The following is a 54,624-nucleotide window of genomic DNA, read 5'->3' on the forward strand; positions in this document are numbered from 1 at the left end:
GCGCCTGAAGGGCGCGCGCTTCGTGTGACCTCAGGATCGGTCGCGCGGCCTGCCATCCGCGTGAAGACATGTCTTCAAGATCCGGAAACAGCGCAAAAATTTCAGCCTGCGACTCGGCGTCAAAGCTCTTGGACATCATCGGGCCGGGCAGATAGCTTTCTGACGGCAGACCGGATGTCGTGAGGATCTGGTGGCGCTCGAACAGCAGATGCACATAGGTGACCGGTGCGCCGTTCATCACGCGCCGCACGGATGTTCCGTTGACCAAATCCTTTGCCTTGACAAGCACTTCGGGTTCGCCAAACAGCAGGTCGGCCCAGATGTCGCGGACCAAAACGCGATGCTGCGGTGACAGCAGCACATCCTCGAGCGCGCCGAAACTGCCTGCTGAAATCAACACAGGCGCGAAGTCTCCGTCGGCAATCGTCGTTCGCGATCCGGCCCAGCAGATCGGCATGTCGCCATCATCCAGCGTCGTCACCAGATCGCCGGCACGCAAATTCTCGACCGGAACGGGGCCGTTTGGCGTGTCTATCAAGGATCCGGCAACGAAGCAGGGCATCTGGGTGACCTGAACGATGCCGGTGTCAGAGCCGCCAAGGCCGTTTTCCACGGTATAGTTGAAATAGGCGGTTTCGGTGTCGCCGTCTGCGACCACGGTAAACGTGCCGTCGGCATTCAGTGTCACAGTCTGACCCGAGGTCAGCGTGACGGAATCGCCTGCGACCACGGAGATGCCATTGATCTTGGTGATCGTCATCGTGCCGGACGTGGTGCTGTCATTGGCCAGAACGTCGATCACCTTGGTGGAGTTCAGACCGATGTTCAGCGTGTCGTCGTCGGCAACAAGGTTGGATTGCGCAGAACCGCCAGCGATCAGCAGGTTGGAATCGTAGCTGGTGTCGGACACATCGGCGATGCCGATCTTGATCGTGTTGGCGACGCCCGCGTTGACCGGCGCTACGACGCTGAGGGTGACGGTAAAGCCGTCCATCTCGGTGTTGAACTGGTCGCCGGTGTTGTCGTTATAGAGGTTGGCGGCCGTGCTGCCGTTGATGTTGCCGACCGACACCTGACCTGAGCCGACATTGACGGTCGCTTGGGTTCCGTTCACCCAGATGCCGACGACATCGAGGAATTGCGAGTTCACATATTCGGGGTATTCTTCCGAGCTGATGACGAAATCCAGCGTGAGATAATCGCCGTCCGGGGTGAAATTGACCTCGAGGAACGACGCATCAAAGGTCGAGGCGCCGCCGATGGCGTTGAAATCGGCATCGCCGTCCACGCCTGACGTGTTCGTGGACGTGTTGCCTCTGAAATTGGTGTTGTTCGGATCCCACCATCTTGGGCTGTTGGTGACATCCGTGGCGCGCCCGGTTGACAGGATCACGCCAGTGTCGCCGGGGGTCAAAACCGGTGAGACCGCATCGCCGTTGGTGTAAATGCCCGATGATTGGTTGTCACCGCTATAGGTGGCGCTGTTGACGGTGATGCCTGCGCCAAACACGTTGTTCGCCATCTGCAAGGCGGTTGCCGAGGTGTTGATGGGCAGATTTTGCGCGAGGGGCATGGGGATACCGTCTTACTGTTAACCAAGAAATCTGCCTTGGTATCGCGGAGTAAGACGGCATAGTTGCGTAGGAATTTAGGTAAATTTGAGATACCGCGGCGGCACTGTTTCCAACGCCGCCACAATTGCCTCAGGGTTTGGAGCAGGTCTTGATCCCGAAGAGCGTGTAGGCCGGGCAGGACCCCAACAGGCCCGTGACAAGAGGCACGATCCCGATGAGGAACAGCCAGCTCAGGTTTCCGCCGACGCCCATGAAAAACGCGATGAGCAAGGCGAGACCGACAATCACGCGCAAGACGCGATCCGTGGTTCCCATATTTTTGCTGAACATATCAATCTCCTGATGACGATTCCCGCTCAGGATACAATACCTTCAATTTTCGGAATATGACACAGATCAATCCTGCTTTTCAGACTCAGCTTCTACCACGGCTTTCGAAACGCGGCAGCATCGCCGAAAAATCGCGCCCTTTGCCGCCCTCTTCTTCGACGAAGCGGCGATAAAGATCGGTTGCGGCCTCTCCCATCGGCGTATCAGCGTCCGATGCCTCGGCGGCCTGCTGGCTGAGGCGGAGATCCTTGAGCATCAATTCAGCGGCGAATCCGGGGGTGTAATCGTTATCCGCCGGGCTTTTGGGTCCGATGCCGGGGGCCGGACAATAGGCGTTCATCGACCAGCTATAGCCCGAGGACGTGCTGACCACATCGAACATCGCCTGCCGGTCAAGACCCAGCTTGTCGGCCAGCGCGAAGGCTTCGCAGGTGGCGATCATGGTGACGCCAAGGATCATGTTGTTGCAGATCTTGGCGGCCTGACCGTTTCCGGACGCGCCACAATGCACCGATTTCTGGCCCATGATCTCGAACAGGGGCAGGGCGGTCTGGTAAGCCTTGTCGCTGCCCCCTACCATGAAGGTCAGACTGCCGGCAGTCGCGCCGCCAATGCCGCCCGATACCGGCGCATCAAGTGGCAACAGCCCGGCGGCCTCCGCGTCTTTGGCGACCTCGCGGGCGCTGTCGACATCGACGGTCGAGCAATCAAGGAACACGGCCCCCGATTTCATCACGGGGATGATCTGGGCGGCCACCGCGCGCAGGATGTCCCCGTTGGGCAGCATGGTAATCACCACGTCGGCACCCTGGGCGGCCTCGGTCGCGCTCGACGCGGTCGTGACGCCGTTCACCGTGACTGTTTGCGTGTCGAACCCGGATACGTCATGCCCGGCTTGCGCCAGATTGGCCGCCATCGGCGCGCCCATGTTTCCCAGTCCGATAAATCCGATCTTCATTGCTCACTCCTGTTGTTCAAATGTCAGCGGCTCCTCCGACACCGGGCGCAACATCGCCTCGATATCGGTGGCAGGAACGGTGTTCAGATCATGCCGCCATTTGGGGGATTTGTCTTTGTCGATGATCGCGGCGCGAATGCCTTCGAGGAAATCGCCCGCCTCCATCGCGCGTGAGGTAAAACGATACTCAAGGTCGAGCGCGCCGCGAATATCGAGCTTGTCGCTCCGCAGCCGGTCCAGAATGGCAAGCGTGCACGCCATCGACAGGGGGGCGTTGCGCGACAGTTTTGCATATGTGCGCGCCGCGAAGTCGGTGTCGCTGTCGCGCAAGCTTGCGGCGATCTTCGAGAGCGATCCAGCACCGAAATGCGCGTCGATCTGCGCCTGTGCGTCACCGAGCGGCGCGTTCGGGGCGGGCTTGGCCGCCTTGGACAGCGCGCCGACATTGCCCGAGGCGCAAAGCGTGGCTTTCATACCGTCCCAGCGATCTTCGGGCAGGTAGAGATCTGCAAATCCGGCCTGGATCGCATCGCCCGGACCCATACGCTCGGTTGTCAGCGCAAGGTACTCTCCCAAGCGACCCGGCGCATGCGCCAGGAGATGGGAGCCGCCCACGTCCGGGATCAGGCCGATGCCACATTCGGGCATCGAGACGCGGCTGGTGTCGCCCACCACACGGTGTGAGCCGTGGCACCCCACACCGACGCCGCCGCCCATCGTGAAGCCCTGCATGAAGCTGACCACCGGTTTGGGATATTCGGCGATCAGCGCGTTCATGCGGTACTCGTCGCGCCAGAAGCGCTGGCCGTAGGCGTAATCGCCCTTGATGCCGGTGGCGTACATCTCGGCGATATCGCCACCTGCGCAAAACGCCTTGTCCCCTTCGGCGTCGATCAGGATCAGCTTGACGGTGGGATCGGCGCGCCATGCCCAAAGCGCGGATTCTATGGCGCTGCACATGTCATAGGTCAGCGCGTTGAGCGCTTTGGGGCGCTTCAATGTGATACGGCCGGCGTGGCCGTCATGGCGGATGTGGATATCTGTCATAAGGTCCGTGCCTGTCTTAAGCGTAAAAGGGGGCGCTGCCCCCGGCTGCGCCTCCCCCGAGGTATTTCAAGCCCAAAGAAGCGGTTACGCCGCCAGCATCTGACGGGCAACGATCAGGCGCATGATCTCGTTCGTGCCTTCGAGGATCTGATGCACGCGCAGATCGCGCACCAGTTTTTCGATGCCGTAATCGGCAAGATAGCCATAACCGCCATGCAGTTGCAGGCATTGATCGACCACGTTGCTGCCTGTCTCGGTGACGAATTTCTTGGCCATGGCGCAAAATTTCGGAGCATCCGGCGTGCCAGTGTCGAGTTTCCATGCGGCCTGACGCAGGAAGACGCGCGCGGCCTGAAGCTCGATCTCCATGTCGGCCAGACGGAATTGCAGCGCCTGGAACTGATCGATGGATTTGCCGAATGCCTTGCGCTCGGCCATGTAGGCGAGGGTCGCGTCAAGCCCGGCCTGCGCGGCCCCCAGTGAACAGGCGGCGATGTTGAGGCGTCCGCCGTCAAGCCCGGCCATCGCGTAGCGAAAGCCCTGGCCTTCCTCGCCCAGCAGGTTTTCCGCCCCGATCTTGCAATCGTCAAACTGCACCTGTCGTGTCGGCTGGCTGCGCCAGCCCATCTTGTCTTCGAGCCCGCCAAAGCTCAAACCCGGCGTGCCGTCTTCGACCAGAACGGTCGAGATGCCTTTCGGGCCATCCTCTCCGGTGCGCACCATCGCGATATAGGCATCCGAATAGCCACCACCCGAGATGAACGCCTTGGTGCCGTTCAGCGTGTAGCCTTCGTTGTTGCGTTCGGCGCGGGTTTTCAGCGCGGCGGCGTCGGAGCCGCTACCGGGTTCGGTCAGGCAGTAACTCAGCACGGTGTCCATGCTCAGCGCCTTTGGCAGGACGCGGGCTTTCATCTCGTCGCTGCCATAGCTGTCGATCATCCGGGCGCACATGTTGTGGATGGACAGGAAGGCCGCAACAGAGGGGCAGGCCATCGAAAGCGCCTCGAACACCAGCGTCGCGTCGAGCCGCGTCAGGCCGGTGCCGCCGCTCTCCTCTGAAACGTAGATGCCTGCCAGACCCAGTTCGCCGACTTTTGGCCAGAGATCCTTGGGGATCGTGCCCTCGGCTTCCCATGCGCGGGCATGCGGGGCAATGTGCTCCTGCCCGAAGGCATGGGCCATGTCGAATATCGCGCTTTGCTCTTCGCTCAGGGCAAAATCCATCGCGATGCTCCTTCTTTCCGGGTCGTGAATTGAACATGCGTTTAATTGCCAAGTGTTTCAGGAGTTTTGCAGCGCCGCAAGGGGCGACTAGAGCCCGTCGTGAAACGCCTCGACGAGATGGCTGACAACCGCGCGCATCTGGCCCTCCTGATCTTCGCCGGCGTCTTTGGCCGATGTCAGCACCGCCCGTTGCCGGGTGCTGGCGTTGCCGTTCGCAACGATGTCGCGGGCGCGGTCCACTTCGCGCGCGCACCCCAGAATGCCCGCGTCTTCTTCGATCAGTTCGATGATTTCATCCACAAGTTCAGCCATCGGAACAATCGCGCCACGGCCAAAGTCGATCAATCCGTCGGTCACGCCATAGCGCTGCGCGCGCCAGCGGTTTTCGGCGATCAGGAACGGGTCGTAGCGCCGCCAGCGCTGGTTGCGGATGCGCAACCGCCAGAGCATGCGCAGCAAACACTGGTTCAGCGCGGCCAGCGTCAGCGTGTCCTCGATGCGGGGCTGCACGTCCATAATGCGGGTTTCCAGAGTCGGAAAACGTGCAGATGGCCGCAGATCCCACCAGATTTTCGAGCTGTCCTCGATCAACCCCAGATCGACCAGCGCCGTCACCGAGCGTTCGTATTCCGACCAGTTGTCAAAGGTCGGCGGCAGCCCGGTGCGGGGCAGATTGTCGAATACCGAGATGCGGTAGGAGGCAAGGCCAGTGTCTTCGCCCTGCCAATAGGGTGAGGAGGTCGAGAGCGCCAGCAGGTGCGGCAGGAAATAGGCGAGTTGGCCCATCAAATCGGCGCGAAGTGCATCGTCGCCGAGGCCCACATGCACGTGCATCCCGCAGATCAGCATCCGCCGCACCACACCGCCAAGCGCGTTTTGCAGATCGTTATAGCGTTGCTTGTCGGTATGGGTCTGGGTTTTCCAGTCGGCAAGCGGGTGGCATGAGGCGGCAATCGGCGCGAGATTGTGCTTCTTGGCGCACCGCGCAACGGTGCTGCGCAAGCGTTTCAGGTCGTCGCGGGCCTCGTTGATATTGGCGCAGACCTTGGTGCCGATTTCGATCTGGCATTGCAGGAATTCCGGGCTGACCTGATCCTCCAGCTCTGCCGCGCAGTCGTCCATCAGATGGGACGGCGCTTCGGCCAGAGCAAAGCTGTCGAGATCGACAAGCAGGTATTCTTCTTCGATTCCGAGGGTGAAGTCCGGTTCCTGCATGGCGGTCTCCGCATGATGTTTTCAACACAATTGCGCGGATGGTTGCAAAAAGCAAAAGGGCCGCACGCGGCGGCCCTTCTTTTTTCATCACTGCGCTGGATCAATCCATCGCTTTGAAGTTGAACTCGCCGCCTTCCTTGATGCCCGACGGCCAGCGCGAGGTCACGGTCTTGGTGCGGGTATAGAACTTGAACGCGTCCGGTCCGTGCTGGTTGAGGTCGCCGAACATGGATTTCTTCCAGCCGCCAAAGGTGTGATAGGCCAGCGGCACCGGGATTGGCACGTTGATGCCGACCATTCCGATATTGATCCGATTGGCGAAATCGCGCGCCGCATCGCCGTCGCGGGTATAGATCGCGGTGCCGTTGCCGTATTCGTGATCCATCGCCAGCTTGATCGCTTCCTCGTAGGAGCCTGCACGAACGGTACACAGGACCGGGCCAAAGATTTCCTTGGTATAGATGTCCATCTCCGGTGTGACGCGGTCAAACAGGTGGGGGCCGACGAAGAAGCCGTCTTCATAGCCTTGCAGGCTGAAATCGCGCCCGTCGACCACCAGCTCGGCGCCCTGATCGACGCCGGACTGGATCAGGCCAAGGATGTTTTTCTTGGCGGCTGCCGTGACGACAGGCCCGTAATCGACATCATCACCGGATGTGTAGGGTCCGACCTTCAGCTTTTCGATCCGCGGCACCAGCTTTTCGATCAGCTTGTCAGCGGTTTCGTCGCCGACCGGCACAGCCACGGAAATCGCCATGCAGCGTTCGCCCGCCGCGCCGTAACCGGCACCGATCAGCGCGTCAGCGGCCTGATCCATGTCGGCGTCGGGCATGATGATCATGTGGTTCTTGGCGCCGCCGAAGCACTGCACGCGCTTGCCGTTGGAACAGCCCTTGCCATAGATATACTCGGCGATCGGGGTCGAGCCGACGAAACCGATCGACTGCACCACCGGGTGATCGAGCAGCGCATCGACCGCTTCCTTGTCGCCGTTCACAACTTGCAGAATGCCCTTGGGTAGGCCCGCCTCTTCCAGCAGTTCGGCGAGCATCAGCGGCACCGAGGGGTCACGTTCCGACGGTTTGAGGATAAACGCGTTGCCGCACACCACGGCGGGGGCGAACATCCACATCGGGATCATGGCGGGGAAGTTGAACGGCGTGATACCGGCGGTGACGCCCAGCGGCTGCTTCATGGAATACATGTCGATGCCGGGGCCGGCGCTGTCGGTGTAATCGCCCTTGAGCAGTTCGGGTGCGCCGATGCAGTATTCGACCACTTCAAGGCCACGCTGCACGTCGCCCTTGGCGTCGGGGATCGTCTTGCCGTGCTCGCGGCTCAGCGCCTCGGCCAGCTTGTCCATATCGCGGTTCAGCAGGTTCACGAAGGCCATCATCACCCGCGCGCGGCGCTGCGGGTTGGTCGCGGCCCATGCCGGTTGCGCCTTTGCGGCGATCTCGACGGCTTTGGCGATCTCGTCGTTCGAGGCGAGTGGGCATTTCGCCTGCACTTCGCCCGTTGCGGGATTGAAGACATCCGAGAAACGGCCTGACGTGCCTTTGACGTGTTCGCCGCCGATGTAGTGGGTCAACTCTTGCATGGAATCCTCCTTGGGGTGATTGGCACCACTCTAGCCTTGCAAAAATGCTCCACAAAGAGGCAATGTGCCAAAAGCGTTTTGCAAAAATGCAAAGGGATGGCCGTGCAGAGCTGGGACGACCTGCGAATTTTCCTGTCCGTCACCCGCAGCGAAACCCTGTCGGGCGCGGGCAAGACCCTGCGCATGGATCCGGCCACGGTGGGCCGCCGGGTCGCGCGGCTGGAAGAGGCGGTGGGTCAGGCGCTGTTCGTCAAAAGCCCGCAAGGCTATGCGCTGACAGAAGCCGGAACCCGACTTGTCGCACATGCGGAACGGGCCGAGCAGGCGATGCAGGGCGCAAGTTCGGTGCTGACGGGGGATGCGGAAACCCTGTCGGGGCAGATCCGGATCGGCGCGCCGGACGGGTGCGCGAATTTCGTGCTGCCGCGGGTTTTTGCCGATCTGTCCAAGGCCAATCCCGACCTCGATCTGCAAATCATGGCGCTGCCGCGCGTGGTCAACCTGTCGCGGCGCGAGGCGGATATGGCGATCACCGTCAGCCCGCCCACCGCGACGCGCCTGTCGTTTCAGCGGATCACCGATTACCGGCTGCATCTGGCGGCCAGCAAGAGCTATCTGGCGACGCGGCCGCCGATCCGGTCGGTCGGTGATCTGAACCAGCACCGGATCGTCGGGTATATTCCTGACATGATTTTTGACAAGGAACTCGATTATCTGAGCGATCTAAACCTCGACCGCGTGGCGCTGGCGTCGAACGCCGCGTCCGTGCAGCTCCAGTTGCTGCGTCAGCACGGCGGCGTCGGCATCGCGCATGATTTCGCGTTGCCCTTTGCCCCCGGTGTCGAACGGCTCTTGATGGACGCGGTGTCGTTCACCCGCAGTTTCTACCTCGTCCGCCACGCCGAAGACCGCCGCCTTGACCGGATCAGCCGGGTGGCCAAGGCGCTGGTGCAGGGGGTGCGCGCCGAGGTCGCAAGGCTCGAGGGATTGCTTGTAAACACTTGACTTATCGCGGCGCGGTGAGGACGCTAAGAAAACACCGGACCGGAGGACAGATCATGCAAGTGCACCACATTCTGAGAAGCAAGGCCACCGACGAGGTCGTCACGGTCAAGCCCACAGCGACCGTCGCCGACGTGGCGCAGATACTTTCCGAGCGCCGTATCGGTACGGTTGTGATTTCCGAAGACGGCGAAACCGCGCTCGGCATCCTGTCGGAGCGTGACATCGTTCGGGAACTGGCGGCGCACGGGTCGGGCTGCCTGTCCGGCCAGGCCGATACCTACATGACGTCCGAGCTTGTCACCTGCGTGCGCAGCGACGATGCCGAGCATATCCTGACTCAAATGACCGAAGGCCGGTTCCGCCACATGCCGGTGGTCGAGGCTGGCAAGATGGTCGGGATCATCACCATCGGTGACGTGGTCAAGGCGCGCCTGACCGAGCTTGCGATGGAGAAGACCGCCCTTGAGGGCATGATCATGGGGCATTAGCCCGAAGTCTCAGTTTTACTTGAATGTCCGGGCGCTCTGATGCCAGACAGGCGCAACGCATAGATTTTTCGGAGACCGCCCATGCGCATCGGACTTTATCCCGGAACATTCGACCCGATCACCCTGGGCCATATCGACATCATCCGAAGGGCGAGCGCACTGGTCGACCGTCTTGTCATCGGTGTTGCGATCAACCGGGACAAGGGGCCATTGTTCGATCTGGAAGAGCGCGTCGCCATGATCGAGGCCGAATGTGTCGGACTGTCCGAACAGACCGGGATCGAGATCGTCGTACACCCGTTCGAAAACCTGCTGATCGACTGCGCCAATGACGTCAACGCGACGCTGATTATTCGCGGTCTGCGCGCCGTATCGGATTTCGAGTATGAATTTCAGATGGTTGGCATGAACCGTGCCCTCGATGACAAGGTCGAGACGGTGTTCCTGATGGCCGAGGCGCGGCATCAGGCGATTGCATCCAAATTGGTCAAGGAGATTGCGCGGCTCGGTGGCGACGTGAACCTGTTCGTCACAGCCCCCGTGCGCCGGGCGCTTGTAGAGAAATTCCAGTCCATGACATGACAAAGCCGCGCGGGATTGCGCGGCTCGAATGTCATGGCGAAAGACCTTCCGGTCTAGTTGCCGTATACCGCCTTGTGGGCGATCTTTCTGGCGTCACCGGGATAGATGTTTAGATCGAGCGCGATATCCATCGGCATTTCGCGAATTTCCCGAACAGTCCGGTTATACGCGGCCCGTTTGCTAAGACGGTCCCGCATGGAAGACATGAATTGAGCCATGTGTCAGTCCTTTCCTTGGTCTATGGTCCTGTTCCGTCAGCTTGTTTGCGCTAACGTTCCAAGAGAATAGATAGTCATGCTGCAATGCAGCACAACCGTCAGGACCGAGAAGCCGCCTTGCATCGGCTGCAAGGCTGACGCGGCGGCCCGGAGGCCTGCCGCGTCGAGAAAGATCAGATGAGTTTGCCCATCGCCACGGCCGTGTCGGCCATGCGATTGGAGAAGCCCCATTCATTGTCATACCACGTCAGGATACGCACCATGGTGCCGTCCATGACCTTGGTCTGGTCGGTGTGGAAGATCGAGGAATGCGGGTCGTGGTTGAAATCGGACGACACCAGTTTCTTGTCGGTGTAGCCCAGAATGCCCTTCAGCTTGCCATCAGCCGCCTTGCGGATCGCGTCGTTGATCTCTTCCACGCTGGTGTCGCGCGAGGCGGTGAAGGTCAGATCGACGGCGGAGACGTTGGGCGTGGGCACACGGATCGCCACGCCGTCGAGTTTGCCGTTGAGTTCGGGGAGCACCAGTCCGACAGCCTTTGCGGCGCCGGTCGAGGTGGGGATCATGCTGAGTGCCGCGGCGCGTGCGCGGTAGAGATCCTTGTGCATCGTATCCAGCGTCGGCTGGTCGCCGGTGTAGCTGTGGATCGTGGTCATGAAGCCGCGCTCGATGCCAATCGCTTCGTTCAGCACATAGGCGACAGGAGACAGGCAGTTGGTGGTGCAGGACGCGTTCGAGACGATGAGGTCGTCCTTGGTCAGCGTGTCGTGGTTCACACCATAGACGATGGTGGCATCTGCGTCCTTGCCGGGGGCAGAGATCAGAACGCGGCTCGACCCGTTGTCGAGATGCGCCTGACACGCCTCTTTGGAGGTGAAGATGCCGGTGCATTCCAGAACCACATCGACATCCGACCACGGCAGGTCGGCGGGGTTGCGGATGGCCGTCACCTTGATCGGGCCGCGGCCCACGTCGATGCTGTCGTCCGAGGTTTTGACCTCGACCGGGAAGCGCCCGTGAACGCTGTCATATTGCAACAGGTGCGCGTTGGTCTCGACCGGGCCGAGATCGTTGATCGCAACCACTTCGATGTCGGTGCGATTGGATTCGATGATGGCACGCAGGATGTTCCGGCCAATGCGGCCAAAACCATTGATCGCAACTTTGGTGGTCATAGAAGGCTCCTCGCTCGTTTCGACAGATCGCCCTGTCGCTGGATTGCAGACATGTTACCGCTAACAATCAGAAGGCAGGTCACCTGTCAAGCCAGCCGGTTCGCCAGTCTATCGCCAAAAGGCAATCCATTCCAGTAAATCAAGACCCTTGCGCGCCAGAAAAAGCAGCCCCTCGCCACCCGTCAAAACAAGATCGGCCCCGATCCCTGCGAGGATCAGAATACCCAGACCGATGGCGATTGAATTGGTCATCGCGTGTACGTCCCATTGCCCTGGCACCGGTGATGCCAGAGCGGAAACCGAGTGTCACGCGGCAACACCGGTCTCAGTGCAGCAAACGTCCCATCGCGCCTGCGACGTCGGCCATGCGGGCGGAAAAGCCCCATTCGTTGTCGTACCACGCCAGCACCCGCACCATGCGCCCGCCCACGACCTTGGTCTGGTCGGGCGCGAAGATCGAGCTGTAGGTGGTGTGGTTGAAGTCGATGGAGACCTTGGGTTCGGGGTCGTAGGACAGGACCGTTCCCATGTGTGTCGCGGCCGCCTCGCGGACAACCTCGTTCACATCGGCGACCGTCACGTCCTTCTTGGCGTAGAACGTCAGATCGACTGCCGAGACGTTCGGCGTCGGGACGCGCACGGCGGAACCATCAAGCTTGCCCTTGAGGTTGGGCAACACCTCTCCAAGCGCCTTGGCGGCGCCGGTGGATGTGGGTATCATCGCCATTGCGGCGGCGCGGGCGCGGTAGAGATCGTCGTGACGGCGATCAAGCGTCGGCTGGTCGCCGGTATAGGAATGGATCGTCGTCATGATGCCGGATTCGATGCCGATGGCCTCATCCAGCACCTTGGCGAGCGGAGCCAGGCAATTGGTGGTGCAGGAGCCGTTGGAGACCATCAGGTCACCCGCCGCTAGATCGCGATGGTTGACGCCGTAGACCACGGTTTTCTGCACGTTCTTCGCCGGGGCAGAGATCAGCACTGACCGCGCGCCACGCTCCATGTGAACGCCGGCTTTATGACCGTCGTTGAATTTGCCGGTACATTCGAGCACCACATCGCAGCCCGACCAGTCAAGCTCGGACGGATCGTATGTCGAGAACACCTGCATCGGACCACGGCCCAGATCCATCGTGGAGCCGCTGACCTTGACGTCGCCGCCAAAACGGCCATGCACGCTATCATAGCGCAGCAGATGGGCGTTGGTTTCAATCGGGCCGGTGGCGTTGATCTTGACCACCTGCACATCGTTGCGAGAGCTTTCGGCGATATGTGCCAGCGTGGAGCGGCCGATGCGACCGAACCCGTTGATTCCCAGAGTGACTGTCATGACCCGTGTCTCCTGCAACTTGCTTGTCTCGGCGTATAGCCAGCCAAACCTTTTGGGGAAAGCCAAAAGTCTTTTTCTGACAACATGTTAGCGTTAAATGTGACGTGCTGTCCCGTGCTTGCGCTAACAAATCCGTCGGCTTTTGAAACAGTTTGCGGTAACGGCGCGTTTGCTTGGGATGTCGGGTTGAAACTGGTGGCGGTCGCTGCAAGTCGCTATGTCTGGACCAAAGCGGAAACTGGAGGAACGGAATGAGCGGATTGCTGGCTTTGCTGGACGATGTGGCGGGAATTGCCAAAGTGGCCGCAGCCTCGGTCGATGATATCGGCGCGGCAGCGGCGAAAGCGGGGTCAAAGACAGCGGGCGTTCTGATCGACGATGCGGCGGTGACGCCGAAATACCTGCAAGGCTTTGCCCCGGCGCGCGAATTGCCAATCATCTGGCGCATCGCGCGGGGATCACTGATCAACAAGCTGGTGTTCCTGTTGCCGGCGGCGCTTCTCATGGCAAGCTTTGCACCGTGGATGATTCCACCCTTGTTGATCCTTGGCGGCAGTTACCTGTGTTTCGAGGGCGCGGAGAAGATTGCGCATGTGGTGATGTCGCGGCACGGTCATGGTGCCGGGCCCGATGGCAGCCACGCCGTCGAAGACCCGCTGCATCTGGAGGAGCGGAAGATCAAGGGCGCAATCAAGACCGACTTCATCCTGTCAGCCGAGATCATGACAATCGCCTTGTCGGTGATCGAACCCGGCAGCGTCTGGATGCAGGGCGCAACGCTCGCGCTGGTCGGCGTCATGGTGACGGCCGCCGTTTACGGAGCGGTTGCGGTGATCGTCAAGATGGATGATGTCGGCCTCTGGCTCAGCCAGGTGGGCACCTGGAACGCCACGCGCGCGTTTGGCCGGGGCGTGGTCAAGTTCATGCCGTGGCTGCTCAAGGCGCTGACCATCATCGGAACGGCGGCGATGCTTTGGGTCGGCGGCTCGATCATCGTTCACTCGCTGGCGCAGATGGGCTGGCATTACCCCGAAGAGACCATCCATCATTGGGCCGTTGCCTTTGGGGCAGGGGAGCCTGCGCTGCAATGGATCGTCACGGCGAGTGCCGATTTTGTCCTCGGTCTGGCGTGGGGGCTGATCCTGATCCCCATTGGCGTCAAGATTGTCGCGCCGCTCTGGAACGGCGCGACAGGGTTGTTTTCCAAAGCCTAAAGCGCGAGCGCTCCGGGCCGGAATCCGGAGCGGCTCAGTCCATGTCGCGCGTGATCCGCACGAGAGCGCCGTTCTCCTTGTCGGTGATCGCGACCAGGGCGCCATCTTCCTGGGCATCGACATCGCGCACCCGGCCCAACTCCATCAGCAGGCGTTCCTCGGCCTCGACGGTGCCGTCGCTCATCGCCAGTCGAACGATGCCGCCCGGAACCAGCGAGCCGATGAACACGTCATCTTCCCAATCGTTGAACAGAAAGCCGTCATAGGTCGTCATGTCACCGGGGGCGATTACCGGATCCCAGAAATAGACCGGCTGTTCCATGCCGTCCTGTTGCGCTTTGCCCGTTCCGATCGGATCGCCGCTATACTGCTTGCCGTAGGAAATGACGGGCCAGCCATAGTTCAGGCCGGGTTTTATGAGGTTCAACTCGTCACCGCCTTTGGGCCCGTGTTCGATGGCCCAAAGCTCATCGCCCCGGAACATTGCGCCCTGGATATTGCGGTGGCCGGTGCTCCAGATCTCGTCCAGTGCGCCGTCCTGGCCGACGAAGGGATTGTCTTCAGGCACCTCGCCATCCAGTGTCAGGCGAACGATCTTGCCATAGGTCTTGTCGAGATCCTGCGCGTATTCACGGTACTCTTGCGTGAAATGCTCGCCGGTCGTGATGTAGGCATAGCCGTCATTGAACACGATGCGCGAGCCATAATGCATCGGCGCGGTCGATCCCGGTGTCTGTACGAAGATCTCGGTCACGTCGGACAGTGAGGTAAGATCCTCGGACAATGTACCATACGCCGCAGCAGTTGCCGACGTGCCGTCTTCGAGCGGTTTGGCATAGGTCAGGTAAACGCGTCGGTCCTGTGCGAAATTCGGCCCGAGCTTTACGTCAAGCAAGCCGCCCTGTTCTTCAGCCAGTACGTCCGGCGTGCCGCTGATCGGCTCGGAGACCGTACCGTCAAACGCGATATGGCGCAGCCGTCCGGGGCGTTCGGTGACGAGGTATCCTTCGTTGTTGCCAAGGACAGCGATACCCCAGGGATGGACAAGCCCGTCAGCGACGACTTCGTGTTTCAAGGCGATGCCGCTGTCGGTCAGCGGGGCGCGGAACTGGCTGTCGCTTGCGGGTTCGAAATCGGTGTTGCGTTCGCCCCACTCAAATGTCTGCGCGGCGAGGGGCGCTGCGGCAAGAGCGGTGGTGATGACGAGAACTGAGCGGATCATGATGTAAATCTCCTGTGATGGAACGGTGTAGAGGTTCAACTCCGCATTTAAACGCCTGTTCCGTCACACGCCTGTTATCTGGGCCATGGTCGTGACAGATCATAAAAAAGGGGGGCGCGGTGCCCCCCTTATGCCATTCACCTGTACCGAGGTTCAGGCGGTGGTGTCGGCCTGCCAACGGCCTTCGATCAGGTCGCGCACCTTTTGCGCTGTCGCCTCGGCGGTGATGCCGAACTTTTCGTAAAGCGTTTCGGCAGGTGCGGACGCGCCAAACCCGTGCATCCCGACAAAGCCTGATTTCTCGCGCTTGCCGCGCTCGCCAAAGAGCCAGCGATCCCAGCCAAAGCGCACACCGGCCTCGATCGCGACGCGGACGGGGCCACCGGGCAATACGCGCTTGCGATACCGCTCTTCCTGCGCTTCGAACAATTCCCAGCACGGCATGGACACGACACGCGTGCCGATGCCCTCGGCTTGCAGGATGTCACGCGCGGCCATCGCAATCTCGACCTCGGATCCGGTCGCCATCAGGATCGCCTGACGCTTTCCTTCGGCATCGGCCAGAACATAGGCACCTTGCGCGACTATGTTCTTGGTCTTGTGCTCGGTGCGCACGGTCGAAAGTCCCTGACGGGTGAGCGACAGCACGGACGGTGTGGACTTCTGCGTCAGTGCGAGTTCCCAGGCCTCGGCTGTCTCGACAGTATCGGCGGGGCGGAACACCAGCGTGTTCGGCGTCGCGCGGCTGATCGCCAGATGCTCGACCGGCTGGTGCGTCGGGCCATCTTCGCCAAGGCCGATGCTGTCATGGGTCATTACAAAGACCGTCGGCACTTTCATCAGCGCGGCCAGACGCATCGCGGGGCGCGCATAGTCGGTGAAGCACATGAACGTGCCGCCATAGGGGCGGATGCCGCCATGCAGCGCCATGCCGTTCATCGCCGAGGCCATGCCGTGTTCACGGATGCCCCAGTACATGTAGCGGCCCGCGCGATTGTCGATGTCAAAGACATCCAGATCGCCGGTCTTGGTGTTGTTCGACCCCGTCAGGTCAGCCGAGCCGCCGAAAGTTTCCGGCAGGATTGGGTTCACGACTTCCAGCACCATTTCCGAGCTTTTGCGCGTCGCCACCTTGGGTTTGGTTTCGGTGATCTGCTTTTTCAGCGCCTTGATGGTCGAGGACAGCTTTTTCGGCGCATCGCCTGCCATCGTGCGGGCGAACTCGGCCTGTTTGGACTCAGAAACGTTGTTCAGCCGCTCTTCCCACGATTGCCGCTCGGACGCGCCGCGCCGGCCAATCTCTTCCCACTCGGCTTTGGTGTCGGCAGGGACTTCGAACGGGCCGGTGGTCCAGCCCCATTCGGCCTTGGCGGCGGCGTTCTGCTCGGGATCGGTCAGCGCGCCGTGGCCCTTGGACGTGTCCTGCGCCGCGTGGCCGAGCGCGATATGCGTCTTGCAGGCGATCATCGACGGGCGGTCGTCTTTCTTGGCCGCTGTGATCGCGGCGTCAATCGCGTCGGGGTCGTGACCGTCAATGTCCTGCACATGCCAGCCTGCGGCTTCGAACCGCGCAACCTGATCGGTGCGGTCCGACAGCTCGACAGTGCCGTCGATCGTGATGTCGTTGTTGTCCCAGAACAGTATCAGTTTCGACAGTTTCTGGCGACCGGCGATGCCGATGGCCTCATGGCTGATGCCCTCCATCAGACAGCCGTCGCCGGCCATGACATAGGTGTGATGATCGACCAGCTTGGCGCCGAACCGTGCGCGCAGGGCTTCTTCGGCCATCGCAAAGCCGACCGAGTTCGCGACGCCCTGACCCAGCGGGCCGGTTGTCGTCTCGATGGCTTGCGCCAGAAAGTTCTCGGGATGCCCGGCAGTTTTCGCGCCCCACTGGCGGAAATTCTTGATCTCTTCGAGCGTGATCTCGGGATCGCCGACAAGGTAAAGCAGCGAGTAAAGAAGCATCGAGCCGTGGCCCGCCGACAGGATGAAGCGGTCGCGATCATGCCAATCCGGGTGCGCGGCGTCGAATTTCAGATGCTTCTGATAGAGCACGGTCGCCACATCCGCCATGCCGATGGGCATGCCGGAATGGCCGGAATTGGCTTCGGCCACGGCATCCAGCGTCAGCGCGCGAATGGCGGCGGCTTTGGACCAGTGGTCAGGGTTTTGCGCTTTGAGAGTGTCGATATCCACGGGCCATGTCGTCCTTGTCATAAGGGTGCAGAGGTCATTCAGGCCGTTCCATACCAGTGTTGCGTCAGAGTTCAAGGCGCGGGCCGTGGCATGATGCGCATAGGGGGGCGCATTTTCGCCAGCAGATTGTTAAACTTTCACGTTAAGAGGACGGAGCGATTCGTTTCGAGCGCACGGAAAAATGTGTCTGGCTACACGCCTTGAGGGCCAGACCGCCAACAAACGGGGATCAGGAAAATGACCCAGATCGACGACTTGCAACACCGCATCACAGCGGCGCTGGACAGGGTGACACAGGGCGTGGCCCAGATCGAAGCACGTGCCGCCGCCGCTGCGGTTGCACCACCCGCGCCGGAGGGGGGCCCGGACGAGGTGACCCGTCTCGACGAGGTGACCCGTCTCAAAGAGGCGCTGGAGGAAGAGAAGCTGGCCAACGCGCAGCTTGAAGAGCGTGTGCGTCGCCTGCACGAGACGCACAAACACGAACTCGAGGCCGCGCGGCAGGCCGCGACGCCTGAACCGGCCGGACCTCTGGTCGATGTGGCCGCGCTCGATCAGGATTTGCAGCGCTTGCGCAAGGCCAACGAGATGCTGCGCACCACCAATGAGGAACTGCGCGAAGCGCTGGCCGAAAATGTCGGCGAGCCGCACCTGATCAACAAGGCGATGCTGGCCGAACTGGAAGGGCTGCGCGCCGCCCGCGCGGTCGAGATCGCCGAGACGCAGGCGGTCTGGGCAGCGCTCACGCCGCTGTTGGAAACGGCTGCACTTGAACAGGAGGCCAACTGATGCCCGAGATCGAAATCAACATCGGCGGTCGCAGCTTTGACGTCGCCTGTCAGGACGGCGAAGAAAAGTACCTGCTGTCAGCCGCCCGGATGCTAGACACGGAAGCCCAGGTTCTCGCGCAACAGGTCGGCCGCATCCCCGAGGCGCGCATGCTGCTGATGGCGGGGCTGATGCTGGCCGACAAGACGGCCGGTCTCGAAGACAAGCTGCGCGAGACCGAGGATCGCGCATCGGGATATCTCTCGGAACTGCGCAGCCTCAAGGAAGCGCCGCCCCCCGAACCCGAACGGGTCGAGGTGCCGGTCGTGCCCACCGAAGTGACCGAGACCTTGCAGGAAATCGCGGCGCGGGCCGAAGCCTTGGCGCGAGATGTCGAGGAGAAGGCAGGCTAGGGTGATCGACCGACTGAAACAGAAAACGGCGCCCGCTGAGGCGCCGTTTTTCGTAATGATCGCGGGACGGCTCAGGCGTTCGCTTCGCGGATCTTTTCGGCGGCATCCTTGTCATAGCTGACGCCGTTGTCGGCAAACAGTTTGTCCAATTCGCCAGACAGGGTCATCTCGGTGATGATGTCGCACCCGCCGACAAATTCGCCTTTGACATAAAGCTGCGGAATGGTCGGCCAGTCGGAATAGTCCTTGATCGCCTGACGGATGTTCTCGTCTTCCAGAACGTTCACATCCGCGTAGTCGATCGCCATGTAATTCAGAACTCCAGCCACCCGGCTGGAGAATCCGCATTGTGGCATCGCCTTGGTGCCCTTCATGAACAGCACGACATCGTTGGATGTGACGGTGTCCTTGATCTGCTGTTTCGCGTCAGTCATTGTCTTTCTCCATCTCTTCGCGGCGGGCCTTATCCCGCCGAATATAGGGCATTGTCGCCCCAAAGGTGATCACCCCGACCAGTGCCAGCGCGGCCAGAACCGGCCAGCTGTTGTTCAGGAGTGTCAGAACGTCGCCCAAAGGATCACTCCGGCGCCTTGGTGGTCAATGCCAGCGCGTGCAGCTCGCCCTGCGCGCCGTCCATCTTGCCCTTGAGCGCCGCATAGACCGCGCGCTGCTGTTGCACCCGGTTCTTGCCCTTGAAGCTCTCATCGACAACTTCCGCCGCATAATGGTTTCCGTCGCCAGCTAGATCGGTGATCGTGATCTGGGCGTTGGGAAACTCTGCGCGGATCAGATCTTCGATTTCCTGCGCTTGTATGGCCATTGGGCGACCCTCCGTTATTGGTATTCAAAATGCATGTATGCCGCCTCGACATATAGCGCAAGGCGACGCAGTGTCAGGCTGTCAGAGACACCCAGACCGGCACGTGATCGGACGGCTTTTCGCGCCCGCGCACCGCGCTTTCGATCCAGCAATCGGTCAACATGTCTGCACATGAGGGTGTCAGCAGGAAATGGTCGATGCGGATGCCGTTGTTCCGTTCCCATGCGCCGGCCTGGTAATCCCAGAACGTATAATGCCCAGGACCTTGGGTGCGGGCGCGGAACGCTTCGGTGAAACCAAGGTTGACGATCTCGCGGAACGCGGCGCGGGTTTGCGGCAGGAACAGGGCATCATCGACCCATTTCTCCGGCCTCGCGGCGTCCTCGGGTTGCGGGATGACGTTATAGTCTCCTGCCATCAGCGCGGGCATTTCGTCTGCCAGCAATTCCTGCGCGCGCGCCTTGAGCCGCTTCATCCAGGCCAGTTTATAGTCGTATTTCGGGCCCGGTGCCGGGTTGCCATTGGGCAGGTATAGCCCGCACAGCCGCACCGCGTCGCTTTCACCGATCACCGTCGCTTCGATCCAGCGGGCCTGTTCGTCATCTTCGTCGCCGGGCAGGCCATGCGTGACATCCTCAAGCGGCAGCTTTGACAGGATCGCGACGCCGTTGAATCCCTTTTGCCCGTGTGTCTCTACCGTGTAGCCCAGATCCTCGATCGCCTCGCGCGGAAACGCGTCATCCACCGATTTGATCTCTTGCAGCAGCGCCACATCCGGCGCGCTGTCTCTCAGCCAATCCGTCAGGGCGGGCAGGCGGGCCTTGATCCCGTTGATGTTGAACGTGGCAATTTTCATCGTGAACCTCCCGAACTGTCGTCTCTATCCCAAGTTGCGGCGGCGCACACAAGCCGCGATTGCCCCGAATCGAGACGCTCTGATGGCCGGTCTTGTCGGGTGAGTCGCGCATGTCGGGGCCGGCAGGATAGCTCTTGGCCACTCCGAGGGCGCGATCGCAAATTTATCCACAATTTTCTTGTGTTTGTGGATAACCCAGAGTCCCGCGCATGAAGAACAACCTATGCGAGAGTCTTCATGTGGATAACATTCCAGAGCACATCCTTAACAAGAATTAATCTTCTCAAATGCAATTTTTGCGTGCCAGCCTGATGCCATCAACTACGCCACAGGAGGCTCCAATGACTGCACTTCGTAAAACACTGAATACTGAATTCCTCGTTAAAGATCAGCGCAATATCGCGGATCTCAACGACATCCATTCCGGCGATGCCGTCGAGATGATCATGTCGGCCTCCACACCAACCCTGTCCGACATGCGCAGCGGCGATGCTGTCGAAATGATCATGTCCGCCTCCACGCCGACCACCTCCGATGCCCGCACCGGCGACGCTGTCGAGATGATCATGTCGGCCTCCACGCCGACCACATCCGATGCCCGCAGCGGCGATGCGGTCGAGATGATCATGTCCGCCTCCACGCCGACCACGTCCGACGCCCGCACCGGCGATGCTGTCGAGATGATCATGTCGGCCTCAACGCCGACCACCTCCGACGCGAGCACCGGCGACGCGGTCGAAATGATCATGTCCGCCTCCACGCCGACCACCTCCGACGCGCGCACCGGCGATGCTGTCGAAATGATCATGTCGGCCTCCACGCCGACCACGTCCGATGCCCGCACAGGCGATGCTGTCGAGATGATCATGTCCGCCTCCACGCCGACCACGTCCGACGCGAGCACAGGCGACGCCGTCGAGGCGATCATGTCCGCGTCGCGCCCGACCACGGCATAACGAGCGACAATGACCCGGGACGGGGTGGCCGTCCTTTTGACCCCATCAGGAGGCATGACCATGACAAACGTCATCCAACTCACCCCCCCGTCCCGGATCGATACGCAAGAGGCGCGTCTCGGCGCGCTTCTGGACTGCTTTGCCCAACATCGCCGCTTTGGCGACGATGTGTTCTGGCTGAAGGAAAACGCCGAAGTCCTGAATATTCTGGAATGCACCGGCACCGAACCGGGCCGCGCGGCGCTGGAACCCTACGTTGGCTTTTATCAAAGCGTGGAAAAGCGCATGCGCTTCTTTCCACAGTATTATCGCTTTTTCCTCTCCATCTCGCTTGATCTCGAAGACTTGGGGATGGCGGGCACGCAAGCCGAAAAGCTCGTCCGCTGGGCAGATGCGCAAAGTCTGGCTCAGGCCGAACTCTCCGATCTGCAACGACTCGAGGCGGTCCGCCTGATGGCGCGGCGTGGTGTGACCCCGGCCGGAGACGTTCCCGCACTGGAGCAACGCGCTCGCAACTTCATGGCGCGCTCGGACACGTTCGCGCTGCCCAACAAGAAGGCCGCCTACGAACTCACTCATATCGTGTTCTACCTCAGCGAATACGGCCGCCGTGACCCGCAGCTAGACGACGCCGGCAAGCGCAGCCTGCACTTTGCCGGATTGCTCGCCTTTATCGAGCAAAACGCCGATCTGCTCTCGGAAATTTGCATCGCGATGACCTACGCTCACGAAACACCGCCGCCGATGTGGACCGACTGGCTCAAGCGCGAAACGGCGTTGTTTACCGTCACCGACGGCCCCGAGGTCAGTGTTCAGGACGACTACCACGAATTTCTGGTGTGCAACTGGCACCAGGCCGCCACCGGCGACGCCGCCTTTGTCAAAGCGTTCACCGATGAGCGGATGCGCTTTGACCGCAGCGCGGATCGCGCCACCCCGATGCGCGAGATGTCGGAAGCGATGTTCAATCTCGACGAGGCGCGCAGCGGCGACTGGCTGTCGATGCGCCTGCACATGGAAGACGCGCTGTCACCGCGCGCAATGGACGTGCTGTCGCAAGCCGAGATCTCATCGACCCATTTCGAAGATTTCTTCCACGGATTCGCCAGAAGCACCTGAGCCTCAGGCTTCTTTGGGCCGAAAATACCTCGGGGGAGGCGCAAGGCGCCGGGGGCAGAGCCCCCATTCCTCACATCGAGAAGCTGGTGCCGCAGCCGCAGGAGGACGACGCGTTCGGGTTCTCGATCACGAAACGCGCGCCGATCAATTCCTCGGAAAAGTCGATGACGGCATTTGCCAGAAACGGCAGCGACACCGCGTCCACAACCACCTGTTCACCGCATCCCTCGAGCACGAGATCATCCTCGGCCGGCGCGTCAAGCTTGATCTCGTATTGAAACCCCGAACACCCGCCGCCCTCGACGGCGACGCGCAGCGCCTTGCCGTCGGCTTTGGCGCCGATTTCGGACAGGCGTTCAAAGGCGCGGTCGGTGACTTTGGGGGGCAACTGCATGGAAACCTCGGGTTTGCTTTAATTCACGTCTGTTAGCGAATATAAGGTCGAACGGGACAGGCGACAAGAACAGGCGGTGCTGGAATGACGGCGCGATTTGCATGCGAGCCTTCGGGATCGCGCGGCAGGCTTTATCCGGAGGAGGAAAGCGAATTCCGCTCGTGCTTCCAGCGCGACCGCGACCGCATCATCCATGCGTCGGCGTTTCGGCGGCTCAAACACAAGACCCAGGTGTTCATCGAGCATGAGGGTGATTATTTCCGTACCCGGCTGACCCATTCGATCGAAGTCGGGCAGGTGGCACGCACAATCGCCAAGACGCTGGGTCTTGATCTCGAACTGACCGAAGCGGTCGCGCTGGCGCATGATCTGGGGCACACCCCGTTCGGGCACACAGGCGAGGATGCGTTGAACGGGTTGATGCGACCCTATGGCGGGTTTGACCACAACGCGCAGGCGATCCGCATCGTGACCTCGCTAGAGCGCCATTACGCCGAGTTTGACGGGTTGAACCTCACTTGGGAAACCCTTGAAGGCATTGCGAAACACAATGGCCCGGTCGGGGAGCCGGTGCCATATGCGCTGGCAGATTACAATGCCATTCACGATCTTGAACTCGACACCCACGCCAGCGCAGAGGCGCAGGTCGCGGCCTTGTCCGATGATATCGCCTATAATCACCACGATCTGCATGACGGGCTGCGCGCAGGGTTGTTCTCGACCGATGAACTGGCTGAGCTTCCCATCGTAAGCGATTGTTTTTCCGAGGTGGATCGGGTCTATCCGGGCCTGAATTACTACCGCCGCCGGCATGAGGCTCTGCGCCGGTTCTTCGGCCGGCTGGTGGCGGATGTGATTCATGTCACGCAAGCCAATCTTGCCGCGCTCGTTCCGCAGACGCCAGCCGACATTCGCGGCGCGGGGCGCATGATGGTGCAGTTCTCGCCAGACCTCTGGTCCAAACTCAAGGTGATCCGCGAGTTCCTCTTCCATCGCATGTACCGCGCGCCGGATGTCGTTGAAATGCGGGCACAAGTTAGCGATGTGATCAACACGCTTTTCCCGCTCTACATGTCCGATACGTCGCTTCTGCCAAAGCAGTGGCGCAAGGATGTTGACGAAATTCGATCCGACACGGAACTTGCACGGATCGTTGCGGATTACATAGCCGGGATGACCGACCGGTTCGCCCTCCAAGAACATGCGCGCCTGACCGGGTCGGACGTGATAATGGACCGATCCTGAAGGATAATACGTATGGCAACACCTACAGATGTCGGGCTGAACCCGGTGACCACCTTTGCGCTTGTCGGCGTTCTCGGGGTGGGTGCGCAATGGCTGGCGTGGCGGCTGAACCTGCCGGCAATCGTGCTGATGCTCGCTGCGGGTTTGGTGGTCGGCCCGATGCTGGGTATTCTCAACCCGGCGGCCGCGCTTGGTGATCTGTTGCAGCCGATGGTGGCGATTGCGGTGGCGATCATCCTGTTTGAAGGCGGATTGACGCTGAATTTCAAATCTCTGACCGATGCCGCGGTCGGTGTGAAACGGCTGGTGTTGGTCGGGGCACCGATTGGCTGGCTCGCGTCTGCGTCGGTGCTGCATTACGTCGGCGGGCTGAGCTGGGCGACATCCGCGGTCTTCGGCGGCATCATGATCGTCACCGGCCCGACAGTGATCTCGCCGCTCCTGCGTCAGGCGCGGCTCAAGCGCCGTCCGGCAGCGCTTTTGCAGTGGGAAGCTATCGTCAACGACCCGACGGGCGCTTTGGCGGCGGTTCTGGCGCTGGAGGTGGTTCTGGTCTGGCAGGCTTCGGCGTCAGCGCAAGAGGCTATCGTGGAACTCGCGGTGGGCATCGCCCTGGCGGTGATCGCGGGCGTTGTCGCGGGCTGGGGCATCGTGCAGTCGTTCAAGCAAGGCTGGGTGCCCGAATACATGAAGGTGCCGGTTCTGTTCGTAACAGTGCTTGGCGCGTTCGCGTCCACCGACGCGGTGCTGCACGAAAGCGGATTGCTGACCGTCACCATCATGGGCGTCTGGATCGCCAACTCCAAATTGCCCAGCCATGCCGAGATGCACCGGTTCAAGGAACACGCGACGATCCTGCTGGTGTCGGGCGTGTTCATCCTGCTTGCGTCGAACATGACGCGCGAGACATTGACGAGTTTGAACTGGCAAACTCTCGCCACGGTGTTGGCCGTCATCCTGATTGCGCGCCCCGTGACGGTGCTTGCCTCACTGGCGTTTTCGAATGTGCCCTGGGCCGAACGGCTTCTGGTGGCCTTTACCGGCCCGCGCGGGGTGGTGCTGGTGGCGGTCGCGGGGTTGTTCGGCGACCGGCTGGTACAAGCGGGGATTTCGGATGCCGCGCAGGTTTCGCCGCTTGCCTTTGCGCTCGTGGCCGGAACGGTTGTCCTGCACGGTTTCACGTTGAAACCGCTCGCACGGCTGCTCGGACTGACGGCCTCGTCGTCGCCCGGTGTGTTGATCGTCGGGGGCAACCGCTGGACGGTCGAGTTGGGCAAGGCGCTCACCAAGCTTGATCTTCCGGTGATGATCTCTGATCCCAACCGAAGCCATCTGCGCGACGCGCGTGGTGCGGGGTTGCGGGTATATACCGGGGACATCCTGTCGGAGGGTGCCGAGCATCGGCTTGATCTGATGCCCTACCAGACGGTGATCGCAGCGACGGACAACGATGCCTACAACACGCTTGTCGCCACCGATCTCGCCCCGGAATTCGGCCGCGAAAACGTGTTCCAACTAGCCCGCGAAACGTCCGACAGCGAGCGTTATGCGCTGCCGCCGAAACTCGGCGGGCGTGCCATTGGCGCGGGCGAAACGTTCCTTGAGGTGCAAAATCGCATGTGGGACGGCTGGGAAATCCGCTCGACCACCTTGTCGGACGAGTTCACCCTCGAGGACTGGCGCGAGAAGAATCCCGAGGGCATTTTGCTGGCCGATATCGGACCCAAGGGCACGTTGCGTATTCTGGGCCCGGACTCCGAACCCAAGGAAGCGAGCGACACGCGGCTGGTCGCGATGGTGCCGATGAAAGAGCACCGGGCAAAGGCCGAGGGACAGGCCTAAGCGCCATTTGACGCCACGCGCCAGAGTGGTAGAGGACATGCGAGATAAAGGACGCATGACATGAACCTCTTTTCCGACATTCGGGCGCTGGTGATCGACAGTTTGAACGCAATGGTCGCGGATGGCGCGCTGCCGGACGGGCTTGGCTTTGAGAACGTCACGGTCGAGCCGCCGCGCGATCCGCTGCATGGCGACATGGCAACCAACGCCGCAATGGTGCTGGCCAAGCCTGCGGGCCAAAAGCCGCGCGACATCGCCGAGGCTCTGGCCGACCGTCTGACCGCTGATCCGCGCGTCGCAAGCGCCGAGGTTGCCGGGCCAGGGTTCCTGAACCTGCGGTTGGAAAATGTCGTCTGGCAGGGTCTGCCCGCAACGATCCTGTCCAGCGGTGCCGATTACGGCCGCTCGGTGATCGGGCAGGGCAAGCGGGTGAATGTCGAGTTTGTCAGCACCAACCCCACCGGACCGATCCATGTGGGACACACCCGCGGCGCGGTTTTCGGTGACTCGCTGGCGTCCCTGCTGGAATATGCCGGATACGACGTCACGCGCGAATATTACATCAACGACGGCGGTGCGCAGGTCGATGTGCTCGCGCGGTCCGTTTATCTGCGTTATCTTGAAGCGCATGGACAGGATGTCGCGTTCGAAGACGGCACCTATCCCGGTGATTACCTGATCGAAGTGGGCGAAGCGCTCAAGGATCGGGTCGGGGACAAATATATCGACCAGCCGGAAGAGGTCTGGCTCGAAGATGTGCGCAACTACGCCACGGATGCGATGATGATGCTCATCAAGGTCGATCTTGGCCTGCTGGGCGTCGAGATGGACAATTTCTTCAGCGAGAAGTCGCTTTACGGCACCGGCAAGATCGAAGTCGCCATCCGGGCGCTCGATGAAAAAGGGCTGATCTATCGCGGTGTGCTGGAACCCCCCAAGGGCAAGAAGCCCGAGGACTGGGAACCGCGCGAGCAGACCTTGTTCAAATCCACCGAACATGGCGACGACGTGGATCGGCCGATCATGAAGTCCGATGGCAGCTGGACCTATTTCGCGCCGGATATCGCCTATCATTACGACAAGATCCAGCGTGGCTATGACCTGCTGATCGACATCTTCGGCGCCGATCACGGCGGTTATGTCAAACGCATGAAGGCTGCCGTTTCGGCGCTGTCGGACGGCAAGACACCGCTCGACATCAAGCTGACGCAACTGGTGAAGCTCTACAAGAACGGCGAACCTTACAAGATGTCCAAGCGGGCAGGCACATTTGTCACGCTGTCCGATGTCGTTGAACAGGTCGGCCCGGATGTGACGCGCTTTGTCATGCTGACGCGCAAGAACGATGCACCGCTCGATTTCGATTTCGACAAGGTGCTTGAGCAATCCAAGGACAACCCGGTCTTTTACGTGCAATACGCCGTTGCCCGCGTGAACTCGGTTCTGCGCAAGGCACGCGAAGCCGGGATGGATGTGGGCGACGGGACGCTCGAACAGGCGGATCTGTCGGACTTGACGCATGACAGCGAACTTGCGGTCGCGCGGAAACTTGCCGAATGGCCGCGCCTGATCGAAATTGCCGCGCGCACCAACGAGCCGCACCGGGTCGCCTTCTATCTTTATGAACTGGCGTCGGAATTGCACGCGCTCTGGAACAAGGGCAACGACGTGCCCGAACTGCGGTTTTTGCAGGAAGGCAACACCCAGGCAACACAGGCGAAAATCGCGCTCGCGCGGTCTGTCTCGGTTGTTATTTCCGCAGGTCTTGGTATCTTGGGCGTCACACCGGTCGAGGAAATGCGCTGACAAAAGCGCCGTGACCGGGTGAGGCAAAGGCAAGAAGCGACCGGTGGTTCGACCCACCGGCAAAGAGGCGGACATGGCAGACATGCATATGACGGGCTCCGTGCGCACGCAGGGGGCATCGGGAAACTTGGCATCGGCGGCAAACTGGCTGGGCGCGGCGATGTCCTTGGCGTTGATCGTTGGCGTGGCGGTCTGGGGATACCGGCTGATCATGCGGGATGTCTCTGGTGTGCCTGTAGTGCAGGCGATCGAGGGGCCGATGCGCATCGCGCCGGACAACCCCGGTGGCCAGATCGCGCGGCACGGTGGATTGGCGGTCAACAATATCGCCGGGTCCAGCACCTCCGCGCCTCCGCCCGATCAACTGGTTCTTGCCCCCAAGCCCCTGGATATCACTGACGAAGACATGCCGGTGTCCGAGCTTGCCGCTGTTCAAGAGCCTGCGGTAACCGAAGACCTTTCCGAAACCGAAGAGTTGGCGCTGGCGTCGCTGCGCCAGGACGCAGAGACGCAGGCACCGCCGCTGTCGCAGACCGATATCGCCAATGCGGACGATCCGATCAAGGCGTTGGCCGACCAGATTGCCGCCAATGCCAAACCGCTGGGCATTGTCGATCCTGCACCCAACACGGGTGCGTTCGATCAACCAGCTTCGGACGAAACCCAAGAGGCGACATTCCAGACCGTCGCGGTATCAGTGCCCGGAGTCGCACGCTCCCTGCGGCCCAGCCAGCGCCCCGACGGGTTGCGCAACGCATCGCTTTCTGTTCCGGTCGCGGCACCCGAGGTGGCGGCCGAAATGTCTCCCGCCGATATTCCCGCCGGTACACGCCTTGTTCAATTCGGTGCGTTTGACAGCCCCGAAATCGCCCGCGAGCAGTGGGCCAAACTCCAGGCGCGGTTTGGGGAATACCTTGAAGACAAGGACCGCGTGATCGAAGAGGCCACCTCGGGTGGACGCGTCTTTTTCCGCCTGCGCGCTCATGGGTTTGACGATCTGAGCGACTCCCGTCGCTTCTGCGCCGCGATTGTGGCGGAAAAGGCCGACTGCATTCCTGTGGTCAGCCGGTGACACGCAGCGCGTTCGGGGCGGCAATTTTCGGGTGTGACGGCACGCGCCTGACGGCCGATGAGGCAAGGTTTTTTGCCGATGCCAACCCGTTCGGTTTCATCCTGTTCAACCGCAATCTCGAATCCGCCGATCAGATCAGGACCCTGACGTCGGACCTGCGCGCCGCCGTGGGCTGGAACGCGCCGATCTTCATCGACCAAGAGGGCGGACGCGTGCAGCGTTTGCGTCCACCGCTGGCAAGGGACTGGATGCCGCCGCTGGATCATGTGGCCCTGCTTGGTACACATGCCACAAAGGGAATGCGGCTGCGATATCAGATTATCGCCGCCGAGTTGGTGTCGCTTGGCATTGACGCCAATTGTGCACCGATGCTTGATGTCGCACGGCCCGAAACCCACAAATTCCTACGCAATCGCTGTTATGGAACCGATCTTGAGACGGTTGTCGAGATCGGGCGCGCGGTCAGCGACGGTCTGTTGGCAGGCGGGGTATTCCCGGTGATGAAACACATGCCCGGCCACGGGCTTGCGCAGATGGACAGCCATCTTGACCTGCCCCTGATCACCGCCGACGCGGCGACATTGGATGCGATTGACTTCGCCGCGTTTCGCCCGTTTGCCGATCTGGCGATGGGAATGACAGCGCATCTTGTCTATGCGGCACTTGGCGAAACCCGGCCCGCCACCACGTCGGCCTCGATGGTGTCGCGCATCAGACACTACCTCGGATTTAACGGTCTGCTGATGACCGATGACATTTCCATGCAGGCATTGTCAGGCACAGTTCCCGACCGCGGCGCGGCGTCGATGGAGGCGGGGTGCGATGTGATCCTGCATTGCAACGGAACCTTGTCCGAACGCATCGCCCTCATGGATCGGATCGGGACAATGCCGTCCGCGTCCCAGAGACGTGCCGAAGCGGCGCTGGCGACGCGCCCTGACGTCCCGGATGTTGACATTACCGCACTCACCGCCAAGCTTGCACAACTGGAGCAAGGGCAGGGTGCATGAGCAACACCGGCGTAGAGGCGTTTGACACATCGGTCGCGGATCGGCTCGCCGCCGAGGCGCTGATTGTCGATGTCGAGGGTTACGAAGGCCCGCTCGATCTGTTGCTGAGCCTCAGCCGCACCCAGAAGGTCGATTTGCGCAAGGTGTCGGTGTTGCAACTGGCGCGGCAATATCTGGCCTTTGTGGAAAAGGCCAAAGAGCTGCGCATCGAACTGGCCGCTGACTATCTGGTGATGGCCGCATGGCTGGCGTTTCTGAAATCACGTCTTTTGCTGCCTCCCGATCCCGAAGAGGACGGCCCGAGCGGCGAGGATCTCGCAGCGCATCTGGCATTCCAACTGGAACGTCTTCAAGCGATGCGCGATGTGGCGGCCCGCCTGATGGGGCGCGACCAGTTGGGGCGAGACTTTTTCGCGCGCGGATTGCCCGAACAGGTCGAACGTTTGCGCAAGGTGCAATACACCGCAACGCTTCTCGATCTGATGCAGGGCTATGCGCGGATTCGCACCAAGGACGAATTTCGCCCCTTTGTGATGGATCGCGATGCGGTGTTCACGATGGAACAGGCGCTTGAGCGGATGCGCGGGCTGATCGGCTTTGCCGGAACATGGACCGATATCGCGACCTACATGCCCGACGGCTGGGCCGCCGATCCGGTGCGCTGGCGCTCGGCCACGGCATCGACCTTTGCCGCGTCCCTGGAACTCGCCAAGGAAGGCAAGGTGGAACTGCGCCAGTCAGAGACCTTTGCCCCCATCGAGCTTCGCCGAAAGGAGTCGCGGCGTGACTGACACACCCGACGTTGATGCCAGCCTGTTCGAAGCGCCGCCAATGGGCGAGCAGGAACGCATGGTCGAGGCGATCCTGTTCGCGACCGCTGAACCGGTCACGGTGAAAGAACTGAACGACCGGATGCCGCATGGTGCGGATGCCGCCGAAGCGCTGGTGCATCTGCGCAAACGCTATCAGGGCAGGGGCGTCAACGTTACCCGCGTGGGCGATGCCTGGGCGATCCGTACCGCGCCCGATCTTGGGTTTCTGATGCAAAAGGAAACCGTCGAGATCCGCAAGCTCAGCCGCGCGGCGATCGAGACGCTGGCCATCATCGCCTATCACCAGCCCGCCACCCGCGCCGAGATCGAGGAAATCAGAGGCGTATCGGTCAGCCGTGGAACGGTGGATCAATTGCTTGAAATGGAGTGGATCCGCTTTGGCCGCCGCCGTATGACGCCGGGACGCCCGGTGACCTTTGTGGTGACGCAAAATTTCCTCGACCATTTCGGCCTTGAATCGGCGCGCGATTTGCCGGGACTGAAAGAACTGCGCTCTGCCGGTCTGTTGGAGAACCGTCTTCCCCTGGGCGAAATGCCCCAAATGGGCGAGGGCGATGTGGACGCCGACGAAGCAGCCGAAGAGGGCCAGTCCGAGCTGTTCGAGGATTGAACGGACTTGCCTTGCGTTTTGCGGACAATGCCTGAAAAACGTCGCAATTGTTCGCTATGCCTTGCCAGCAGGCCGTTTTAACAGAAACGTCAGGAAGGCGACATGAACCTCAATTCAGTGATCAACATGGTGATGCGCACCGTCATGCGACGCCTTGTCAATTCGGGCATCAACGCAGGCATGGGCGCAATGTCCAACATGAAGAAGCCCCGCAAGAAAGCGCCACCGCAGGATCAGCCGCGCCGTTAACGCGCCTTGAATTGCTTGGACAGCTTCAAACCCTGCCCCTGATAGTTTGATGCAATCCCCGCGCCGTAAAGCTGGCTTGGGGATTGATCCATCTTTTCATACACCAACCGCCCGACAATCTGCCCGTGTTCCAGCACAAAAGGCGCTTCGTGGCAGCGCACTTCAAGAACTCCGCGCGACCCGGTGCCGCCCGCGGCATCATGGCCGAAACCGGGGTCGAAGAAGCCAGCATAATGCACGCGAAATTCGCCGACCATCGCCAGAAATGGTGCCATTTCCGCCGCGTAATCCGGCGGGATATGCACCGCTTCGCGACTGACGAGGATATAGAATGCATCCGGATCTAGGATCAGGCGGCCATTGCTGGTGCGCAGCTCTTCCCAGAACTCCGAAGGCGCGTAGTGGCCAAGTTTGTCGAGGTCGATCAAGCCGGTGTGCGGCTTGGCGCGAAAGCCAACGAGATCGCCGTCCTCCGGCCGCAAATCGACCGAGAACCCCAGACCGTCGCTGATCGTCGCAGGGCCGCCACTGACCAGCGTTTGCTCGACGTGCAACTGGTGAAGGGTATCGTCAGACAGGATCGACTGGCCATTGCGAAAGCGGATCTGGTTCAAGCGCATGCCCGGACGGACCAATACCGAAAAGGAGCGCGGGCAAATTTCGGCATAAAGCGGGCCGCTATAGCCCGCGGCCACGCGGTCAAATTCGGTGCCCCCGTCGGTGATCGTACGGGTCAGCAGGTCCAACCGTCCGGTTGAGCTTTTGGCATTGGCAACCGCGCTGAGGCCGTCGGGCAGGGCCAGACGTTCCATCAGCGGCACAAGGTAGACGCAGCCCTTCTCAAGCACCGCGCCGCCCTCAAGCGAAATGCGGTGCATCTCGAAATCCGCCAGCCGGTCCTCGACCCGTTGCCCCTTGCCCGCGAGAAACGACGCCCGCACACGGTAGGCGAAGTGACCGAGACGCAGATCAAGACTGGCAGGTTGCACTTGCCCATCGACAAAGTCGCTGTCGGCGGCAATCACGCCGTCCCTCATCAATTCGGTGATTTGCTGGTTAGCCAGAACGCCTGTCATATCGCACGATTCCCCGTTTTGCCTTGCATAGCAGCGGTTTAATCGTGTGACGATACATAAGTGGTAGGCAATGGTCGGGCTAGCAGGACTCGAACCTGCGACCTTCCGTCCCCCAGACGGACGCGCTACCAGGCTGCGCCATAGCCCGACTGCCGCCTGTCATAACGGTTTTGCATCGCGCCGCAAGCAGGAAATGCACCTGCCGCTTCAAAGACTCCTCTAGCCCGCAAGCTCTCTCAAGCGTGCGGCGACGGGCGCGATCTGCCGTGCCGCTTCGGGTGAAAGGCGGGTGATTCTCGCCAGATAGGCAAGCGCGCCCGGACCGGTTTCGGGCGACGATATCTCGACCTCGGGGATCGCGTCCGGGGTTGGGGGTGCCGGTTCCGAAGTAGGTTCAGGCTGATCGGCGCCATCTTTCTCTTCGATCCGGTCGTCCATCGAGTGTTGCAGGAAATCGGGCAGAGGCGCCATTTCGCTGGCTTGGCTATCGACCGCTGGCACGTCGGAGGCAATCTCTGCCTCATCGGAGGCCGCTGCCAACGGCGGCTCGTCGACCGCTGGTTCCGGCGGCGCATCGGCAACCAAATCGGGCGCAGCCTGCCCGTGCTCTGAGGCAGCCGCGGCGGCGGGTTGTGCAACTTCGACGCCCGGTGTCGCATCTTCGGCTTGAGGCTCCGTCAGCAGGTCGGGCCGTTCCTCGACCTTGGGCTTTGCGAAAGGAACCACGGTGTCCACCGGTTCGCCCGCGTCGGCCTCGATCAGGTCGATCTCGTCATAGTCGTCATCCTCGCCCATGCTTGATGCACAGAGTGAAGAGACGTGCTTAATGCCCTGTTCCCGAAGTATTTTCTGCACGCCTTTGATCGTCATTCCGTCTTCGTGCAACAGCTTTTTGATCCCGCCAAGCAAGCGCATGTCGGCCGGGCGATAATACCGCCGGCCGCCCGCCCGTTTGACCGGTTTGACCTGCGTGAACTTGCTTTCCCAGAACCGCAGCACATGGGCCGGCGTTTCCAACCAATCGGCCACTTCGCTGATCGTGCGGAAGGCATCTGCGGATTTGCTCATGTGACCTAGCCTTTGTTGCCCGCGGCCACCCGGTCTTTCATGAGGTGGGACGGGCGGAAGGTCAGCACGCGGCGCGGGTTGATTGGCACCTCTTCACCGGTCTTGGGGTTGCGACCGACGCGTGCAGCCTTGTCTCGGATCGAAAATGTGCCGAAGGACGAGATCTTGACTTGCTCACCGTCCACCAGCGCGTCAGACATGTGGTTCAGGACCGTTTCGACCAGATCGGCGCTTTCGTTGCGCGACAGGCCCACTTCGCGAAAAACAGCTTCGCTCAAGTCCATACGTGTCAATGTTTTTTGCCCCATGCGGCGATCCCCCCTCGGTTTGCGCCAGCATGGCGCTTGCAATTTTCCGAGTCAATATCAATGGCTTGCGCGCGGGATTTTAGAGAGACTTCGCCTACCAGCGCAGCACGACCGCGCCCCAGGCCAAACCGCCGCCGATGGCTTCGGTCACGACCACGTCACCCTTGCTGATCTGGCCGCGCTCGACACCGACCGACAGCGCCAGCGGAATCGACGCGGCAGAGGTGTTTCCGTGGTCCTGAACCGTGACGACGACATGATCCATCGACAGGCCCAGCTTGCGCGCGGTGCCCTGAATGATTCGGATATTGGCCTGATGCGGCACGATCCAATCCACCTCGTCATTCGAGATTCCGGCTTTCTCCATCGCATCAGTTGCGGTTTGCGCCAGCTTTTCGATGGCGTGGCGAAAGACCTCTTTGCCTTCCATCCGCAGATGCCCGGTGCTTTGCGTGCTCACGCCGCCATCGACATAGAGGATATCACGATGCTCACCGTCCGAGTGCAGATCGACCGACAGAATCCCGCGATCCGACTTGTCGCCGGTGCCAGCCTGCGCTTCGAGAATGAGCGCGCCCGCGCCGTCGCCGAACAGGACGCAGGTGCCGCGGTCGGTCCAGTCCATGATCCGGCTGAAGGTTTCGGCCCCGATCACCATGATACGTTTCGCCTGACCTGACACGATCATTGCGTTGGCGGTGCTGAGCGCAAAGACGAATCCGGCGCACACCGCCTGCACATCAAACGCATAGCCGCGCGTCATTCCGAGTGCCGATTGCACCATCGTGGCGGCGGCGGGAAAGGTCAGGTCGGCGGTCGAAGTCGCCAGGATGATCGCGTCGAGGTCATTGGCCTCAAGCCCCGCATTGGCCAGGGCTTTTTCCGCCGCTTTGGTGGCAAGATTGGACGTGGTTTCGCCCTCGGCCGCAAAGTGACGGCGTTCAATACCGGAGCGGGTGCGAATCCACTCATCCGACGTGTTCAGCGAGGCTTCGAACTCCGAATTCGCAACCACACGGTCGGGCAGGTGATGCCCATGCCCAATCACAACGGCGCGTGTGCTCATGTCGAACCCTCCTTGGTGGCGTCGCTTTCGTCCTCGGCAGTGACATCGGTGATGGTCGCCAGACGTGCCGCGAGCCGGTCGGAAAAGCCCGATTGGGCCAGTTGCAGCGCAAGTGTGATCGCAGCCGAGACGCCGGTTTCATCGGCAGACCCGTGCGATTTGACAACCGTGCCGTTCAACCCGAGGAAAACACCACCATTCTTGCGGCGCGGGTCGATCTTTCTCTGGAACCGGCGCAACGAAGGCATCGCAACCAGCGATGCCATCCGCGCGGGCAGCGAGTGGGTGAAGGCTTCTTTCAGCCGTTCGCCGATCATCGACGCCGTGCCTTCGCCGGTTTTCAGCGCGACGTTGCCGGTAAAGCCGTCGGTGACGATCACATCACATATGGTGCCCGGAAGGTCGCCGCCCTCGACAAAGCCGACAAAGTCGAACTGTCCGCGGTCGGCGGCGGCCGAGATCAGGTCATGCGCATCCTTCAACTCGGCGCGGCCCTTGTGTTCTTCGGTGCCGACATTGAGCAGGCCGACACGGGGCCGCGTCAGGTCAAGCCCGTTACGGGCATAGGACATGCCCATCAGCGCGTATTGCAAGAGGTCTTCGGCATCGGCACGGATATCGGCGCCGACATCCAGCATCACGTTGAAGCCTTGCGGGTTGCGTGAGGGCCACAGCACGGCGATGGCCGGACGGTTGACGCCGGGCAGCTTGCGCAGCCGGATCATCGACAGCGCCATGAGCGCGCCGGTGTTGCCGCAGGATACGGCAACCGTGGCTTCCTTGTCGCGCACTGCGTCTATCGCGGCCCACATGGACGTGTCTTGCCCATTCCGCATCACCTGTGCAGGCTTGTCGGTCATGGAGACAACCTCGGTGGAGTCCCGAATGTCGCAACGCCCTTCGAGTTCTTTGCGACGGGCAATCAGACGCGACAATTCCGCCTTTGGTCCGTGAACCAGAAAGCGGATTTCAGGATGGGACCGCGCAGATAAGGACATACCGGCGACAACTGCCGCCGGTCCCCGATCGCCGCCCATCGCGTCGATTGATAGCACGATCGGCGTATCACCCACCTGGTTATGATCCTGCGAGGAGGTCATTCGGAGGGGTACGCCTTAACGTCGCTTATGCCGCGTCTTCGTCCAGGTCGATTTCGTCGGCCTGTGCGATCACTTCGCGATCGGCATAATGGCCGCAGGACGGGCAGACGTGGTGCGGACGCTTGAGTTCACCGCAGTTCGAACATTCGTTCGGGTTCGCTGCGACCAGTGCGTCATGCGCGCGACGATTGTTACGACGCGACTTGGATACTTTGTTCTGTTGGACAGCCATGTCTCAACCTCAATTGTCTATAATCGGTGGCATGTGCGCCATGCCGCGTTTCGGGTGTGACCGGCCTATACGAGGAAACCGGGCCGGGGGGCAACCCCCACCTCAGATGAAGGCGCGAACATAGGGGCAATGGCAAAATCCGCAAGCGTTTTCTAGCGTCGCCAATCAGGACTTTTTGTCCAGTTCGTCGCGCAATGCTGCAAGCGCGGAAAACGGCTTCGTATCCTCGTCTTTCAAGGGCGTCACACCGTCTTCGGCAAAGACCGCTTGGCCCAGGTCGGCCCCGTCCGCACGGGGATATTGCGGCAGCGCGAGCGAGAGCGATTCTATCATCACATCATACGCCGAGATGACCCGGCCCAACGGCTCGATGCTGGTATCTTCGGGCATTTCGATCTCTGCACCGGGCTCGAGATCCTTCGCGATCTGCGTTTCGGGCATGTAGATGCGCTCCACGTCCTCGTCGATCCGCGTGGTCACCGGCACCAGCGTCACGACGCAGGGTTGCACCACGGTGGCTCCCAAACGACCCTGCAATGCCCAACCGCGTGCGCCATCCGCAGCGATTTCGCCTTCAAAGCGGAGTTTTTTCAACGCCGACAGCCCCAGGCGTTCGGCAATCGCCTCGCGCTCTGCGGGTGCGGGTTGCAGATCAAAGCCTGTGGGGTGGCGAGTCGAAAGGCCGCTGACGCGGAATTCTCCGGCTTTGGGATCGTTTTGTGTCATATCGAGAGGTCACCCTTTGCTTGAACGCAGCCCAAAGGCCGTGTAATCGAGATAAAAGGCAGAGAACGCCAACGCAAGAGAGGCGCCATGCAGGGTATCGGATCGACAGTCAGGATCGGGGTTATTGCCTTGGCGCTTGTGGCGCTGGCAGGGTGCACCGCGCAGCTTCGCTCGCATGGATATGTTCCTTCAGAATCGGATTTGCAACAAATCGTGCCGGGCGTGGACACGCGCGCCACGGTCGAGGATGTGATCGGTGTTCCGTCAACCTCGGGCACGCTGGACGAATCCGGGTTTTATTATATCGAAAGCGATATTCGCCATTTCGCATGGCAACGCCCCGAAGTCGTGGACCGCGAAGTTCTCGCGATCACGTTCGACACTGCGGGTGTGGTCGAAAATATCGAGCGGTACGGTTTGCAGGATGGCCAGGTCGTGCCGCTGACCCGCCGGATCACCCGATCCGGTGACGGCGATATCGGCTTCATTCGCAAGCTGTTCGGCAACATTGGCGGCATCAACGCTGCGGACTTCCTCAACTGATGAGCGCCACTGCGGCGATGCATCGCGCTTCGGCGGATGCGTTTGACCTGACATTGGGAGGCTACCGCGCGACTGTTGGAACCGGTCGGGACGTGACGCAGAACGCGCTGGCGCTGCGGTCCCGCGCCTTCCGGCGTGGGATGTGCGACCGTGACAGGTATGATCGCGACTGCCTGCACGGCGTGGTGGTTGGCCCCAACAGCACACCCTCTGTCGCGTTTCGAGTGCGGCTTCTCGACAGTCCGGCGCAGATTCTGGCCTGCTATACCGGACAGTTCTACGGGCTTTCGCCGCTCTGCACTCAAACCGGACCGCTGTTGGAGCTGGGCCGGTTCTGCCAGGCGGCGGGCAGCACCGACATCATGGCGCTGCGTCTGGCATGGGCGGCCATTGCGGCGGTTGTGGACCGGTCCAATGCCCGCATGTTGATCGGTTGCACCGCCTTGCCCGGCGCACAGGCTGATCGTCATACCGCCACCCTGGCCACTCTGGCGGCACATCATGTCGGGCCGCGTGCGCTCTTGCCGCAGCGCATTTCGCCGCTCGCATTGGATCTTCCCCGCGAAAGGACCGACGCGCCAATGCCGCCGCTGTTGCGCAGTTATCTCAACATGGGCGGCTGGGTCAGCGACCATGCGGTGCGCGATCCTGATCTCGATACGATACACGTCTTCACCGGCCTGAGCGTCTGCGCAATTCCGGCGACGCGCCAACGCCGGTTGCGGGCGCTTGCGCGGTGTGCCGCGAGCCACCCCCTTGACCTTGGACGCACCGCGCCGTAGCGCCTGCAAATGGCTGTCATTCCCCTTTTGCAACTCAACAACATTTCGCTGACATTCGGCGGAGACCCCGTGTTTGACGATCTTGAACTGGTGGTCCAGCCGGGCGACCGCGTGGCGCTGGTGGGGCGCAATGGGTCGGGCAAATCGACCCTGATGAAGGTCATGGCGGGCCTTGTCGAACCGGACAAGGGTGACCGTATCGTTCCGTCGGGAATCAGTGTCGGCTATATGGAGCAGGACCCCGATCTTGGCGCGTTCGATACGCTTGGCGACTATGCGATGTCCGGGCTTGAACCGTCCGAACTGTATAAGGTCGAGCGCGCGGGCGAAGGGCTGAAATTCGACCCCGCACGCCCAGTGAGTACCGCCTCGGGCGGCGAACGCCGCCGGGCGGCGTTGGCGCGGCTGATGGCGCAGGACCCGGAACTGATGCTGCTGGACGAGCCGACGAACCACCTTGATATCGAGGCGATCGGCTGGCTCGAGGATGAACTCAAGCGCACCCGCAAGGCGTTCGTGCTGATCAGCCACGACCGGCGCTTTCTGACCGAACTCACCCGTGCGACATTGTGGATCGACCGGGGGCAAGTGCGGCGGCAGGAGAAAGGGTTTTCCGCCTTCGAGGCATGGCGCGACAAGACGTGGGATGAAGAGGACATGCAGCGCCACAAGCTCAATCGCAAGATCAAGTCCGAGGCGCGATGGGCGGTCGAAGGCATCAGCGCGCGACGCAAGCGCAACATGGGACGCGTGCGCGCGTTGCAGGAGTTGCGCAGTGAACGCGCGGGGATGATCCAGCGACAGGACACAGCCGCAATGGCGCTCGCCTCCGGTCCGAAATCGGGGCGCAAGGTGATCGAGGCGCGGGGTTTGAGCAAATCGTTCGGCGACACACCCATCGTGCAGGATTTCTCCCTGACCGTGCAACGCGGCGACCGCGTGGCCTTTGTCGGGCCGAACGGGGTTGGCAAGACGACGTTGATTCGCATGCTGATGGGCGAGATCGAGCCTGACAGCGGCTCGGTGAAGCTTGGCACGAACCTTGTTCCAGCGGTGTTCGACCAGACCCGCGCGCAGTTGAACGGCGATTTGAGCCTATGGGAAAACCTGACAGGAGATCCGGAAATGCGCGTTTCGGGCAAGGCCGATCAGATCATGGTGCGCGGGATGCCCAAGCACGTGGTCGGCTATCTCAAGGAATTCCTGTTCGACGAGGCGCAGGCGCGTGCGCCGGTACGCTCGCTGTCGGGCGGGGAAAAGGCGCGGCTGCTGCTGGCGCGCATCATGGCGCGGGAATCCAACCTTTTGGTTCTGGACGAGCCGACCAATGATCTGGATGTCGAGACGCTGGATTTGTTGCAGGATTTGTTGGGAGAGTATGACGGCACCGTGCTGCTCATCAGTCACGACCGGGATTTCCTCGACCGGGTGGCCAGCACGACGGTTGCGATGGAAGGCAATGGCCGGGCCACCATCTATGCTGGCGGCTGGAGCGATTACCGCGCTCAGCGGGGCGAAGACGAGATCGACGCATCGCCCGCAAAACCTGCCGCCAAGCCGGCGGCGAAACCGGCATCCGCGCCAAAAACCAAAACGAGCCTCAGCTTCACCGAGAAGCACCGTCTTGACGAATTGCCAGCAGAGATCGACCGTATCACGGCAGAGATTGCCAAGCTCGAGACGTTGATGGCCGATCCCGATCTCTTTGCGCGTGAGCCGTTGAAGTTCAAGAAAGCCTCAGAGGCGCTCGTGGCGCGGCAAACTGCATTGGCCGAGGCCGAAGACCTTTGGCTGGAACTGTCCGAGAAGGCGGAATCAGGGTGAGAGTCCTGCCGACGAAAAGGTCGAAATGCGCAATTTCGGGACTATCTCGGCACACATGAACCCACCCGTATTCATCGGCGCGCGCATCTATCGCGGATCAAGCTATGGCGCGCGGCATCCGCTGTCGATCCCGCGTGTCCCAACGGTCACCGATATCTGCCGCGCGCTTGGCTGGTTGGAGCCCGATCGCTACCGCACCAGCCCCTGTGCCAAACCCGCCGCTTTGCTTGGCTTTCACAGCGCCGACTACATCGCGGCGCTGCTCAAGGCCGAGGACACGCAGGCCGCTGATCCGGAGTTCGGGCTTGGCACCCTGTCAAACCCGGTGTTCGCAGAAGTCTATCGCCGCCCGGCCACGGCCACCGGTGGTGGGCTGTTGGCGGCGGATCTGGTGCGTCATGGCGGCGTTGTCTACAACCCCGGCGGCGGCACGCATCATGGGATGCCCGACCGCGCGAACGGGTTTTGCTATATCAACGAGCCGGTGCTGACGATCCAGCAATTGCAGGCGATGGGGCTGACGCGCATCGCCTATGTCGATATCGACGCGCATCATTGTGACGGTGTGGCGGTGGCGTTTCACGGCTCGACCGACGTGCGGATGATCTCGGTGCATGAGGATCGGCGCTGGCCCTTTACCGGGCCGTTGGACGACACCGCGGGCGGGGCTGCAATCAACATCCCGGTGCCGGGCGGGTTCAACGATACCGAGTTCGACCTGATCCTGAATGATGTGATCCTGCCTGCGGTGGCGCAGCACGCGCCTGATGCGATTTACCTGCAATGCGGCGCAGACGCCGTGTCCGAAGACCCGCTATCCCGGTTGACCCTGTCCAACCGGTGTTATCTCAGGGCCGTGCAAGCGCTGCGGCAACTCGCGCCGCGCATGATCGTTTCGGGTGGCGGTGGCTATAACCCGTGGAGCGTGGGGCGTGCATGGGCCTGCGTCTGGGCCACGATTGCCGATGAAGAGATTCCAGACCGTCTTTCGCCCGAAACCTCGCAGATACTGCGCAATCTGACCTGGGCACGAAAATCGCAACCCTCCGAAGCGATGCTGACCACGTTGCTTGATCCGCCGCGCGAGGGTCCGATCTCTGAGGCAGTGCGCGCTGGCGTTGCCGCTTTGACGACGCGGTTACGCACCGAGAGTCGGTAGCGCAAGGCTCAGCCGCGCTGTCTGATCTTCCCGTGTCAGAACCGGCGCGATCCCTGCATCCGCACAAAGCTGCGCCAGAAGAGCGAATTGCACATGTGCCGGGCGCAATGGCTCGGGCGACGCGGGCGGCTTGTTGTCAAGACGTGCCCAAAGCGCGTCGTCAATGACCACGGTGTCACCTGTCGCGGTGGCAATCAGCGCATTTTCCGCCACGGTGACTGAGATGATTCCGCCTTGCGGAACAGCGGCCTCAAGACATAACACCTGCAAGAACCCAAGCTGCACCAGATTGCGGGCGAGAGGCTGCGAGGCTTGCCATCGGGGCACGATACGCGTCCCTGTATAGTGGTCGATGAGGGTTTTCTCGGCTTCTGCCGCTGGCATGTCACGGGTGTCACCGGCGCTGCCAAAGGCGATGCGAAAAAACCGGATTCGCGCGGTCGCGTTGTCGCAACTTTGCTGGATCAGCGACATTTCCGGGCCTGCCGGATCGGGCGTTCCCATCGCGACCAGTTCAAGACCGTTTGAAATTGCCCCAATGGGGTTGATAAGATCATGGCAGATGCGGGAACCGATCAATGCGGCAAGGGACGGGGCATCTGGATGCACTATATCCTCCTATTCAACACGGAGCGCGCTGATGTCTGACCTGAACGGCCTTTTGGAACCCGGTTCCCTTGTGCGCCATCCCGATGCGCCCGAGTGGGGGATCGGGCAGGTCCAGTCGAATATCGGCGACCGGATCACGGTGAACTTCCGCGAGGCAGGTAAGGTGGTGATTGATGGCTCACGGGTCAGTCTGCTTCCTGTCTTTGATGAGTAAACATCACAACCAAAGGTTGATGAAAGGTAAATTTCAAAAGAAACTTTCGGTTTATTGGGTCAATCCGACGCCGTTGCGCGTCAGAGTGGCAGGGACTACACTGCAAACCACCCGACTATCGCAGGCCTTCCATGCTTCAGACCGCTCCGAAATTGCACGTCGCTTTGGCCCGGTCGCAAGACGATATTCGCGCCGCGCAGCGCTTGCGTTATGACGTGTTCGTCGAAGAACTTGGCGGTGACGGGCCCGGCGTCGATCACGATCGGCGGTTGGAAACCGATCCGTTTGACCGCTTTGCCGACCATCTTTTGCTGCGATATGCGGATGGAAGCGACCAAAGCGGAGACGAGATCGTCGGAGCCTATCGCCTGATGACGCAACCGCAGGCGCAGGCGGCGGGGCAGTATTATTCGGAAGACGAGTTTGACCTCGCCAAACTGACCGGCGGCGGTTTTCGGCTGGCCGAACTTGGCCGGTCCTGCCTGCACCGCGACCATCGCGGCGGGGCCGCGTTGATGGCGCTGTGGCAAGGTGTGGCCCGTTACATCGAAGCGCGCGGCATCACCTTGTTGTTCGGCGTTGCGAGCTTTCCCGGCACCGATCTGAAGCAATTTCACGACGCGCTGTCCCATCTGCACCACACACATCTTGCACCTGAAGCCATCCGTGTGACGTCGCGCACCCCGCACGCGTGGTCGCCGCTGCCGCGCAGCGCGATCGATGTCAAACGCGCCATGCGCGATACGCCGGCGTTGATCAAATCCTACCTCAAGCTGGGTGGCACGATCGGGCAGGGCGTCTATGTCGATCATGCATTCAACACCACGGATGTCTGCCTGATCCTTCCAACCCGGCGCATCAACCTAGAGCCGTTCCGGCGTACCGCCCGGCGCCTGGCATGAACCCTACATGGGACAGCGCCGAGCCGCCTGAAAGTCATCATGTCACGGGATGGGAATGGTTTCGCGTTGCGTGGCGCGGCGGTTTGCTCGGGGCCGTTGTGTTCGGCGGCTTGCTGCTCTTGCTGATGATACGGCTTTTTGAACGGCCGATTTGCGGGCTCGACCGTCCGGTGACGCCCTATATCACGCAGGCGGTCTGCCGGAGCGCGTTTGTCATTCTGCGTCTGCCGCTGACAGCGCGCGGCCCGCGCATGAAGGTGCCCGGAGCGGTGGTTGCCAATCATGGCTCGTGGCTCGATATCTTCGCGCTCAACGCGCGCAAGAACGTCTATTTCGTCTCAAAGTCCGAAGTTGCCGGTTGGCCCGGCATCGGCTGGCTGGCGCGGGCGACGGGAACGGTTTTCATCCGCCGGGACCGTCGCGATGCAAAACACCAGATGGACGTTTTCGAACTCCGGCTTCGTCACGGTCACCGTCTCTTGTTCTTCCCCGAAGGCACCTCGACCGACACGCGGCGGGTCTTGCCGTTCAAGCCGACGCTCTTTGCCGCCTTCTTTTCCGACAGCCTGATCCACGACATGCAGATCCAGCCCGTGACGGTGATCTATCACGCGCCGGACGGCAAAGACCCGCGCTTTTACGGATGGTGGGGCGACATGGCGTTTGGCCCCCATCTGCTTAGTGTGTTGGCGCAAAAGCGGCAGGGGAAGGTCGAACTGGTCTACCACGCGCCCGTACAGGTTGATGATTTCGCCAACCGCAAATCGCTTGCACGCCACCTGGAAGAACAGGTGCGGTCTGCGCACGGTCGGCATCTCGATTGATCGGCACGGCGGGTATCCGCGTTCTGACCCGCCTCGTCGTCTGGCGGCACAATCCGACAATCCCGAAGATAATGAACCCGACCTGGATCAGGAAAGCGCCGAGGTTGAACGCGCCGACGAGGCTGATCAGAACCAGACAGGCGGCGATGATCTTGCTGCCAGAGTAAATCGCTCCGTTGCCGCAAGCGCGCCCGGATTGCACGAGTGCAAATCCGCCGACATAGATAAACGATCCGATGACGCCACAAATCTGTAGCACATCGGGATGCTGGCGGAGATTGTCCAATAGAGCCGACATACATGCCTCCGATAAATTTGCCCGACCACCCAGAGAAACGGATGGTCGGGCTCTCGTGCTGAAATATGCATCGGCAAGGGATGAGGGCCGTTGCCGACACGAACTTGGAAAAGGGCTTTATCAAATCTTCATCGTTACAAATGCCACGGTTCACGTCTGAATTTTATCGAACCAACCGACCGGGAGAACGAAATCGGTTGTTTTCCCAGTAGCCAACACTCCCTTCCCAGTCTTCCTGCACTTGACGCTGCGTTAAGCGCATTTAAGAATTAGCATAGGCATGGCTTGATCGTGCGTGAAAATGGTGTGAATTCCGCGCACCATTGATGTCGCGGGTGCTAATCTGCGCAAAGGAAAACGGCGCAGGCTCGTGCCCACGCCGATTGATTTTCGAGATATTTCAGCGCCTTGGAGCGCAATCTTCTCTATTCCTCCACGTCGCCCGCGTCTTCGTCGCCTTGCTCGGCGATCCAGGCAACCGACACGACTTCTTCGTCTTTGCCGGTGTTGAAGACCTTGACGCCACCCGCGCTGCGCGAGCGGAAGGAAATCCCCTCGACCGGTACGCGAATGGACTGGCCCCTCGACGTTGCCAGCATGATCTGGTCATCCATCTCGACCGGGAACGACGCCACGATCGCACCGCCGCGCATGGCCTTGTCGATCGCCTGAACCCCCTGACCGCCGCGTCCACGCACCGGGTAGTCGTGCGAGGACGACAGCTTGCCCGCGCCTTGGGCCGTGATGGTCAGGATCAGATTTTCCGCCGCCGACATCTCTGCATAGCGCGCCTGAGTGATCTCGCCAGGAACGGCGTCTTCGTCGTCGACCTCTCCATCATCAACCAGACCGGCCACGGCGCGGCGCATCTTGAGGTAAGCGGCACGTTCCGCCGGATCGGCCTCGAAGTGGCGGATGATCGACATGCTGACCACGCGGTCACCATTGTTGAGACGGATACCCCGCACGCCGGTCGATTTGCGGCCTTTGAACACACGCACGGCGGTGGTCGGGAAGCGAATGGCGCGGCCGGAATCGGTGACGAGCATCACGTCGTCATCCTCCGAGGCGATCCGTGCGTTCACCAGTTCCACACCCTCGGGCAGATCCATCGCGATCTTGCCGTTGCGCATCACGTTGGTGAAATCCGACAGAGCGTTGCGTCGCACATCGCCGGCGCTGGTGGCGAACACGATCTGAAGATCGGCCCAATCCTCCTCGTCCCGGTCCACCGGCATGATGGCGGCAATGGACACGCCCGTCGGGATCGGCAGGATATTCACGATCGCCTTGCCCTTGGACGTGCGCCCCCCTTGCGGCAGGCGCCATGTCTTGAGCTTGTAGACCATGCCTTCGGTTGTGAAGAACAACAGTTGCGTGTGGGTGTTGGCCACGAACAGACGCGTCACCACGTCGTCATCCTTGGTCGACATGCCCGACAGCCCCTTGCCGCCACGCTTTTGCGCCCGGAAATCCGCCAGCGGGGTCCGTTTGATATAGCCCGATTGCGTGACCGTGACGACCATGTCTTCGCGTTCGATCAGGTCTTCGTCTTCCATGTCGCCGGACCAGTCGACGATCTCGGTGCGGCGCGGGACCGCAAACAATTCGCGTACTTCGCGCAGTTCGTCGCCGATGATCGCCATGATCCGGTCGCGGGAGCCGAGAATTTCGAGATATTCCCGGATCTTGCCGGCCAGCTCTTCCAGTTCGTCGGTGACTTCCTTGACGCCGATCTGGGTCAGGCGCTGAAGGCGCAGTTCAAGGATCGCACGGGCCTGTGCTTCGGACAGGTTATAGGTGCCATCCTCATTCGCCGTGTGGGTCGGATCGTCGATCAGCGCGATGTAGGGCAGGATATCTTCCGCCGGCCAACGGCGCGTCATCAGGCGCTCGCGTGCCTCGGACGCATCGGCAGAGGACCGGATGGTCGCAACCACCTCGTCGATATTGGTGACGGCGACAGCCAGCCCGCACAGGATATGGCTGCGTTCGCGCGCCTTGCGCAGCAGGTGGGCGGTGCGGCGGGCAACCACGTCCTCGCGGAAATCAATGAACGATGTCAGGAACTTGCGCAACGTCAATTGTTCCGGTCGCCCGCCATTGAGCGCCAGCATGTTACAGCCGAAATAGACCTGCATCGGGGTAAAGCGGTACAGTTGGTTCAGCACCACCTCGGCGGTGGCGTCGCGCTTGAGCTCGATCACCACACGCACGCCGTTGCGGTCGGATTCGTCCTGAACGTGGGAAATGCCCTCGATCCGCTTTTCGCGGGACGCTTCGGCGATCCGCTCGATCATGGTGGACTTGTTCACCTGATAGGGAATCTCGTCGATGACGATGGCCCAGCGATCCTTGCGGATCTCCTCAACCCGCGTCTTGGAGCGAATGATCACGCTGCCGCGCCCCTCGAGATAGGCTTTGCGCGCACCGGATCGCCCCAGCATGATGCCGCCGGTCGGAAAGTCGGGGCCGGGGATGTACTCGATCAACTGTTCCGAACTCAGATCAGGCTCGTCAATCAGCGCGAGCGTGGCATCGACCACTTCGCCAAGGTTATGCGGCGGAATGTTGGTGGCCATGCCCACGGCAATACCGCCCGCACCATTGACCAGCATGTTCGGAAAGCGCGCGGGCAGGACTGTCGGTTCGCGGTCCTTGCCGTCGTAATTGTCCTGGAAATCAACCGTTTCCTTGTCGATATCCGCCAGAAGATAGGCCGCAGGCTTGTCCATCCGCACTTCGGTATAGCGCATTGCGGCCGGGTTATCGCCATCCATCGAGCCGAAGTTGCCCTGACCATCAAGCAGCGGCAGTGACATGGAGAAATCCTGCGCCATCCGCACCAGCGCATCATAGATCGCAGAGTCGCCATGCGGGTGGTATTTACCCATCACATCGCCGACGGGCCGCGCCGACTTGCGGTAGGGCTTGTCGTGTCCGTTGTTGCTTTCGTGCATCGCATAAAGGATGCGGCGGTGCACCGGTTTCAGCCCGTCCCGCAGATCGGGAATCGCGCGGGAAACGATCACGCTCATCGCGTAATCGAGATAGGAGGATTTCATCTCCTCGGTGATCGACACCTGCGGACCGTGGTATTTGGGACGCTCGGGCGGCATATCTTCAGTGTTTTCAGGGATGTCTGGCGTGTCGCTCACGTGGATGACCTGCTGTCTGCTGAACTATATTTTGTTGTTGAAACCTATATCAGAGACAGTATATAGGCCGCAATCCGATTGGCTGAATAAAGCGCAGTCCGGTTTTGGCACTCGTCTCAAGATGTGGCTAACAACTTGTTTTTATTGAAAAGTAAGAAAGTCGTGGCAGACTTGATCACACAATAAAAAATCTACGAGGTTGGCATGGCACAGATGAGCGAAACGGAAATGATGCTGAAGGGCTACGGCCTGACGACGGCGCAGCTGTATTACCGGATGCCCGATTACCGGAACGTCCTGAACACCTTTGTCTGGCAGGACTACGACATCGCCCCCGATCATACCAAGCTGTTCGGGTTCATCGAATTCTGGCAGGACGAGATCGAGGGTCCGTTGCATTCGGTGCAATTCACCCACCGCAAGATGATTTCGCCCGGTGAATGGCGGCAGGTGGTGGGTGAATTCACCTATCACTGATCGATAAAAAGCGCGGCGCCTTACAGGGCGTAGATCGCTCCGAACTTGGTTTCGAGATACGCCAGCAACGGCCCTTCATCGGGTGCAAACCCGCAGGCGCGCTCGATCGTGTCGCGCGGCTCGTATAGGCCGCCGTGGCGTTGCAGATTGTCGCGCAACCATCCCGTGGCGGCAGTGGTGTCGCCAGACGCCAGTTGCGCATCCAGTTCCGGCACCGCTTCTCGCAGCGTCTGGTGCAGACAGCCCGCATAGACGTTGCCCAGCGTATAGGTGGCGAAATACCCGAACAGCCCCTCCGCCCAATGCACGTCCTGCAACACGCCATTCGACGGTTTGTCCACCCTGTAGCCGAAATCGGCCTCGAACCGGGTGTTCCACGCCTCTTCCAGATCGGCCACATCCAGCGTGCCGTCGATCAGCTTGCGCTCCAGGTCAAAGCGCAACAGCACGTGCAGGTTATACTGAACTTCATCCGCTTCGGTGCGGATATAGCCTTTGTGCACACGATTGACTGTGCCGTAAAACGCGTCCGGATCGTCGATGCCGAAATCGCCGAACGCGTCGCGCATCTGCACATGCAACCAGCCGTTAAACGCGCGCGAGCGGCCAAGCTGGTTCTCGTAAATCCGGCTCTGGCTTTCATGCACTCCCATCGACACACCGCGCCCCAGTGGCGTCAGAAGATAAGCCTGGTCAATATTCTGCTCATAGGCGGCATGGCCGACCTCGTGGATGGTGGAGTAAAGGCAGTTGAACGGATCGGTCGGACTGGTGCGCGTGGTGATGCGCACATCATTGCCACTTCCGGCGCTGAACGGATGCACTGCCTTGTCGACGCGGCCCCGGCTCATGTCATAGCCGTAGAGCTTGGCAATGAGGCGCGTCAGCTTCATCTGCGCGGCCTCGTCAAACGTGCCGGTCAACGCGGCTGGTGACGAAGCGCCCAGGATCTTGTCGCGCAACGCCACCAATCGCGGACGCAACGCGCCGAACATCGCATCAAGCCCGTCTGCCGTCGCGCCGGGTTCGTAATCCTGCAACAGCGCGTCATAGGCATCTCCGCCATTGGCCAGCGCCTGTCCCTCCTGCCGGCGCAGGTCGAGCACCCGTTCCAGCGTCGGGGCGAAGGCTGCGAAATCGTCATTCGCGCGCGCTTCGGCCCAGATACCCTGCGCCACCGACGTCGTGCGCGCCAACTCGGCGGCAAGGTCGGCCGGTACTTTCGACGCACGCTCGAAACTGCGCCGGATGTGGCGCAGATTGGCCTTGGCCTCCGCGCCCTTGGGCTTGGCCGCGTCCAGCCAGTCGCCAATGCGCGGGTCCATCCGGCGGGCGTGCAGCACGGCTTCGATGGCGCCCATCTCTTCGCTCCGTTGCGCCGCCGCGCCGCGCGGCATCACGGTTTCCTGGTCCCAGCCCAACCGTCCGGCGATCTGGCCAAGCGCTTCTGTCTCGCGCGTGAAGGCCATCAAATCGTCATAGGCACGGCTCATCGCAGTGTTCCCCGAATGGATTGTTCCACGGGATATTGCGCGCCGAACCGTGCCCGCAGGATCGCCACGAACAGGATCACCGCGCCGATCTGATGCGCAATCGCGATCTGCCAGGGGGCCATGTAAAGCACCGCGACAATCCCGAGACCCATCTGAATCCACAGCATCGCAAAGACCGCGTTGAACCGGAACCGCGTGTCGGCATTGGCCGACTTGCGTGCCCGCAGCCAGACCACGATGCCGAAGGCGAGCAACAGGTAGCCCGCAATCCGGTGCATGAATTGAACCAGCCCGGCGTTTTCGAAGAAGTTGCGCCAGACCGGCTCCAACTCGAACGGAAAGGGCGGCAGGAAGGCTCCGGCCATCAGCGGCCAGTCGTTATAGGTGCGCCCCGCGTCGATGCCCGCCACCAGCGCACCAAGCAGGATTTGCAGGAAGCTGAAATGCATCAGGCCGGTGGCAAGACTGAACAGCTTGCCCTCTCGCGACCGCCGTGCCTGCATCAGATCACGCTCCTTGCGCCCCAGAAGGAACGTGTACCAGGCGATGAAGCCAAGGATCACGAACGCCAGCCCCAGATGCGTCGCAAGACGATAAGACGCCACGTCGAGCCGTGCGCCGGACAGGCCAGAGGCCACCATCCACCAGCCGATCGCGCCTTGGATACCCCCAAGAGCGCCAATCAACACCAACCGGCCAGTCCAGCCTGCGGGGATTTTGCGCGCCAGGAGGAAGCCGAAAAAGCCAAGCGCCCAGACCAGACCAATGACACGGCCAAGTTGCCTGTGGCCCCATTCCCACCAATAGATGAACTGGAACTCCGACAGGCTCATGCCCTTGTTCTGCAACTGGTATTCCGGGATCGCGCGGTAGAGATCAAACTCCCGCTGCCAGTCCTCGGCATTCAGCGGCGGGATCGCTCCGGTGACGGGGCGCCATTCGGTGATCGACAAGCCACTGTCGGTCAGACGGGTCAACCCTCCGACCACGATCATCACCGTGACCAGCGCGAACAGCACCATCAGCCAGATGCGGATCGCACCGCGCGCGTCGCTGCGGCCCTTGTCGATCATCCCGCCTTGCGGCGCGGCGGGCCTTGGCGTCGTGTCACCGACCTCTTCGAAAATGCTGCGTTTGCTGCTCATGCGCGCCTCCGTTCATTGCCCCGAACGTAGGATCGGGGGACGGGATCGTCCAGTCGGTCGCCCCGCGTGATCATTCCGCCCGGTCCTTCCAGCGCACGATCTGGCGCAAGATACCGTGCATCATCTGCACATCGGCGCGGGTCATCGGCATCCGGCTCCACATGTTGCGCAGATTGCGCTTCATGCCTTGAGCCTTGGTGTCAGGAAAAAAGAACCCGGCCTCGTCCAGCCTCTCTTCGTAATGAAGCGCCAGTTTGTCCATCTCGATCGCACTCGCCCAGTCCGTGCCGGCCATTTCCGTGACCTCTGCGGCGATCTCCACGGTTTGACGTCGCCATTCATAGCCAGTGAGCAGCACGCATTGCCCAAGGTTGAGCGACGGAAACTCTGGGTTGACCGGCACCGAAATGATCGCATTGGCAAGGGCGATATCGTCATTCTCCAGACCCGCGCGTTCGGGCCCAAACAGCACCGCGACCTTTTCGCCGCGCGCGATCTTCTCGCGCGCCATTTCCATCGCGCGCTCTGGCGTGACGACCGGTTTGGTCATGCCACGCTGGCGCGCGGTGGTGGCAAACACGAAAGAGCAATCGGCCACCGCATCCACCGTCCGCTCGACCAGAACCGCCTCGTCCAGAAGCCGCCCGGCACCGGAGGCCATCGCCACCGATTTTGGATTCGGCCAGCCATCGCGTGGCGCCACCAGCCGCATCCGGTCCAGACCGAAATTCCACATCGCCCGCGCCGCCGCGCCGATGTTCTCACCCATTTGCGGACGCACCAGCACAAAGGTCGGCTGCGGCATGTCGCTTGGCATCTGGTAGAACTCCGGTTGGCAAAACTCGCGCCTGACTATTGCGGCGGCGCGCAAAGGGCAAGCCATGCAGCCCCTTGGCGCGATGCCGCAAAACACGGTATAGGGACGCGAACAAACAAGAAGGGGCGCCAGATGTCCGACGCCGAGCAGCCGCAAATCTATCTCATCACCCCGCCCGAGATCGAACTCAGCCACTTTCCGACGGCGCTGTCACAGGTTCTGGACGCGGTCGATGTCGCCTGCATCCGCCTGTCGCTGGCGAGCCGCGACGAAGATCTGATTCTGCGCGCGGCAGACGCCGTGCGCGACGTGGCCCACCGCTACGACGTGGCGCTGGTGATTGACACCCATGTCGTGTTGGCCCAACGCCTTGGGCTGGATGGCGTACACCTGACCGACGGCGCGCGCTCTGTGCGCATGGCCCGCAAGGAACTTGGCGCGGATGCCATCGTCGGTGCGTTTTGCGCCCAGTCGCGCCATGACGGGATGTCCGCCGGAGAGGCGGGTGCCGATTACGTCAGTTTCGGTCCGGTTGGGGAAACCGCGCTTGGCGACGGCTCGCGAGCCGATGCCGAACTGTTCGAGTGGTGGTCCAAGATGATTGAGCTTCCGGTCGTCGCCGAAGGCGGCGTGACGGCCGAAACCATGCGCGCCCTTGCTCCGATCACGGATTTCTTCGGCATCGGTGAGGAAATCTGGCGCAGCGATGATCCGGCGGCCGCACTCACCGCGCTGATGGCAGCAATGACGGGCTGACGGTGCCGGGGGCTGTCTGCCCCCGCGTCGCTACGCTCCTCACCCGCGAAGGTATTTTTGAACCAGAGAAGTAACGGAATCTTAACGATATCCAGTCACACTGATCCGGCGGTACAGGCGGAGGCGCCGATGGCCGTAACCGGAGACGCCCCTTGCCAGATGTGCAAGGGGTGGACCCGGCGGGCCACTTCTCTGGTTCGAAAATACCTCGGGGGAGGCCGAAGGCCGGGGGCAGCGCCCCCATCCACTTGGGTCAAGGAATGATGCGCGTGTATTTCACACCTTCAAGCGTCGCTCCGATGCGCAATCCGGCCTGACCGAAGATCACCGCGATGATCGGTGCGAGGGATGTCGTGGTTTCGGCCGCAATCGTTTCGCCACCTTCTGGAATCGCGTACTCGACATTGGCGCCGGCTGCCCAGCCCGGAGACCGGCGGAAATTCATCAACGCGGATTCGGTCATGAAGAACAGGACATGTGCATATTGCTGCGCGCCGATCTGAATGCCGGCACTGGCCTTGGTTGTGGAGTAATAGTCGACCGTCACACCGTTCACCCGAAGCGCGCCACGCCCGTAAGCGCCGCCGAGGCCAAGCCCGGCTTCCGTCACCAGGGGCATGACCAGCAGGCCGTTCGCATTGGCGGCCAGATTCTGCGTGCCGGGGAAGCGGCGATACATTTCGCCAAGGGTGGCATCGACGCGGGCGTCGATGCGCGCGCCGCCATTGCCGCCAATCGCGTTGTTGCACCCTGCCAACAGAAGGGTTCCGCCCAGACCAAGGGCCAGCTCGCGTCGTGTCAGGGATGTCATGTGTCTGCTCTTTCTATGCCGCTATGTGTACGGATGCCTCGTTGCTCCGGCTGTTTCGCCGGTTATGTGCAATCATAGCAAGTTCTTGCCGACCTGTCACCAATGATAGTGGCGCATCGGCGAGGCACCGCTATCCATTGAGAAGCCGTGCCGCCGCCGGAGCGAAATAAGTGAGCACGCCATCGCATCCGGCGCGCTTGAACGCCATCAGGCTTTCCAGGATCACCCGGTCGCCATCCAGCCAGCCGCGCTCGATCGCGCCCGCCAGCATCGCGTATTCGCCCGACACCTGATAGGCAAAGGTCGGCACACCGAACATCTCCTTGGTGCGGCGGCAAATGTCGAGATAGGGCATGCCGGGTTTGATCATCACCATGTCGGCCCCCTCGGACAGATCGCGCGCCACCAGGCGCATCGCCTCGTCCGAATTGCCGGGGTCCATCTGGTAGCCCTTTTTGTCGCCCTTGAAAGCGCCCGACGCGCCAACCGCGTCGCGGAAGGGGCCGTAAAAGGCGCTGGCGTATTTGGCGGCGTAGCTGAGGATTGCCACGTTCTTGAAGCCTTCGCCCTCAAGCGCGGAGCGCATTGCCGCGATGCGGCTGTCCATCATGTCGGACGGGCCGATGATGTCGGCCCCGGCGCGGGCCTGGCTCAGCGTCTGCTTCACCAAGGCCTCGACCGTGCGGTCGTTGACGATATAGCCATCCTCCGTGAACCCGTCGTGACCGGTGACGTTATAGGGATCAAGCGCCACATCCGTCATCACCATCATTTCCGGCAGCGCGTCCTTGATCGCGCGGGTGGCGCGGTTTGACAGGTTCTCGGGATTCCACGCCTCGGCGCAATCTTCGGACTTGCGGGACGGGTCGGTATAGGGAAACAGGCAGATCGCAGGGATGCCCAGCGCATGAGCCTCGTGCGCGGCTTCGACCACCTTGTCGACCGAGCGGCGCACCACGCCGGGCATTGACGCCACCGGTTCCTCGACGCCGTCGCCATCGCGCACGAAGACCGGCCAGATGAAATCGGCAGGTGTCAGGACGTTCTCGCGCACCAATGCGCGCAAGCCTTCGGTGCGGCGCAAACGGCGCAGACGTGTGGCGGGAAAAGCGGGGGTGATCGGTTTCATCTGGGCGGTCCTTGTCTTTGCCGTATTTGGGTGGCATGGAATGTGCGCTGGAACAAGGCCTTCACCCCTCATTGGCCGCAAGAATCAGGGAACAAGATCGCCTTGGATTGGTACACCACCGTCTTTGAAATGATTGATATGCGGTCCTTTTCCAACCTTTGGTTCTGGATCGCGTTGGCGGTTGTGTGGTCGTCGGCAAGCCATTGGGTGCTTGGTGTCCCATATGACATGATCGCGCGCGCGCAGCGCCGGGGCGGGCAGGCCGCCGAAGACCTGCTGGAGCTTTTGCGCATCAACACGGGCCGTATCCTTTACATTGCGGACGAGGCCGGCATCTGGATCGTCGCGGGGGGCACGTTCTTTCTGACTGGCTTTTTCACGTTGGGCTGGTTTTATGGCATCGAGATTGCGCAGGCGCTGTTTTTGCTCGGCTTTCCGATGTCGATTGTCGGTTTGCTGAGCTTTCGCGCCGCGCACGCGCTGCACACGCGCGATCATGATCTCGCGGCGGTCTACAAACGCCTGGCCTGGCACCGGCTTTTCGTGCGCATCATCGGTATGATCTCGATCTTCGTCACCGCGATGTGGGGGATGTATCAAAACCTCAATATCGGTGTGCTTGGTTGACGCGGCACGTCCTGCGCGCCACATGACGCGGTTATGAGCACATCCAATCACATCGTCATGGGCGGCGCGCCCGAGGGGTTCGACGCGCGTCTGGTTTTGAGCGAAG

59 protein-coding genes, 1 tRNA gene and 1 pseudogene (1 of these 61 only partly in view) are annotated in these 54,624 nt (G+C 61.3%); 27 read left to right on the forward strand and 34 right to left on the reverse strand.

The window, feature by feature from the left end; all coding sequences use genetic code 11:
• The 7 genes from ACGKZZ_RS06705 to ACGKZZ_RS06735 all read right to left on the reverse strand — a co-directional run.
• Positions 1 to 1,573, reverse strand: a 1,573-nt coding sequence (locus ACGKZZ_RS06705) for a choice-of-anchor L domain-containing protein (protein ID WP_411222737.1), incomplete at its 3' end; no start/stop codon positions are given.
• Positions 1,574 to 1,703: 130 nt separating this feature from the next.
• Positions 1,704 to 1,904, reverse strand: a complete 201-nt coding sequence (locus tag ACGKZZ_RS06710) for a DUF2892 domain-containing protein (protein ID WP_411222738.1) — start codon at positions 1,902 to 1,904, stop codon at positions 1,704 to 1,706.
• An 85-nt stretch (positions 1,905 to 1,989) separates the two neighbouring features.
• Positions 1,990 to 2,862: a 3-hydroxyisobutyrate dehydrogenase gene (gene mmsB / locus ACGKZZ_RS06715; RefSeq protein ID WP_411222739.1), complete on the reverse strand. Its 873-nt coding sequence runs from the start codon at positions 2,860 to 2,862 to the stop codon at positions 1,990 to 1,992.
• A 3-nt stretch (positions 2,863 to 2,865) separates the two neighbouring features.
• A complete protein-coding gene (locus ACGKZZ_RS06720) occupies positions 2,866 to 3,909 on the reverse strand; it encodes an enoyl-CoA hydratase/isomerase family protein (protein WP_411222740.1) in 1,044 nt (347 codons plus the stop codon).
• Positions 3,910 to 3,993: 84 nt separating this feature from the next.
• The gene (locus tag ACGKZZ_RS06725; RefSeq protein ID WP_411222741.1) at positions 3,994 to 5,133 is read right to left on the reverse strand and encodes an acyl-CoA dehydrogenase family protein; all 1,140 of its coding nucleotides are present in this window, start codon (positions 5,131 to 5,133) and stop codon (positions 3,994 to 3,996) included.
• A gap of 87 nt (positions 5,134 to 5,220) precedes the next feature.
• Complete coding sequence (locus ACGKZZ_RS06730; RefSeq protein ID WP_411222742.1) at positions 5,221 to 6,348, reverse strand: carboxylate-amine ligase; 1,128 nt, start codon at positions 6,346 to 6,348, stop codon at positions 5,221 to 5,223.
• 100 nt (positions 6,349 to 6,448) lie between these two features.
• Positions 6,449 to 7,948 (reverse strand): CoA-acylating methylmalonate-semialdehyde dehydrogenase, encoded by a 1,500-nt coding sequence (locus ACGKZZ_RS06735; RefSeq protein ID WP_411222743.1) that lies wholly within the window; start codon positions 7,946 to 7,948, stop codon positions 6,449 to 6,451.
• A 96-nt stretch (positions 7,949 to 8,044) separates the two neighbouring features.
• On the opposite strand from ACGKZZ_RS06735, the gene ACGKZZ_RS06740 reads away from it, so the two are divergent.
• The 3 genes from ACGKZZ_RS06740 (at position 8,045) to coaD (ending at position 10,023) form a co-directional block, all read left to right on the forward strand.
• Positions 8,045 to 8,953, forward strand: a complete 909-nt coding sequence (locus ACGKZZ_RS06740) for a LysR family transcriptional regulator (RefSeq protein ID WP_411222744.1) — start codon at positions 8,045 to 8,047, stop codon at positions 8,951 to 8,953.
• Positions 8,954 to 9,006: 53 nt separating this feature from the next.
• The gene (locus ACGKZZ_RS06745; RefSeq protein ID WP_411222745.1) at positions 9,007 to 9,441 is read left to right on the forward strand and encodes a CBS domain-containing protein; all 435 of its coding nucleotides are present in this window, start codon (positions 9,007 to 9,009) and stop codon (positions 9,439 to 9,441) included.
• An 81-nt stretch (positions 9,442 to 9,522) separates the two neighbouring features.
• On the forward strand, positions 9,523 to 10,023 hold the full coding sequence (gene coaD, locus ACGKZZ_RS06750) for a pantetheine-phosphate adenylyltransferase (RefSeq protein ID WP_411222746.1): 501 nt from the start codon (positions 9,523 to 9,525) through the stop codon (positions 10,021 to 10,023).
• A gap of 53 nt (positions 10,024 to 10,076) precedes the next feature.
• Here the strand turns inward: coaD and ACGKZZ_RS06755 are convergent, their stop codons facing one another.
• From ACGKZZ_RS06755 to gap (ACGKZZ_RS06770), 4 genes are all read right to left on the reverse strand, one after another.
• The gene (locus tag ACGKZZ_RS06755) at positions 10,077 to 10,241 is read right to left on the reverse strand and encodes a hypothetical protein (RefSeq protein WP_411222747.1); all 165 of its coding nucleotides are present in this window, start codon (positions 10,239 to 10,241) and stop codon (positions 10,077 to 10,079) included.
• Between the two features lie 173 nt (positions 10,242 to 10,414).
• Positions 10,415 to 11,416, reverse strand: a complete 1,002-nt coding sequence (gene gap, locus ACGKZZ_RS06760) for a type I glyceraldehyde-3-phosphate dehydrogenase (RefSeq protein WP_411222748.1) — start codon at positions 11,414 to 11,416, stop codon at positions 10,415 to 10,417.
• 108 nt (positions 11,417 to 11,524) lie between these two features.
• Positions 11,525 to 11,668 (reverse strand): hypothetical protein, encoded by a 144-nt coding sequence (locus ACGKZZ_RS06765; RefSeq protein WP_411222749.1) that lies wholly within the window; start codon positions 11,666 to 11,668, stop codon positions 11,525 to 11,527.
• Between the two features lie 73 nt (positions 11,669 to 11,741).
• Complete coding sequence (gap, locus tag ACGKZZ_RS06770) at positions 11,742 to 12,746, reverse strand: type I glyceraldehyde-3-phosphate dehydrogenase (RefSeq protein WP_411222750.1); 1,005 nt, start codon at positions 12,744 to 12,746, stop codon at positions 11,742 to 11,744.
• Positions 12,747 to 12,997: 251 nt separating this feature from the next.
• Between gap (ACGKZZ_RS06770) and ACGKZZ_RS06775 the strand changes: the two genes are divergently transcribed.
• Positions 12,998 to 13,960, forward strand: a complete 963-nt coding sequence (locus ACGKZZ_RS06775) for a DUF808 domain-containing protein (RefSeq protein WP_411222751.1) — start codon at positions 12,998 to 13,000, stop codon at positions 13,958 to 13,960.
• Positions 13,961 to 13,994: 34 nt separating this feature from the next.
• On the opposite strand, the gene ACGKZZ_RS06780 is transcribed toward ACGKZZ_RS06775, so the two are convergent.
• Positions 13,995 to 15,182: a PQQ-dependent sugar dehydrogenase gene (locus ACGKZZ_RS06780; RefSeq protein ID WP_411222752.1), complete on the reverse strand. Its 1,188-nt coding sequence runs from the start codon at positions 15,180 to 15,182 to the stop codon at positions 13,995 to 13,997.
• 153 nt (positions 15,183 to 15,335) lie between these two features.
• Complete coding sequence (tkt, locus tag ACGKZZ_RS06785; RefSeq protein WP_411222753.1) at positions 15,336 to 17,402, reverse strand: transketolase; 2,067 nt, start codon at positions 17,400 to 17,402, stop codon at positions 15,336 to 15,338.
• Between the two features lie 216 nt (positions 17,403 to 17,618).
• Here tkt and ACGKZZ_RS06790 point away from each other — a divergent pair, with 216 nt between their 5' ends.
• Positions 17,619 to 18,170 (forward strand): hypothetical protein, encoded by a 552-nt coding sequence (locus tag ACGKZZ_RS06790; protein WP_411222754.1) that lies wholly within the window; start codon positions 17,619 to 17,621, stop codon positions 18,168 to 18,170.
• Positions 18,170 to 18,562, forward strand: coding sequence for a cell division protein ZapA (locus tag ACGKZZ_RS06795; RefSeq protein WP_411222755.1), 393 nt, complete (start codon positions 18,170 to 18,172; stop codon positions 18,560 to 18,562). The genes ACGKZZ_RS06790 and ACGKZZ_RS06795 overlap by 1 nt, the downstream gene beginning before the upstream one ends.
• 71 nt (positions 18,563 to 18,633) lie before the next feature.
• Here the strand turns inward: ACGKZZ_RS06795 and grxD are convergent, their stop codons facing one another.
• The 4 genes from grxD to xth all read right to left on the reverse strand — a co-directional run bounded on the left by grxD (position 18,634) and on the right by xth (position 20,238).
• A complete protein-coding gene (gene grxD / locus ACGKZZ_RS06800; protein ID WP_411222756.1) occupies positions 18,634 to 18,996 on the reverse strand; it encodes a Grx4 family monothiol glutaredoxin in 363 nt (120 codons plus the stop codon).
• Complete coding sequence (locus ACGKZZ_RS06805) at positions 18,989 to 19,135, reverse strand: hypothetical protein (protein WP_411222757.1); 147 nt, start codon at positions 19,133 to 19,135, stop codon at positions 18,989 to 18,991. Before ACGKZZ_RS06805 ends, grxD begins: the two co-directional genes overlap by 8 nt.
• A gap of 4 nt (positions 19,136 to 19,139) precedes the next feature.
• The gene (locus ACGKZZ_RS06810) at positions 19,140 to 19,382 is read right to left on the reverse strand and encodes a BolA/IbaG family iron-sulfur metabolism protein (RefSeq protein ID WP_411222758.1); all 243 of its coding nucleotides are present in this window, start codon (positions 19,380 to 19,382) and stop codon (positions 19,140 to 19,142) included.
• A gap of 73 nt (positions 19,383 to 19,455) precedes the next feature.
• Entirely contained in the window at positions 19,456 to 20,238 is a 783-nt protein-coding gene (gene xth, locus ACGKZZ_RS06815; RefSeq protein WP_411222759.1) for an exodeoxyribonuclease III, read from the reverse strand.
• Between the two features lie 341 nt (positions 20,239 to 20,579).
• Here xth and ACGKZZ_RS06820 point away from each other — a divergent pair, with 341 nt between their 5' ends.
• Both ACGKZZ_RS06820 and ACGKZZ_RS06825 read left to right on the forward strand, forming a co-directional pair.
• Positions 20,580 to 21,194, forward strand: coding sequence for a hypothetical protein (locus ACGKZZ_RS06820; protein ID WP_411222760.1), 615 nt, complete (start codon positions 20,580 to 20,582; stop codon positions 21,192 to 21,194).
• Between the two features lie 60 nt (positions 21,195 to 21,254).
• Positions 21,255 to 22,313, forward strand: a complete 1,059-nt coding sequence (locus ACGKZZ_RS06825) for a DUF6902 family protein (RefSeq protein ID WP_411222761.1) — start codon at positions 21,255 to 21,257, stop codon at positions 22,311 to 22,313.
• A 70-nt stretch (positions 22,314 to 22,383) separates the two neighbouring features.
• Here the strand turns inward: ACGKZZ_RS06825 and ACGKZZ_RS06830 are convergent, their stop codons facing one another.
• Positions 22,384 to 22,707: a HesB/IscA family protein gene (locus tag ACGKZZ_RS06830; RefSeq protein WP_411222762.1), complete on the reverse strand. Its 324-nt coding sequence runs from the start codon at positions 22,705 to 22,707 to the stop codon at positions 22,384 to 22,386.
• 84 nt (positions 22,708 to 22,791) lie between these two features.
• Here ACGKZZ_RS06830 and ACGKZZ_RS06835 point away from each other — a divergent pair, with 84 nt between their 5' ends.
• The 8 genes from ACGKZZ_RS06835 to ACGKZZ_RS06870 all read left to right on the forward strand — a co-directional run bounded on the left by ACGKZZ_RS06835 (position 22,792) and on the right by ACGKZZ_RS06870 (position 31,374).
• Entirely contained in the window at positions 22,792 to 23,952 is a 1,161-nt protein-coding gene (locus ACGKZZ_RS06835; protein ID WP_411222763.1) for a deoxyguanosinetriphosphate triphosphohydrolase, read from the forward strand.
• A 12-nt stretch (positions 23,953 to 23,964) separates the two neighbouring features.
• Entirely contained in the window at positions 23,965 to 25,794 is a 1,830-nt protein-coding gene (locus ACGKZZ_RS06840) for a cation:proton antiporter (protein WP_411222764.1), read from the forward strand.
• Between the two features lie 60 nt (positions 25,795 to 25,854).
• Positions 25,855 to 27,600 carry an arginine--tRNA ligase gene (argS, locus tag ACGKZZ_RS06845; RefSeq protein WP_411222765.1) on the forward strand — a complete coding sequence of 582 codons (1,746 nt, stop codon included), beginning with the start codon at positions 25,855 to 25,857 and terminating at the stop codon, positions 27,598 to 27,600.
• Positions 27,601 to 27,673: 73 nt separating this feature from the next.
• A complete protein-coding gene (locus ACGKZZ_RS06850; RefSeq protein ID WP_411222766.1) occupies positions 27,674 to 28,672 on the forward strand; it encodes an SPOR domain-containing protein in 999 nt (332 codons plus the stop codon).
• Complete coding sequence (locus ACGKZZ_RS06855) at positions 28,669 to 29,682, forward strand: glycoside hydrolase family 3 N-terminal domain-containing protein (protein WP_411222767.1); 1,014 nt, start codon at positions 28,669 to 28,671, stop codon at positions 29,680 to 29,682. The genes ACGKZZ_RS06850 and ACGKZZ_RS06855 overlap by 4 nt, the downstream gene beginning before the upstream one ends.
• Complete coding sequence (locus ACGKZZ_RS06860; RefSeq protein WP_411222768.1) at positions 29,679 to 30,473, forward strand: segregation and condensation protein A; 795 nt, start codon at positions 29,679 to 29,681, stop codon at positions 30,471 to 30,473. Before ACGKZZ_RS06855 ends, ACGKZZ_RS06860 begins: the two co-directional genes overlap by 4 nt.
• A 40-nt stretch (positions 30,474 to 30,513) precedes the next feature.
• Positions 30,514 to 31,125, forward strand: a complete 612-nt coding sequence (gene scpB / locus ACGKZZ_RS06865) for an SMC-Scp complex subunit ScpB (RefSeq protein WP_411223145.1) — start codon at positions 30,514 to 30,516, stop codon at positions 31,123 to 31,125.
• A gap of 102 nt (positions 31,126 to 31,227) precedes the next feature.
• Complete coding sequence (locus ACGKZZ_RS06870) at positions 31,228 to 31,374, forward strand: hypothetical protein (protein ID WP_411222769.1); 147 nt, start codon at positions 31,228 to 31,230, stop codon at positions 31,372 to 31,374.
• On the opposite strand, the gene ACGKZZ_RS06875 is transcribed toward ACGKZZ_RS06870, so the two are convergent.
• The 8 genes from ACGKZZ_RS06875 to ACGKZZ_RS06910 form a co-directional block, all read right to left on the reverse strand.
• A complete protein-coding gene (locus ACGKZZ_RS06875; RefSeq protein WP_411222770.1) occupies positions 31,371 to 32,450 on the reverse strand; it encodes a 2'-deoxycytidine 5'-triphosphate deaminase in 1,080 nt (359 codons plus the stop codon). The two genes, ACGKZZ_RS06870 and ACGKZZ_RS06875, sit on opposite strands and share 4 nt — an antisense overlap.
• Before the next feature lie 71 nt (positions 32,451 to 32,521).
• Positions 32,522 to 32,598, reverse strand: a tRNA-Pro gene (locus tag ACGKZZ_RS06880).
• 71 nt (positions 32,599 to 32,669) lie between these two features.
• On the reverse strand, positions 32,670 to 33,518 hold the full coding sequence (locus tag ACGKZZ_RS06885) for a MerR family transcriptional regulator (protein ID WP_411222771.1): 849 nt from the start codon (positions 33,516 to 33,518) through the stop codon (positions 32,670 to 32,672).
• Between the two features lie 5 nt (positions 33,519 to 33,523).
• Positions 33,524 to 33,826: an integration host factor subunit alpha gene (gene ihfA / locus ACGKZZ_RS06890; protein ID WP_411222772.1), complete on the reverse strand. Its 303-nt coding sequence runs from the start codon at positions 33,824 to 33,826 to the stop codon at positions 33,524 to 33,526.
• 94 nt (positions 33,827 to 33,920) lie between these two features.
• A complete protein-coding gene (locus ACGKZZ_RS06895; RefSeq protein WP_411222774.1) occupies positions 33,921 to 34,892 on the reverse strand; it encodes a beta-ketoacyl-ACP synthase III in 972 nt (323 codons plus the stop codon).
• Entirely contained in the window at positions 34,889 to 35,992 is a 1,104-nt protein-coding gene (plsX, locus tag ACGKZZ_RS06900) for a phosphate acyltransferase PlsX (RefSeq protein ID WP_411222775.1), read from the reverse strand. The genes ACGKZZ_RS06895 and plsX overlap by 4 nt, the downstream gene beginning before the upstream one ends.
• Positions 35,993 to 36,017: 25 nt before the next feature.
• Positions 36,018 to 36,224: a 50S ribosomal protein L32 gene (rpmF, locus tag ACGKZZ_RS06905; RefSeq protein WP_085630687.1), complete on the reverse strand. Its 207-nt coding sequence runs from the start codon at positions 36,222 to 36,224 to the stop codon at positions 36,018 to 36,020.
• Positions 36,225 to 36,389: 165 nt separating this feature from the next.
• Positions 36,390 to 36,950, reverse strand: coding sequence for a YceD family protein (locus ACGKZZ_RS06910; protein ID WP_411222776.1), 561 nt, complete (start codon positions 36,948 to 36,950; stop codon positions 36,390 to 36,392).
• Positions 36,951 to 37,037: 87 nt separating this feature from the next.
• On the opposite strand from ACGKZZ_RS06910, the gene ACGKZZ_RS06915 reads away from it, so the two are divergent.
• Genes ACGKZZ_RS06915 through ACGKZZ_RS06930 form a run of 4 tightly spaced genes read left to right on the forward strand, consistent with a single transcriptional unit; the run spans position 37,038 to position 41,258 of the window.
• A complete protein-coding gene (locus ACGKZZ_RS06915; protein WP_411222777.1) occupies positions 37,038 to 37,493 on the forward strand; it encodes an outer membrane protein assembly factor BamE in 456 nt (151 codons plus the stop codon).
• Positions 37,493 to 38,275 carry a GNAT family N-acyltransferase gene (locus tag ACGKZZ_RS06920; protein WP_411222778.1) on the forward strand — a complete coding sequence of 261 codons (783 nt, stop codon included), beginning with the start codon at positions 37,493 to 37,495 and terminating at the stop codon, positions 38,273 to 38,275. Before ACGKZZ_RS06915 ends, ACGKZZ_RS06920 begins: the two co-directional genes overlap by 1 nt.
• A gap of 9 nt (positions 38,276 to 38,284) precedes the next feature.
• Entirely contained in the window at positions 38,285 to 40,099 is a 1,815-nt protein-coding gene (locus tag ACGKZZ_RS06925) for an ABC-F family ATP-binding cassette domain-containing protein (RefSeq protein WP_411222779.1), read from the forward strand.
• A gap of 55 nt (positions 40,100 to 40,154) precedes the next feature.
• Positions 40,155 to 41,258 carry an acetoin utilization protein AcuC gene (locus tag ACGKZZ_RS06930; protein ID WP_411222780.1) on the forward strand — a complete coding sequence of 368 codons (1,104 nt, stop codon included), beginning with the start codon at positions 40,155 to 40,157 and terminating at the stop codon, positions 41,256 to 41,258.
• Here ACGKZZ_RS06930 and ACGKZZ_RS06935 read toward each other — a convergent pair.
• Positions 41,238 to 41,867: a histidine phosphotransferase family protein gene (locus tag ACGKZZ_RS06935; protein WP_411222781.1), complete on the reverse strand. Its 630-nt coding sequence runs from the start codon at positions 41,865 to 41,867 to the stop codon at positions 41,238 to 41,240. The genes ACGKZZ_RS06930 and ACGKZZ_RS06935 overlap by 21 nt on opposite strands.
• A gap of 31 nt (positions 41,868 to 41,898) precedes the next feature.
• On the opposite strand from ACGKZZ_RS06935, the gene ACGKZZ_RS06940 reads away from it, so the two are divergent.
• The 3 genes from ACGKZZ_RS06940 (at position 41,899) to ACGKZZ_RS06950 (ending at position 43,807) form a co-directional block, all read left to right on the forward strand.
• Entirely contained in the window at positions 41,899 to 42,081 is a 183-nt protein-coding gene (locus ACGKZZ_RS06940) for a DUF3553 domain-containing protein (RefSeq protein ID WP_411222782.1), read from the forward strand.
• A 131-nt stretch (positions 42,082 to 42,212) separates the two neighbouring features.
• Positions 42,213 to 42,983 (forward strand): GNAT family N-acetyltransferase, encoded by a 771-nt coding sequence (locus ACGKZZ_RS06945; RefSeq protein WP_411222783.1) that lies wholly within the window; start codon positions 42,213 to 42,215, stop codon positions 42,981 to 42,983.
• Positions 42,980 to 43,807 (forward strand): lysophospholipid acyltransferase family protein, encoded by an 828-nt coding sequence (locus ACGKZZ_RS06950; RefSeq protein ID WP_411222784.1) that lies wholly within the window; start codon positions 42,980 to 42,982, stop codon positions 43,805 to 43,807. Before ACGKZZ_RS06945 ends, ACGKZZ_RS06950 begins: the two co-directional genes overlap by 4 nt.
• 55 nt (positions 43,808 to 43,862) lie before the next feature.
• On the opposite strand, the pseudogene ACGKZZ_RS06955 reads toward ACGKZZ_RS06950, so the two are convergent.
• Both ACGKZZ_RS06955 and gyrA read right to left on the reverse strand, forming a co-directional pair.
• A pseudogene (locus ACGKZZ_RS06955) lies at positions 43,863 to 44,105 on the reverse strand (CBU_0592 family membrane protein); the annotation flags it as partial.
• A gap of 425 nt (positions 44,106 to 44,530) precedes the next feature.
• Positions 44,531 to 47,224: a DNA gyrase subunit A gene (gyrA, locus tag ACGKZZ_RS06960; RefSeq protein WP_411223146.1), complete on the reverse strand. Its 2,694-nt coding sequence runs from the start codon at positions 47,222 to 47,224 to the stop codon at positions 44,531 to 44,533.
• 243 nt (positions 47,225 to 47,467) lie between these two features.
• Here gyrA and ACGKZZ_RS06965 point away from each other — a divergent pair, with 243 nt between their 5' ends.
• Positions 47,468 to 47,740, forward strand: coding sequence for an usg protein (locus tag ACGKZZ_RS06965; RefSeq protein ID WP_411222785.1), 273 nt, complete (start codon positions 47,468 to 47,470; stop codon positions 47,738 to 47,740).
• A gap of 20 nt (positions 47,741 to 47,760) precedes the next feature.
• Here the strand turns inward: ACGKZZ_RS06965 and ACGKZZ_RS06970 are convergent, their stop codons facing one another.
• The 3 genes from ACGKZZ_RS06970 to ACGKZZ_RS06980 all read right to left on the reverse strand — a co-directional run bounded on the left by ACGKZZ_RS06970 (position 47,761) and on the right by ACGKZZ_RS06980 (position 51,195).
• Positions 47,761 to 49,233 carry a carboxypeptidase M32 gene (locus tag ACGKZZ_RS06970; RefSeq protein WP_411222786.1) on the reverse strand — a complete coding sequence of 491 codons (1,473 nt, stop codon included), beginning with the start codon at positions 49,231 to 49,233 and terminating at the stop codon, positions 47,761 to 47,763.
• Positions 49,230 to 50,378, reverse strand: a complete 1,149-nt coding sequence (gene ctaA, locus ACGKZZ_RS06975) for a heme A synthase (RefSeq protein ID WP_411222787.1) — start codon at positions 50,376 to 50,378, stop codon at positions 49,230 to 49,232. The genes ACGKZZ_RS06970 and ctaA overlap by 4 nt, the downstream gene beginning before the upstream one ends.
• Positions 50,379 to 50,448: 70 nt before the next feature.
• Positions 50,449 to 51,195 (reverse strand): RNA methyltransferase, encoded by a 747-nt coding sequence (locus ACGKZZ_RS06980; RefSeq protein WP_411222788.1) that lies wholly within the window; start codon positions 51,193 to 51,195, stop codon positions 50,449 to 50,451.
• 132 nt (positions 51,196 to 51,327) lie between these two features.
• Here ACGKZZ_RS06980 and ACGKZZ_RS06985 point away from each other — a divergent pair, with 132 nt between their 5' ends.
• The gene (locus ACGKZZ_RS06985; RefSeq protein WP_411222789.1) at positions 51,328 to 51,951 is read left to right on the forward strand and encodes a thiamine phosphate synthase; all 624 of its coding nucleotides are present in this window, start codon (positions 51,328 to 51,330) and stop codon (positions 51,949 to 51,951) included.
• A 253-nt stretch (positions 51,952 to 52,204) separates the two neighbouring features.
• On the opposite strand, the gene ACGKZZ_RS06990 is transcribed toward ACGKZZ_RS06985, so the two are convergent.
• Positions 52,205 to 52,762, reverse strand: coding sequence for a YSC84-related protein (locus ACGKZZ_RS06990; protein ID WP_411222790.1), 558 nt, complete (start codon positions 52,760 to 52,762; stop codon positions 52,205 to 52,207).
• A gap of 130 nt (positions 52,763 to 52,892) precedes the next feature.
• Entirely contained in the window at positions 52,893 to 53,891 is a 999-nt protein-coding gene (hemB, locus tag ACGKZZ_RS06995) for a porphobilinogen synthase (protein ID WP_411222791.1), read from the reverse strand.
• Positions 53,892 to 53,993: 102 nt separating this feature from the next.
• On the opposite strand from hemB, the gene ACGKZZ_RS07000 reads away from it, so the two are divergent.
• Together ACGKZZ_RS07000 and mfd are read left to right on the forward strand one after the other, a co-directional pair.
• Positions 53,994 to 54,518 (forward strand): component of SufBCD complex, encoded by a 525-nt coding sequence (locus ACGKZZ_RS07000; protein WP_411222792.1) that lies wholly within the window; start codon positions 53,994 to 53,996, stop codon positions 54,516 to 54,518.
• 33 nt (positions 54,519 to 54,551) lie between these two features.
• On the forward strand, positions 54,552 to 54,624 hold the beginning of the coding sequence (gene mfd, locus ACGKZZ_RS07005) for a transcription-repair coupling factor (protein ID WP_411222793.1). 3,392 nt of this gene lie beyond the right edge of the window; the window shows 73 of its 3,465 coding nt (coding positions 1–73); its start codon is at positions 54,552 to 54,554; its stop codon lies beyond the right edge, outside the window.

This window comes from Marivita sp. S2033, from assembly GCF_046592965.1.
GTDB lineage: Bacteria > Pseudomonadota > Alphaproteobacteria > Rhodobacterales > Rhodobacteraceae > Marivita.

Coding starts and splice junctions, on each gene's coding strand:
- ACGKZZ_RS06710 (WP_411222738.1), bottom strand. CDS start 1,904: ATGTTCAGCAAAAATATGGGAACCACGGATCGCGTCTTGCGCGTGATT.
- mmsB (WP_411222739.1), bottom strand. CDS start 2,862: ATGAAGATCGGATTTATCGGACTGGGAAACATGGGCGCGCCGATGGCG.
- ACGKZZ_RS06720 (WP_411222740.1), bottom strand. CDS start 3,909: ATGACAGATATCCACATCCGCCATGACGGCCACGCCGGCCGTATCACA.
- ACGKZZ_RS06725 (WP_411222741.1), bottom strand. CDS start 5,133: ATGGATTTTGCCCTGAGCGAAGAGCAAAGCGCGATATTCGACATGGCC.
- ACGKZZ_RS06730 (WP_411222742.1), bottom strand. CDS start 6,348: ATGCAGGAACCGGACTTCACCCTCGGAATCGAAGAAGAATACCTGCTT.
- ACGKZZ_RS06735 (WP_411222743.1), bottom strand. CDS start 7,948: ATGCAAGAGTTGACCCACTACATCGGCGGCGAACACGTCAAAGGCACG.
- ACGKZZ_RS06740 (WP_411222744.1), top strand. CDS start 8,045: ATGGCCGTGCAGAGCTGGGACGACCTGCGAATTTTCCTGTCCGTCACC.
- ACGKZZ_RS06745 (WP_411222745.1), top strand. CDS start 9,007: ATGCAAGTGCACCACATTCTGAGAAGCAAGGCCACCGACGAGGTCGTC.
- coaD (WP_411222746.1), top strand. CDS start 9,523: ATGCGCATCGGACTTTATCCCGGAACATTCGACCCGATCACCCTGGGC.
- ACGKZZ_RS06755 (WP_411222747.1), bottom strand. CDS start 10,241: ATGGCTCAATTCATGTCTTCCATGCGGGACCGTCTTAGCAAACGGGCC.
- gap (WP_411222748.1), bottom strand. CDS start 11,416: ATGACCACCAAAGTTGCGATCAATGGTTTTGGCCGCATTGGCCGGAAC.
- ACGKZZ_RS06765 (WP_411222749.1), bottom strand. CDS start 11,668: ATGACCAATTCAATCGCCATCGGTCTGGGTATTCTGATCCTCGCAGGG.
- gap (WP_411222750.1), bottom strand. CDS start 12,746: ATGACAGTCACTCTGGGAATCAACGGGTTCGGTCGCATCGGCCGCTCC.
- ACGKZZ_RS06775 (WP_411222751.1), top strand. CDS start 12,998: ATGAGCGGATTGCTGGCTTTGCTGGACGATGTGGCGGGAATTGCCAAA.
- ACGKZZ_RS06780 (WP_411222752.1), bottom strand. CDS start 15,182: ATGATCCGCTCAGTTCTCGTCATCACCACCGCTCTTGCCGCAGCGCCC.
- tkt (WP_411222753.1), bottom strand. CDS start 17,402: ATGACAAGGACGACATGGCCCGTGGATATCGACACTCTCAAAGCGCAA.
- ACGKZZ_RS06790 (WP_411222754.1), top strand. CDS start 17,619: ATGACCCAGATCGACGACTTGCAACACCGCATCACAGCGGCGCTGGAC.
- ACGKZZ_RS06795 (WP_411222755.1), top strand. CDS start 18,170: ATGCCCGAGATCGAAATCAACATCGGCGGTCGCAGCTTTGACGTCGCC.
- grxD (WP_411222756.1), bottom strand. CDS start 18,996: ATGACTGACGCGAAACAGCAGATCAAGGACACCGTCACATCCAACGAT.
- ACGKZZ_RS06810 (WP_411222758.1), bottom strand. CDS start 19,382: ATGGCCATACAAGCGCAGGAAATCGAAGATCTGATCCGCGCAGAGTTT.
- xth (WP_411222759.1), bottom strand. CDS start 20,238: ATGAAAATTGCCACGTTCAACATCAACGGGATCAAGGCCCGCCTGCCC.
- ACGKZZ_RS06820 (WP_411222760.1), top strand. CDS start 20,580: ATGACTGCACTTCGTAAAACACTGAATACTGAATTCCTCGTTAAAGAT.
- ACGKZZ_RS06825 (WP_411222761.1), top strand. CDS start 21,255: ATGACAAACGTCATCCAACTCACCCCCCCGTCCCGGATCGATACGCAA.
- ACGKZZ_RS06830 (WP_411222762.1), bottom strand. CDS start 22,707: ATGCAGTTGCCCCCCAAAGTCACCGACCGCGCCTTTGAACGCCTGTCC.
- ACGKZZ_RS06835 (WP_411222763.1), top strand. CDS start 22,792: ATGACGGCGCGATTTGCATGCGAGCCTTCGGGATCGCGCGGCAGGCTT.
- ACGKZZ_RS06840 (WP_411222764.1), top strand. CDS start 23,965: ATGGCAACACCTACAGATGTCGGGCTGAACCCGGTGACCACCTTTGCG.
- argS (WP_411222765.1), top strand. CDS start 25,855: ATGAACCTCTTTTCCGACATTCGGGCGCTGGTGATCGACAGTTTGAAC.
- ACGKZZ_RS06850 (WP_411222766.1), top strand. CDS start 27,674: ATGGCAGACATGCATATGACGGGCTCCGTGCGCACGCAGGGGGCATCG.
- ACGKZZ_RS06860 (WP_411222768.1), top strand. CDS start 29,679: ATGAGCAACACCGGCGTAGAGGCGTTTGACACATCGGTCGCGGATCGG.
- scpB (WP_411223145.1), top strand. CDS start 30,514: ATGGGCGAGCAGGAACGCATGGTCGAGGCGATCCTGTTCGCGACCGCT.
- ACGKZZ_RS06870 (WP_411222769.1), top strand. CDS start 31,228: ATGAACCTCAATTCAGTGATCAACATGGTGATGCGCACCGTCATGCGA.
- ACGKZZ_RS06875 (WP_411222770.1), bottom strand. CDS start 32,450: ATGACAGGCGTTCTGGCTAACCAGCAAATCACCGAATTGATGAGGGAC.
- ACGKZZ_RS06885 (WP_411222771.1), bottom strand. CDS start 33,518: ATGAGCAAATCCGCAGATGCCTTCCGCACGATCAGCGAAGTGGCCGAT.
- ihfA (WP_411222772.1), bottom strand. CDS start 33,826: ATGGGGCAAAAAACATTGACACGTATGGACTTGAGCGAAGCTGTTTTT.
- ACGKZZ_RS06895 (WP_411222774.1), bottom strand. CDS start 34,892: ATGAGCACACGCGCCGTTGTGATTGGGCATGGGCATCACCTGCCCGAC.
- plsX (WP_411222775.1), bottom strand. CDS start 35,992: ATGACCTCCTCGCAGGATCATAACCAGGTGGGTGATACGCCGATCGTG.
- rpmF (WP_085630687.1), bottom strand. CDS start 36,224: ATGGCTGTCCAACAGAACAAAGTATCCAAGTCGCGTCGTAACAATCGT.
- ACGKZZ_RS06910 (WP_411222776.1), bottom strand. CDS start 36,950: ATGACACAAAACGATCCCAAAGCCGGAGAATTCCGCGTCAGCGGCCTT.
- ACGKZZ_RS06915 (WP_411222777.1), top strand. CDS start 37,038: ATGCAGGGTATCGGATCGACAGTCAGGATCGGGGTTATTGCCTTGGCG.
- ACGKZZ_RS06920 (WP_411222778.1), top strand. CDS start 37,493: ATGAGCGCCACTGCGGCGATGCATCGCGCTTCGGCGGATGCGTTTGAC.
- ACGKZZ_RS06925 (WP_411222779.1), top strand. CDS start 38,285: ATGGCTGTCATTCCCCTTTTGCAACTCAACAACATTTCGCTGACATTC.
- ACGKZZ_RS06930 (WP_411222780.1), top strand. CDS start 40,155: ATGAACCCACCCGTATTCATCGGCGCGCGCATCTATCGCGGATCAAGC.
- ACGKZZ_RS06940 (WP_411222782.1), top strand. CDS start 41,899: ATGTCTGACCTGAACGGCCTTTTGGAACCCGGTTCCCTTGTGCGCCAT.
- ACGKZZ_RS06945 (WP_411222783.1), top strand. CDS start 42,213: ATGCTTCAGACCGCTCCGAAATTGCACGTCGCTTTGGCCCGGTCGCAA.
- ACGKZZ_RS06950 (WP_411222784.1), top strand. CDS start 42,980: ATGAACCCTACATGGGACAGCGCCGAGCCGCCTGAAAGTCATCATGTC.
- gyrA (WP_411223146.1), bottom strand. CDS start 47,224: ATGCCGCCCGAGCGTCCCAAATACCACGGTCCGCAGGTGTCGATCACC.
- ACGKZZ_RS06965 (WP_411222785.1), top strand. CDS start 47,468: ATGGCACAGATGAGCGAAACGGAAATGATGCTGAAGGGCTACGGCCTG.
- ACGKZZ_RS06970 (WP_411222786.1), bottom strand. CDS start 49,233: ATGAGCCGTGCCTATGACGATTTGATGGCCTTCACGCGCGAGACAGAA.
- ctaA (WP_411222787.1), bottom strand. CDS start 50,378: ATGAGCAGCAAACGCAGCATTTTCGAAGAGGTCGGTGACACGACGCCA.
- ACGKZZ_RS06980 (WP_411222788.1), bottom strand. CDS start 51,195: ATGCCAAGCGACATGCCGCAGCCGACCTTTGTGCTGGTGCGTCCGCAA.
- ACGKZZ_RS06985 (WP_411222789.1), top strand. CDS start 51,328: ATGTCCGACGCCGAGCAGCCGCAAATCTATCTCATCACCCCGCCCGAG.
- ACGKZZ_RS06990 (WP_411222790.1), bottom strand. CDS start 52,762: ATGACATCCCTGACACGACGCGAGCTGGCCCTTGGTCTGGGCGGAACC.
- hemB (WP_411222791.1), bottom strand. CDS start 53,891: ATGAAACCGATCACCCCCGCTTTTCCCGCCACACGTCTGCGCCGTTTG.